Source organism: Pseudomonas sp. Mb7 (assembly GCF_054790525.1).
On the sequence record NZ_CP186501.1, the window covers coordinates 4185405 to 4243075 of the forward strand.

The 57671-nt window shown below is 59.0% G+C and carries 37 protein-coding genes and 2 pseudogenes (2 of these 39 cut by a window edge); 21 read left to right on the forward strand and 18 right to left on the reverse strand.

Going from position 1 to position 57671, the window contains the following annotated elements:
- Window positions 1–403, reverse strand: the 5' portion of a protein-coding gene (locus tag ACOYXH_RS18905) for a YajQ family cyclic di-GMP-binding protein (protein WP_007912755.1). It extends 83 nt beyond the left edge of the window; 403 of the gene's 486 nt are visible here — the first part of the coding sequence; its start codon is at window positions 401–403; its stop codon lies beyond the left edge, outside the window.
- 140 nt (window positions 404–543) lie between these two features.
- Here ACOYXH_RS18905 and ACOYXH_RS18910 point away from each other — a divergent pair, with 140 nt between their 5' ends.
- From ACOYXH_RS18910 to ACOYXH_RS18920, 3 genes are read left to right on the forward strand one after another with little or no spacing between them, the layout of a single operon-like run.
- Window positions 544–1461, forward strand: a complete 918-nt coding sequence (locus tag ACOYXH_RS18910) for a putative 2-dehydropantoate 2-reductase (RefSeq protein WP_460065740.1) — start codon at window positions 544–546, stop codon at window positions 1459–1461.
- A 45-nt stretch (window positions 1462–1506) separates the two neighbouring features.
- The gene (locus tag ACOYXH_RS18915; RefSeq protein WP_320413392.1) at window positions 1507–3543 is read left to right on the forward strand and encodes a sensor histidine kinase; all 2037 of its coding nucleotides are present in this window, start codon (window positions 1507–1509) and stop codon (window positions 3541–3543) included.
- 3 nt (window positions 3544–3546) lie between these two features.
- Entirely contained in the window at window positions 3547–4131 is a 585-nt protein-coding gene (locus tag ACOYXH_RS18920) for a cob(I)yrinic acid a,c-diamide adenosyltransferase (protein WP_095126193.1), read from the forward strand.
- 120 nt (window positions 4132–4251) lie between these two features.
- On the opposite strand, the gene ACOYXH_RS18925 is transcribed toward ACOYXH_RS18920, so the two are convergent.
- From ACOYXH_RS18925 to secA, 4 genes are all read right to left on the reverse strand, one after another.
- On the reverse strand, window positions 4252–5199 hold the full coding sequence (locus tag ACOYXH_RS18925) for a Nudix family hydrolase (RefSeq protein WP_095126194.1): 948 nt from the start codon (window positions 5197–5199) through the stop codon (window positions 4252–4254).
- A complete protein-coding gene (locus ACOYXH_RS18930; protein ID WP_095048221.1) occupies window positions 5196–5828 on the reverse strand; it encodes a glutathione S-transferase family protein in 633 nt (210 codons plus the stop codon). The genes ACOYXH_RS18925 and ACOYXH_RS18930 overlap by 4 nt, the downstream gene beginning before the upstream one ends.
- A gap of 158 nt (window positions 5829–5986) precedes the next feature.
- Window positions 5987–7204: a bifunctional glutamate N-acetyltransferase/amino-acid acetyltransferase ArgJ gene (argJ, locus tag ACOYXH_RS18935; RefSeq protein WP_095048222.1), complete on the reverse strand. Its 1218-nt coding sequence runs from the start codon at window positions 7202–7204 to the stop codon at window positions 5987–5989.
- 122 nt (window positions 7205–7326) lie between these two features.
- Window positions 7327–10062, reverse strand: a complete 2736-nt coding sequence (secA, locus tag ACOYXH_RS18940) for a preprotein translocase subunit SecA (protein WP_460065745.1) — start codon at window positions 10060–10062, stop codon at window positions 7327–7329.
- Between the two features lie 308 nt (window positions 10063–10370).
- Here secA and ACOYXH_RS18945 point away from each other — a divergent pair, with 308 nt between their 5' ends.
- A complete protein-coding gene (locus ACOYXH_RS18945) occupies window positions 10371–10826 on the forward strand; it encodes a DUF721 domain-containing protein (protein ID WP_016983197.1) in 456 nt (151 codons plus the stop codon).
- A gap of 124 nt (window positions 10827–10950) precedes the next feature.
- Here the strand turns inward: ACOYXH_RS18945 and ACOYXH_RS18950 are convergent, their stop codons facing one another.
- A complete protein-coding gene (locus ACOYXH_RS18950; protein ID WP_460409869.1) occupies window positions 10951–12438 on the reverse strand; it encodes a helicase HerA-like domain-containing protein in 1488 nt (495 codons plus the stop codon).
- Between the two features lie 190 nt (window positions 12439–12628).
- Here ACOYXH_RS18950 and ACOYXH_RS18955 point away from each other — a divergent pair.
- The 5 genes and pseudogenes from ACOYXH_RS18955 to ACOYXH_RS18975 form a co-directional block, all read left to right on the forward strand.
- A pseudogene (locus ACOYXH_RS18955) lies at window positions 12629–13660 on the forward strand (HAMP domain-containing protein); the annotation flags it as partial.
- Between the two features lie 93 nt (window positions 13661–13753).
- Window positions 13754–14518 carry a methyl-accepting chemotaxis protein gene (locus ACOYXH_RS18960; protein WP_371043227.1) on the forward strand — a complete coding sequence of 255 codons (765 nt, stop codon included), beginning with the start codon at window positions 13754–13756 and terminating at the stop codon, window positions 14516–14518.
- A 391-nt stretch (window positions 14519–14909) separates the two neighbouring features.
- Window positions 14910–16001, forward strand: coding sequence for a glycosyltransferase family 4 protein (locus tag ACOYXH_RS18965; RefSeq protein ID WP_176471328.1), 1092 nt, complete (start codon window positions 14910–14912; stop codon window positions 15999–16001).
- Window positions 15994–16769, forward strand: a pseudogene (locus tag ACOYXH_RS18970) (DUF2334 domain-containing protein). Before ACOYXH_RS18965 ends, ACOYXH_RS18970 begins: the two are co-directional and overlap by 8 nt.
- The gene (locus ACOYXH_RS18975; RefSeq protein ID WP_095048226.1) at window positions 16766–17761 is read left to right on the forward strand and encodes a lysylphosphatidylglycerol synthase transmembrane domain-containing protein; all 996 of its coding nucleotides are present in this window, start codon (window positions 16766–16768) and stop codon (window positions 17759–17761) included. Before ACOYXH_RS18970 ends, ACOYXH_RS18975 begins: the two are co-directional and overlap by 4 nt.
- Window positions 17762–17809: 48 nt before the next feature.
- Here the strand turns inward: ACOYXH_RS18975 and ACOYXH_RS18980 are convergent, their stop codons facing one another.
- A complete protein-coding gene (locus ACOYXH_RS18980; RefSeq protein WP_449123596.1) occupies window positions 17810–17986 on the reverse strand; it encodes a hypothetical protein in 177 nt (58 codons plus the stop codon).
- A gap of 84 nt (window positions 17987–18070) precedes the next feature.
- Window positions 18071–18919: a formyltetrahydrofolate deformylase gene (purU, locus tag ACOYXH_RS18985; RefSeq protein WP_007912774.1), complete on the reverse strand. Its 849-nt coding sequence runs from the start codon at window positions 18917–18919 to the stop codon at window positions 18071–18073.
- A 336-nt stretch (window positions 18920–19255) separates the two neighbouring features.
- Between purU and mvaT the strand changes: the two genes are divergently transcribed.
- Entirely contained in the window at window positions 19256–19633 is a 378-nt protein-coding gene (gene mvaT / locus ACOYXH_RS18990) for a histone-like nucleoid-structuring protein MvaT (RefSeq protein WP_007912775.1), read from the forward strand.
- 96 nt (window positions 19634–19729) lie between these two features.
- Here mvaT and sbcB read toward each other — a convergent pair whose 3' ends face one another.
- On the reverse strand, window positions 19730–21160 hold the full coding sequence (sbcB, locus tag ACOYXH_RS18995) for an exodeoxyribonuclease I (protein WP_095048227.1): 1431 nt from the start codon (window positions 21158–21160) through the stop codon (window positions 19730–19732).
- A 181-nt stretch (window positions 21161–21341) separates the two neighbouring features.
- Between sbcB and ACOYXH_RS19000 the strand changes: the two genes are divergently transcribed.
- Genes ACOYXH_RS19000 through ACOYXH_RS19025 form a run of 6 tightly spaced genes read left to right on the forward strand, consistent with a single transcriptional unit; the run spans window position 21342 to window position 28061 of the window.
- The gene (locus ACOYXH_RS19000) at window positions 21342–22067 is read left to right on the forward strand and encodes an RDD family protein (protein WP_095048228.1); all 726 of its coding nucleotides are present in this window, start codon (window positions 21342–21344) and stop codon (window positions 22065–22067) included.
- Window positions 22064–23041, forward strand: coding sequence for a stage II sporulation protein M (locus tag ACOYXH_RS19005; protein ID WP_460409870.1), 978 nt, complete (start codon window positions 22064–22066; stop codon window positions 23039–23041). Before ACOYXH_RS19000 ends, ACOYXH_RS19005 begins: the two co-directional genes overlap by 4 nt.
- Window positions 23028–24575: a DUF4129 domain-containing protein gene (locus tag ACOYXH_RS19010; protein WP_258708728.1), complete on the forward strand. Its 1548-nt coding sequence runs from the start codon at window positions 23028–23030 to the stop codon at window positions 24573–24575. The genes ACOYXH_RS19005 and ACOYXH_RS19010 overlap by 14 nt, the downstream gene beginning before the upstream one ends.
- Complete coding sequence (locus ACOYXH_RS19015) at window positions 24572–25735, forward strand: DUF4350 domain-containing protein (RefSeq protein WP_460409871.1); 1164 nt, start codon at window positions 24572–24574, stop codon at window positions 25733–25735. Before ACOYXH_RS19010 ends, ACOYXH_RS19015 begins: the two co-directional genes overlap by 4 nt.
- Window positions 25732–26733: an AAA family ATPase gene (locus ACOYXH_RS19020; RefSeq protein WP_095048231.1), complete on the forward strand. Its 1002-nt coding sequence runs from the start codon at window positions 25732–25734 to the stop codon at window positions 26731–26733. Before ACOYXH_RS19015 ends, ACOYXH_RS19020 begins: the two co-directional genes overlap by 4 nt.
- Window positions 26730–28061: a DUF58 domain-containing protein gene (locus ACOYXH_RS19025; protein WP_460409872.1), complete on the forward strand. Its 1332-nt coding sequence runs from the start codon at window positions 26730–26732 to the stop codon at window positions 28059–28061. The genes ACOYXH_RS19020 and ACOYXH_RS19025 overlap by 4 nt, the downstream gene beginning before the upstream one ends.
- Before the next feature lie 25 nt (window positions 28062–28086).
- Here ACOYXH_RS19025 and ACOYXH_RS19030 read toward each other — a convergent pair whose 3' ends face one another.
- From ACOYXH_RS19030 to ACOYXH_RS19055, 6 genes are all read right to left on the reverse strand, one after another.
- A complete protein-coding gene (locus ACOYXH_RS19030) occupies window positions 28087–32139 on the reverse strand; it encodes an Ig-like domain-containing protein (protein WP_460409873.1) in 4053 nt (1350 codons plus the stop codon).
- Window positions 32132–36250, reverse strand: a complete 4119-nt coding sequence (locus ACOYXH_RS19035) for a Tc toxin subunit A-related protein (protein WP_460409874.1) — start codon at window positions 36248–36250, stop codon at window positions 32132–32134. Before ACOYXH_RS19035 ends, ACOYXH_RS19030 begins: the two co-directional genes overlap by 8 nt.
- On the reverse strand, window positions 36247–39993 hold the full coding sequence (locus ACOYXH_RS19040; RefSeq protein WP_460409875.1) for a Tc toxin subunit A: 3747 nt from the start codon (window positions 39991–39993) through the stop codon (window positions 36247–36249). The genes ACOYXH_RS19035 and ACOYXH_RS19040 overlap by 4 nt, the downstream gene beginning before the upstream one ends.
- A gap of 144 nt (window positions 39994–40137) precedes the next feature.
- A complete protein-coding gene (locus ACOYXH_RS19045; protein ID WP_460409876.1) occupies window positions 40138–43161 on the reverse strand; it encodes a hypothetical protein in 3024 nt (1007 codons plus the stop codon).
- A gap of 393 nt (window positions 43162–43554) precedes the next feature.
- The gene (locus tag ACOYXH_RS19050) at window positions 43555–43911 is read right to left on the reverse strand and encodes a PilZ domain-containing protein (RefSeq protein WP_007916241.1); all 357 of its coding nucleotides are present in this window, start codon (window positions 43909–43911) and stop codon (window positions 43555–43557) included.
- Window positions 43912–44139: 228 nt separating this feature from the next.
- On the reverse strand, window positions 44140–44526 hold the full coding sequence (locus tag ACOYXH_RS19055) for a tetratricopeptide repeat protein (RefSeq protein WP_042560673.1): 387 nt from the start codon (window positions 44524–44526) through the stop codon (window positions 44140–44142).
- A gap of 170 nt (window positions 44527–44696) precedes the next feature.
- On the opposite strand from ACOYXH_RS19055, the gene pyk reads away from it, so the two are divergent.
- Both pyk and ACOYXH_RS19065 read left to right on the forward strand, forming a co-directional pair.
- Window positions 44697–46148, forward strand: a complete 1452-nt coding sequence (pyk, locus tag ACOYXH_RS19060) for a pyruvate kinase (RefSeq protein WP_095048237.1) — start codon at window positions 44697–44699, stop codon at window positions 46146–46148.
- 321 nt (window positions 46149–46469) lie between these two features.
- On the forward strand, window positions 46470–47615 hold the full coding sequence (locus ACOYXH_RS19065; protein WP_460063314.1) for an integrase core domain-containing protein: 1146 nt from the start codon (window positions 46470–46472) through the stop codon (window positions 47613–47615).
- Between the two features lie 82 nt (window positions 47616–47697).
- On the opposite strand, the gene ACOYXH_RS19070 is transcribed toward ACOYXH_RS19065, so the two are convergent.
- Genes ACOYXH_RS19070 through ACOYXH_RS19080 form a run of 3 tightly spaced genes read right to left on the reverse strand, consistent with a single transcriptional unit; the run spans window position 47698 to window position 50511 of the window.
- The gene (locus ACOYXH_RS19070; protein ID WP_460409877.1) at window positions 47698–48447 is read right to left on the reverse strand and encodes an enoyl-CoA hydratase-related protein; all 750 of its coding nucleotides are present in this window, start codon (window positions 48445–48447) and stop codon (window positions 47698–47700) included.
- Between the two features lie 29 nt (window positions 48448–48476).
- Window positions 48477–49412, reverse strand: coding sequence for an iron-sulfur-binding ferredoxin reductase (locus ACOYXH_RS19075; protein ID WP_460409878.1), 936 nt, complete (start codon window positions 49410–49412; stop codon window positions 48477–48479).
- Window positions 49405–50511 (reverse strand): GGDEF domain-containing protein, encoded by a 1107-nt coding sequence (locus ACOYXH_RS19080; protein ID WP_460409879.1) that lies wholly within the window; start codon window positions 50509–50511, stop codon window positions 49405–49407. The genes ACOYXH_RS19075 and ACOYXH_RS19080 overlap by 8 nt, the downstream gene beginning before the upstream one ends.
- Window positions 50512–51182: 671 nt before the next feature.
- Here ACOYXH_RS19080 and ACOYXH_RS19085 point away from each other — a divergent pair.
- From ACOYXH_RS19085 to ACOYXH_RS19095, 3 genes are all read left to right on the forward strand, one after another.
- On the forward strand, window positions 51183–52706 hold the full coding sequence (locus ACOYXH_RS19085) for a fumarate hydratase (protein WP_034153454.1): 1524 nt from the start codon (window positions 51183–51185) through the stop codon (window positions 52704–52706).
- Window positions 52707–52908: 202 nt separating this feature from the next.
- Window positions 52909–57429 (forward strand): SpvB/TcaC N-terminal domain-containing protein, encoded by a 4521-nt coding sequence (locus ACOYXH_RS19090; RefSeq protein WP_460409880.1) that lies wholly within the window; start codon window positions 52909–52911, stop codon window positions 57427–57429.
- Window positions 57426–57671, forward strand: the beginning of a protein-coding gene (locus tag ACOYXH_RS19095; RefSeq protein WP_460409881.1) for an RHS repeat-associated core domain-containing protein. It continues 2493 nt past the right edge of the window; only the first 246 of its 2739 coding nucleotides appear in the window; its start codon is at window positions 57426–57428; the stop codon falls past the right edge of the window. The genes ACOYXH_RS19090 and ACOYXH_RS19095 overlap by 4 nt, the downstream gene beginning before the upstream one ends.

Sequence of the window (57671 nt, forward strand, 5' to 3'; positions counted from 1 at the left end):
GCTTCTTGCCAGTCACACGCACTTGCTCGCCCTGAATGGCCGCCTGCACTTTGAGCTTGGCATCCTTGATGTGGCCGACGATTTTCTTCGCCAGTTCCTTGTCGATACCTTCCTTGAGCACGGCGTCCTGCTTCATCAGCTTGCCCGATGCGTAGGCGTCTTTGACTTCAAGGCACTGCACATCGATCTTGCGTTTGACCAGCGCCAGCTTGAGGATTTCGATCATCGCTTCCAGCTGGAATCCGGCTTCAGCGGTCAGGCTGACGGTGAGGTCCTTTTCCTTGAACTCGAAGCTGCCTTTGCCTTTCAGGTCATAACGACGATCGAGTTCCTTCACGGCGTTCTCGACCGCGTTGGTGAGTTCGTGTTTGTCCAGTTCGGATACCACGTCGAACGACGGCATGTAATCTCTCCAATAAAAAGGCGCGCTCGATGTGGATGGAGCGCGCTTGGCTTGCGGTTAAAATCGGGCTCATTATAACGGGTCTTTTCCCACCGACACGGCGAGCCGCACATGCCTGTACGCAATCGAGCAAAAAACTGATGGCCACCCCCTGGCATATTCTCGGCGCCGGCAGTCTCGGCACACTGTGGGCCACACGTCTGGCTCGCGCCGGCCTGCCGGTCAGACTGATCGTGCGTGATGCCGAACGCTTGCAAAGCTATCAAGCTGCGGGCGGCTTGACGCTGGTGGAGCAAGGTGTGGCGAGCAGCTATGCGGTTCCCGGCGAAACACCCGACAGTCCCGAGCCGATCAGCCGTTTGCTGGTAGCCTGCAAAGCCTACGACGCAGAAAACGCCGTCGCCCGCCTCGCCCCACGACTGACAGCGGACGCCGAACTGATCCTTCTGCAAAACGGCCTCGGCAGTCAGGACGCCGTCGCCAACCTTGTGCCATTGGCACGCTGCATCAGCGCTTCCAGTACAGAAGGCGCGTTTCGCGATGGCGACTGGCGTGTGGTGTTTGCCGGCCACGGCTTCACCTGGCTGGGCGACGTGGGCCATCCGGTCGCGCCAATCTTGCTGGACGATCTCGACGCGGCGAAAATCCCCCACGAATGGAGCACCGATATCCTCACGCGGCTGTGGCGCAAACTGGCGCTCAACTGTGCGATCAATCCGCTGACCGTGCTGCACAACTGCCGTAACGGTGGTTTGCAGGAACACCATTGCGAAGTCGCCACCCTGTGCGCTGAACTGGCCGAGTTGCTGGAGCGTTGCGGCCAACCCGCCGCCGCCGACAATCTGCAAGAGGAAGTCGAACGGGTCATCCATGCCACCGCCGCCAATTACTCATCGATGTATCAGGACGTCGCCAACCAGCGCCGCACCGAAATCAGCTATCTATTGGGCCACGCCTGCAAAGTCGCTGCGCGCCACCAGTTGAACCTGCCGCACCTCAATCAATTGCAGCAACGACTGGTCGCTCATCTGCACAGCCTTGGATTGCCCAGCGACTGAGCAGCGGCTACGCTGGCCACTTGTTCCTTTGTTGCGATAAACCTGATGCCATTGCGCCAGCGTCTCGAAAACCTGCCGGTCGGCCAGAAACTGCTGGCCGCCCTGCTGGTGCTGTTGACCACTGTCCTGCTGGTCGCCAACCTGACCTTTATCAGCGCCGCCTATTACATCTCCCAGGAAAGCATGGCACCGCAGGCCTTGCAGACCATCGGCCGACTGATTGCCAACCCGAGTCTGGTCAGCGAAGCGCTGCAATCACCGCAAAGCGCCGAGCGTCTGCTCAAAGAACTCGACAGTTACTCACCGCTGCGCGCCGCCGCCCTTTATGACGGCAAGGGCGAACGGCTGGCGCAAGTCCAGCGCGGCGAAAAACTCAGCCTGCCGGAACGCTATCGGCACATCGAAGCGTGGCAACTGACCGAGTTTCGCAGCAACCAGTTGATCACCCTGCCCCGCCCCGGCACCGCGCCGGGCCATCTGTTGCTGGTGGCCAGCAGCGAGCTGCCGATGGCGTTCTACACCGGCACGCTGACCGCGAGCCTCGGTATCCTGATTTTCAGCGTGTTGTTGTGGCTGGTGATTGCCCGGCAGATCAAACGCCTGATCACCCGGCCGATTCATCAGCTTGAGGAATTGTCGCGTCAGGTGACCCGCGAAGAGAACTACGCCCTGCGCGCCTCACGCGGCAATCATGACGAAATCGGCAGCCTCGCCGAGGCGTTCAACACCATGCTGTCGCGCATCGAAGCCCGCGAACAGCAGCTCAAGCGCGCCCGCGACGACTCACAAGCGGCTTACGATCAGGCTCAGGGCCTGGCTGAGGAAACCCGCCACACCAATCGCAAACTGGAACTGGAAGTCCAGGTGCGCAGCAAGATCGAAAAGAAACTCACCGGTTTCCAGAACTACCTCAACAGCATCATCGACTCGATGCCCTCGGCACTGATCGCCCTCGACGAGCAGCTCTACGTCACCCAGTGGAATCAGGAGGCCAGCGCCCTTTCCGGTACGCGGCTGGACGAAGCGCTGAATCAACCGATCTTCCTCGCCTTCGAACCGCTCAAACCGTTTCTGCCGCAACTAAAGCAGACCGTCGAGCAGCACACGGTGGCAAAAATTGAGCGAGTTACGTGGTTCAAGGATGAGGAGCCCAAGCATTACGCGCTGACGTTCTACCCGCTGATGGGTGGTGCCGGGCGTGGTGTGGTGATCCGCATCGATGACATCACCCAGCGTCTGTCGCTGGAAGAAATGATGGTGCAGTCGGAAAAAATGCTCTCGGTCGGTGGCCTCGCCGCCGGCATGGCCCACGAGATCAACAACCCTCTGGGCGCGATCCTGCACAACGTGCAAAACATCCGTCGACGCCTGTCCGCCGACCTGCCGAAGAACCTCGAAACCGCCGAGCAACTGAACATCGACCTGGACACGGTGAACCGCTACCTGCAGGGCCGCGAAGTGCCGCAATTGCTCGATGGCATTCAACAGGCCGGCGCTCGCGCTGCGAAAATCGTCACTCACATGCTCAGCTTCAGCCGTCGCAGTACCCGGCAGATGGCGCCATGCGATCTGCCGGCGCTGATCGATCAAGCCGTGGAAATTGCCGGCAACGACTTCGACCTGGCCATCGGTTTCGACTTCAAGGGGCAAGCGATCATCCGTCAGTTCGACCCGGCGCTCGGCCCGGTACCGGGCACCGCCAACGAACTTGAGCAAGTGCTGCTCAACCTGTTGAAAAACGCCGCGCAGGCGATTCACCAGCGCGAAGACGACAGTGAGCCGGGGCGGATCATCCTGCGCACCAAGCTCAATCCGCCATGGGCTGAAATCCAGGTCGAAGACAACGGCATCGGCATGAGCGAGAACGTGCGCAAACGCACCTTCGAGCCGTTCTTCACCACCAAGGAAATCGGTCAGGGCACCGGGCTTGGCTTGTCGGTGTCGTATTTCATCATTACCAACAATCACAAAGGGCAGATGGAGGTGCAGTCAGCACCGGGCCAGGGCACGTGTTTCACCCTGCGCCTGCCGTTGACGCAACCGCTGCCCATCGCTGCCGAAACCAATCAATTATCGAGGTAACCCATGGGCTTTCGCCTGTCGAAAATCTACACCCGCACCGGCGACAAAGGTGAAACCGGCCTGGGTGACGGCCGCCGCGTGCCCAAAGACCATCCACGCGTGGAGGCCATTGGTGAGGTCGATACGCTGAACAGTCAGGTCGGCGTGTTATTGGCCGGGTTAATTGCCGAACGCGAAACGTATCCGGAACTGAATGAACTGATCGAGGTGTTGGCGCCTTGTCAGCATCGCTTGTTTGATCTCGGTGGCGAGCTGGCCATGCCGGCGTATCAGGCGCTGAATACGGCGGAAATCGAACGACTGGAAGCAGCGATCGATGTGTGGAACGAGGAATTGGGGCCGCTGGAGAATTTCATTCTGCCAGGCGGTTCGATGTTGATTGCCCAGGCGCATGTTTGTCGCAGCCTGGCGAGGAGTGCCGAGCGGCGCTGTCAGCATTTGAATGCGATTGAGCCGTTGGCCGGGGTCGGGCTGGCGTATATCAATCGGTTGTCGGATTTGCTGTTTGTCGCGGCGCGGTTGATTGCGCGGCGGCAGGGGGTTGCGGAGATTCTTTGGCAACCGGCCCCAAAACCGACAGAGATGTAGCGCCTGACCGGCCGCCATCGCTGGCAAGCCAGCTCCCACAGGTTTCGAGTTGTACACAACATTTGTGAACGACACAAAACCTTGTGGGAGCTGGCTTGCCAGCGATGAGGTCAGCAGCCTTTACAGAGAGTCAGGCCAGAACGCGCGAATCCCCGCCACGCCTTGTGCACCAACGCCCCAGGCTTTTTCGCGCTCGGCCGGGCCAACCCCGCCCAACAGAAACACCGGCTTACTAAAGCCTTCGATCAACGTCGAAGCCTGCTCCCAGCCCAGCGGCTGAGCATCCGGATGGGTCAGTGTCGGCTGCACCGGCGACAAGGTCACAAAGTCCACACCCATCTGCTCGGCCAGCGCCAGTTCTTCAGCGTTGTGGCACGACGCCGCCAACCAGCGCTCCGCCGGTAACGGGCGCCCCGCCGCCGCGTATTTGCGCAGCTGTGCTGAGGTGATGTGCCAACCGGCAGAGGGGAAATCACCGAGCCATTCGAACGGCCCCTTGATCATCAGTTGCGCCTTGCCCGCACACAGCCCGGCCGCATCGACCGCCAGATCGCGATACTTGGGGTCATAGCCGTTCGGTGCGCGCAGCTGGATCAGTTTGATCCCGCCGGCAATCGCCTTCTGGATACCGCGCAGCAACGCCGGCGTTTCCAGGTCCTCCGGCGTAATCAAGTACTCCGCAGGCAAACGCGCGGCGGCAACGATCGGCTGGTTGGCAGCCGGAAATTCGTAGTTCGCCAGTTCTTTCGCAGTGACCCAGGCCAACGGCTGGCCTTCGGCACCGTGAGGTTCGCCGCTGAAGTCCGACACGTCCCAGACATCCAGCAAAACCTGCTTGTCCGGGTAATCGTGACGCACTTTGATCAGCGGTCGAGCGGCGCCAACGACGATGCCCAACTCCTCATGCAACTCACGAGTCAGCGCGGTTTCAACTGTTTCGTCAGCCTCGACCTTGCCGCCGGGGAATTCCCAAAGACCGCCCTGATGTTGCGTGTCGGCGCGGCGGGCGATGAGGATTTTGCCATTGTTGTCACGAATGACCGCAGCGGCGACGTGTACGCGTTTCACGGATTCAACTCCTCCAGTCCAGCCTTCTGCCATGCCTTGAAGGCGGGCCATTGGTAGACGGTTTCAACATAGGCTTCGTCGGCGGCCGGCAGCGTCACCTGATAGGTGCGCAAACGCACGGCAATCGGCGCGAAGAAGGCATCGGCCAGACTCACCCGACCAAACAGGTACGGCCCGCTCTCGGTGGCAGCAGCACGGCACTCGGCCCACAGCGCGAGCATGCGCTCGATGTCGACCTTCACTTCCGGCGGCACCGGGTTCAGAGGCGCGTCATGGTTGAGGTTGAACGGCATGTGATTGCGCATGGCGAAAAAGCCGCTGTGCATTTGGGCGCAGGCGGATCGCGCCTGAGCACGGGCGAATATGTCGCTCGGCCAGAGTTGCTCGGACGGAAACTGCTCGGCGAGGTATTCGGCGATGGCCAATGAATCGGCAATGGTGCCGCGCGCCGTTTGCAGCAGCGGGACTTTAGCGGTCGGCGAATGCTTGAGCAGCAGCGCGCGGGTGTCGGGCTTGCCGAGTTTGATCAGTTCTTCGCTGTAGGGTGCGCCGGTCAGTTCAACGGCCAGGGCGGCGCGTAGGGACCAGGAGGAAAGCAGTTTGTCGCCGATGATCAGGTGCAGGGACATGATGGGGTGCCTTTCATCAGGATGGACAGGCCGGAATCTTCGGTACCTGACAGGTCGCCATCGCGAGCAGGCTCACTCCTACAGGGGATTTGTGAATGACACAGATCTCTGTGGGAGCCAGCCTGCTGGCGATGCAGGCGACTCGGTCTCAGGTTAGATCAAGTGCGGTATTCAGCGTTGATCTTCACGTATTCATGCGACAGGTCAGTGGTCCAGATGGTTTCGCTGCAATCGCCGCGACCCAGCTCGATACGGATGGTGATTTCTTCCTGCTGCATCACCGCCGAGCCCTGGGCTTCAGTGTAGGTCGCCGCACGGGCGCCACGGCTGGCGATGCACACGTCGCCGAGGAACACGTCGATCTTGCTCACGTCCAGATCCGGCACGCCGGCACGGCCGACCGCGGCGAGGATACGGCCCCAGTTCGGGTCGGAGGCGAACAGCGCGGTCTTGATCAGCGGCGAGTGCGCCACGGTGTAGCCGACGTCGAGGCATTCCTGATGGTTGCCGCCACCGTTGACTTCAACAGTGACGAACTTGGTCGCGCCTTCGCCGTCACGCACGATGGCCTGGGCCACGTCCATGCACACTTCGAACACCGCTTGCTTCAACTTGGCGAAAAACTCGCCTTCAGCACGGGTGATTTCCGGCAGTGCAGCCTTGCCGGTGGCAATCAGCATGCAGCAGTCGTTGGTCGAGGTGTCGCCGTCGATGGTGATGCGGTTGAACGATTTGTTGGCGCCGTCGAGCATCAAGTTGTGCAGGACGTCGCGGGAGACTTTGGCGTCGGTGGCGATGTAGCCGAGCATGGTCGCCATGTTCGGACGGATCATGCCCGCGCCTTTGCTGATGCCGGTGACGGTGATGGTCACGCCGTCATGCTCGAACTGGCGGCTGGCGCCCTTCGGCAGGGTGTCAGTGGTCATGATCCCGGTGGCAGCGGCTTCCCAGTTGTTTTCCGACAGATCATCCAGTGCGGCTTGCAGCGCGCCTTCGATCTTCTCGACCGGCAGCGGCTCGCCGATCACACCGGTGGAGTACGGCAGAATCTGGCTGGCATCAACGCCAGTCAGCTCGGCCAGTTTGGCAGTGGTACGTTCAGCGGCGGCCAGGCCAGGCTCGCCGGTACCGGCGTTGGCATTGCCAGTGTTGGTCAGCAAATAACGCACGGCGTTCTGCACGCGTTTTTTCGCCAGGATCACCGGTGCCGCGCAAAATGCGTTCAAGGTGAACACGCCCGCCACGGTCGAGCCTTCGGCGCAGCGCATCACAACGACATCTTTGCGCCCGGGGCGCTTGATGCCGGCCGAGGCGATACCGAGTTCAAAACCGGCAACCGGGTGCAACGTTGGCAAAGGACCAAGACCAACAGCCATGAATGCGCTCCTTACTCAATGATGTCAGCACCGTCACTCGCAGCGACGGTGGTTTAAATGGCAAAACGCCGCGACGGCAGGAGCCGGTCGCGGCGCGGGTATTTCAGCGATTGAAACGGGGTTTACTGGATCTGCCCGTGGCAATGCTTGAATTTCTTGCCCGAACCGCAGTAGCACAGTTCGTTGCGGCCCAGCTTCTGCTCGTTGCGAACCGGCGCGGTGGCGAGGGCCACATCGACCTCTTCACCGAGAACTTCCGGTTGCTCCAGACCTGGGGCCTCGGCGTGTTCGAACTGCATGCGGGCGGCCAGTGCTTCGGCTTCCTGACGCAGACGTTGCTCTTCGGCTTCCGGATCTTCGCGGCGCACCTGAACGTGCGACAGCACACGGATCGAGTCGCGCTTGATCGAGTCGAGCAGTTCGGAGAACAGCGTGAACGACTCGCGCTTGTATTCCTGCTTCGGGTTCTTCTGAGCGTAACCACGCAGGTGGATACCGTGACGCAGGTGATCCATGGTCGACAGGTGGTCTTTCCACAGGTCGTCCAGCACGCGCAGTACGATTTGCTTCTCGAACGAGCGCAGTGCGTCGGCACCGGCCTGGTCTTCTTTCTCGTTGTACGCCGCCATCAGCTCGGTCATGAGCTTCTCGCGCAGGGTTTCTTCGTACAGGTGATCGTCTTCGTCGAGCCACTGCTGGATCGGCAGTGTCACGCCGAAGTCGCTGGCAATCGAAGCTTCCAGACCGGCCACGTCCCACTGCTCAGGCAGCGACTGCGGCGGAATGTGCGCGCTGACGGTGGCGTTGAGCACGTCCTGACGGAAATCGGCGATGGTTTCACCGATGTTGTCGGCGGCCAGCAACGTGTTACGCATGTGATAGATCACTTTACGCTGTTCGTTGTTGACGTCATCGAACTCGAGCAGTTGCTTACGGATATCGAAGTTGCGGCCTTCAACCTTGCGCTGCGCCTTCTCGATCGCGTTGGTCACCATGCGGTGCTCGATCGCTTCGCCCGGCTGCATGCCCAGGGCTTTCATGAAGTTCTTCACTCGATCAGAAGCGAAGATGCGCATCAGGCTGTCTTCCAGCGACAGGTAAAAGCGGCTGGAACCGGCGTCACCCTGACGGCCGGCACGGCCACGCAGCTGGTTGTCGATACGACGGGATTCGTGACGCTCGGAGGCAATCACCTGCAAACCGCCGGATTCCAGCACTTGCTGGTGGCGCTTCTGCCAGTCGGCCTTGATCTGGGCAATCTGCTCAGGGGTCGGGTTTTCCAGCGACGCGACTTCAACTTCCCAGTTACCGCCCAACAGGATGTCGGTACCACGACCGGCCATGTTGGTGGCGATAGTCAGGGCGCCCGGACGACCGGCCTGCGCGATGATCTCGGCTTCTTTTTCGTGGAACTTGGCGTTCAGAACCTTGTGTTCGATGCCTTCCTTCACGAGCAATGCGGACATGTGCTCGGAGGTTTCGATGGTGGCAGTACCCACCAGCACCGGACGGCCGGCCGCCATGCTTTCCTTGATGTCCGCAACAATGGCCGCGTACTTCTCTTCGGCGGTCAGGAACACCAGGTCGTTGAAGTCTTTACGCGCCAACGGTTTGTTCGGCGGAATAACCATGACTTCCAGACCATAGATCTGGTGGAATTCGAACGCTTCGGTGTCGGCGGTACCGGTCATGCCGGACAGCTTGGTGTACAGACGGAAGTAGTTCTGGAAGGTGGTCGAGGCCAGAGTCTGGCTCTCGGCCTGGATGTTCAGACCCTCTTTGGCTTCGATGGCCTGGTGCAGGCCTTCGGACAAGCGACGGCCCGGCATGGTACGACCGGTGTGTTCGTCGACCAGTACGACCTGGCCGTCCTGCACGATGTATTCGATGTTGCGGTTGAACAGCTTGTGCGCACGCAGACCGGCATACACGTGGGTCAGCAGGCCCAGGTTGTGTGCCGAGTACAGGCTCTCGCCTTCAGCCAGCAGGCCAACGCGGGTGAGCATGTCTTCGATGAACTGGTGACCGGCTTCGTTGAGTTCGACCTGACGGGTCTTCTCGTCAACGGTGTAGTGGCCAGCCTTGGTGACTTCGCCTTCGACTTCTTCAACGTGCAGTTCCAACTGCGGGATCAGTTTATTGATCTCCATGTACAGCTTGGAGCTGTCCTCGGCCTGACCGGAAATGATCAGCGGGGTACGCGCTTCGTCGATGAGGATGGAGTCGACTTCGTCGATCACGGCAAAGTTGAGTTCGCGCTGGAATTTTTCTTCCATGCTGAACGCCATGTTGTCGCGCAGGTAGTCGAAACCGAATTCGTTGTTGGTGCCGTAGGTGATGTCGGCGGCGTAGGCCAGACGCTTCTCTTCCGGCGGCTGGAACGGCGTCACGACGCCGACGGTCAGGCCGAGGAATTCATACAGCGGGCGCATCCAGTTGGCGTCACGACGCGCCAGGTAGTCGTTCACCGTCACAACGTGCACGCCCTTGCCGGACAGTGCGTTGAGGTAAACACCCAGGGTCGCTACGAGGGTTTTACCCTCACCGGTGCGCATTTCGGCGATCTTGCCTTCGTGCAAGGTCATGCCACCGACGAGCTGTACGTCGAAGTGGCGCATACCCATGATGCGCTTGCCGGCTTCGCGGGCGACCGCAAAGGCTTCTGGCAACAGCTTGTCGAGGGTTTCCCCTTTGGCGATGCGGGCCTTGAACTCAACGGTCTTGGCGCGCAATTGATCGTCCGAAAGGGCCACCATTTGCTCTTCGAAGGCATTGACGAGCTGCACCGTCTTGAGCATGCGTTTGACTTCACGCTCGTTCTTGCTTCCAAAAAGTTTCTTTAACAAAGGCGCAAACATATCGGCAGGATCTTCCACACTAAAGGGATGGAGGGCGGCCCCGTGAGCGTCGCCCGTGCAGCCCTCATGGCCGCATGCGAACGAGCATTCTACCCGGAAACGGAAGTGAGGAAAGTGGCGATGTTCCACGATGCTGGCACTGCGCTTTGACGGGGCTCACTTAAAATAGGGGCGTTTTGCTCAACTTCAAGTCATACAAGGCAGAAGTTAGTCGTTGATTTAATGGGTAAAGCGGGGGCAAAAGCAATGGGCGAGTGATTTCGGCCTTTCTGCTACCATGGCGTTTCTGTTACTTCAGGTGTTCGATCATGGCATTTCGCCCTCTTACGGCCAGAGCACCCGCCGTTCTCCTGCGCGAAGCCAAGCCGCTCAAAGCCATCCTCGGTCATGCCCAACGACTGGGGCATTTGCAGCGTCTGCTCGAAAGCCAACTGCAACCCGCCGCCCGTGAACATTGCCATGTAGCGTCGTGGCGTGAGGGCAGTCTGTTGCTGATTGTCACCGATGGCCATTGGGCCACACGTCTGCGTTATCAGCAAAAACGCTTGCAGAGGCAGCTGCAGATGTTTGATGAGTTCGCCAGTTTGACGCGGATTCTGTTCAAGGTGCAGCCGCCTACAGTGCAGCGCGGGGCGGCCGGGCACACGATGGATTTGTCCACGGATGCGGCGGCTACGATTCAGGCCACAGCGGACGGGATCACTGATCCGAATCTGCGTGCGGCGCTGGAACGCCTTGCGGCGCACGCCAAAGCCAAGACCTGAGCGCTATCCGAACGTGAATAATTATTTAATGTGGGAGCGAGCCTGCTCGCGAAGAGGTTGTGTCAGATAACATTGAAGTTGAATGACACACCGCTTTCGCGAGCAGGCTCACTCCTACATTAGATCAGCGGCGTTTGCTGCCACCGAGTAAAGAGCCCATCAAGCCGCGCACCAATTGCTTACCGAGGTTATTGGCTGCCTGGCGCATCGCCGACTTAAGCGCCTGCCCGGCTGCCGTCCCGAGAAACTCCCCTGCCCTGTCGGCCAGGCTCGGCTCTTCATCTGCTGGCTTACCCGCTGGCACCTCGGCCTCCGGCGCCAGCCCTTTACGCCCCATCAGAATTTCATACGCCGACTCACGATCGATCGGCTTGTCATAGCGCCCCTTGAACGGCGAACCCGCAATCAACAGCGTGCGCTCGGTTTCCGTCAGCGGCCCGATTCGCGACTGCGGTGGCGCCACCAGCCCGCGCTGAACCATTTCCGGCGTGCCTTTCTCGGTCAGCGTGCCGACCAACGCTTCGCCAATCCCCAACTCGGTCAGCACCGACAAACTGTCAAACGCCGGATTCGGCCGGAAGCCGTCCGCCACCGCGCGCAGGGATTTCTGCTCTTTGGCGGTAAAGGCGCGCAAGCCATGCTGAATGCGCAGGCCGAGCTGCGCCAGCACGTCATCGGGCAAGTCCGCCGGCGACTGCGTGACGAAATACACGCCAACCCCTTTGGAACGGATCAAGCGCACCACTTGTTCGAGCCGCTCCTGCAGTGCCTTGGGTGTGTCGCCAAAGAGCAAATGCGCCTCATCGAAAAACAGCGCCAGCAGCGGTTTGTCGGCATCGCCGCGCTCCGGCAACTGCTCGAACAACTCGGCCAGCAACCACAACAGGAACGTCGCGTAGACCTTCGGCGCCTCGTGCACCAGACGGCTGGCATCGAACAAATGAATGCGCCCGCGACCATCGGCGGTCGGTTGCAGAATGTCTTCAAGTTGCAGTGCCGGTTCGCCGAACAAGGCTTCGGCGCCCTGCTGCTCAAGGATCGCCAGACGGCGTAGCAGCGCCTGACTGGAACCGGTGGTCATCAGCGCCGCGTCTTCACCCAACAGCTGCGGATTGTCCTTGAGGTGATTGAGCAGCGCTTTCAGATCCTTCAAGTCCAGCAGCAACAGGCCTTCGCGATCGGCGACCTTGAAGGCTGCATATAGCGCCGACTGCTGACTGTCGGTCAGTTCCAGCAAGCTGCCGATCAGCAACGGGCCCATTTCGCTCAACGTGGTGCGCAACGGATGACCGGACTCGCCGTGGATGTCCCACAAGGTCACCGGATAGGCCTGCGGCTTGTGGTTGAGCCACGGCATCCCGGCAATGCGCTCGGCCACCTTGCCCTGCGGATTGCCCGCCGCACCGAGGCCACACAGATCACCCTTGATGTCGGCGGCAAATACCGCGACCCCGGCGTCGCTAAACGCCTCGGCCAAACGCTGCAAAGTGACGGTTTTACCGGTACCGGTGGCGCCCGCGACCAGTCCGTGGCGGTTGGCCAGGCGCATGGCCTGAGCGATCTGTTGGCCTGCGAGATCAGCGCCGATTACGAGTTGCGAGGAGTCAGGCATTTTGTCACCCAATGGTTAATCTTTGATTGCGCATGGCCGATAAAGAGGAGTGAGAGACCCCGACCACAAGTCAGGCCGGACATTTCCCTAAGGAGAGACGGAAATATCAGCTTGTTTTCACCCTTGCCCATTTTGCGCGCTTCTATAAAAGCATGCCCTGGACATTAAGACCTTAGCGGAACCCCAAGCCATGAACAAAAATCTGCGCTTCAGCCATAAAATTTTGCTTGCCGCCGCCCTCATCGTCATCGCCGCCTTCGCCTCGTTTACCTTGTACAACGACTGGTTACAGCGCAATGCGATCCGCGATGACCTGAACAACTATCTCAACGAGATGGGCGAGGTCACTGCCGGCAATATCCAGACCTGGCTCAGCGGCCGCATTCTACTGATCGAGAACGCCGCCCAAAACATCGCCATCAACCCCGAGCCCGCCAACGTCGCCAGTCTGCTGGAACAGAAAAGCCTGACCTCGACGTTCATGGCGACCTATCTGGGCGATGCCACCGGGCACTTCACCATCCGTCCGGACACCAAGATGCCCGACGGTTTCGATCCGCGCGTGCGCCCTTGGTATAAAGGTGCCGAGGGCAGCAGCACCTCGACCCTGACCGAACCGTACATCGACGCTGCTACCGGCCAGTTGATCATTTCCATCGCCACTGCCTCGAAAAAGGCCGGCCAGAGCGTGGGTGTGGTTGGCGGCGACCTGAGCCTGCAATCGCTGGTCGACACCCTCGCCGCCCGGGACTTCGACGGCATGGGCTATGTGTTCCTGGTCAGCGCCGACGGCAAGATCCTCGTGCACCCGGACAAGGCCTTGGTGATGAAATCACTGAAAGAAGCCTATCCACAGGACACCCCGCGCATCAGCAGCGACTTCAGCGAAGTCACCGTCGATGGCAAGACCCGCATCGTCACCTTCGCGCCGATCAAAGGCCTGCCGTCGGTGAACTGGTACATCGGCCTGTCGGTGGACAAGGATCAGGCCTTTGCGATGCTCAGCGAATTCCGCACCTCGGCAGTGATCGCGACCGTGATTGCCGTGGCAATCATCATTGCCCTGCTCGGTATGCTGATCCGCCTGCTGATCCAGCCGCTGCACGTGATGACCCGCGCCATGGAAGACATCGCCGATGGCGAAGGCGACCTGACCAAACGCCTGACCATCGTCAATAAAGATGAATTTGGCGTGCTCGGTACCGCATTCAACCGTTTCGTCGAGCGTATTCACGGCTCGATCCGCGAAGTGTCGTCGGCCACCGGCCAGGTTAACGAAGTCGCCCTGCGCGTGGTCGCGGCATCGAACTCATCGATGTACAACTCTGACCAACAAGCCTCACGCACCAGCAGTGTCGCCGCGGCGATCAACCAACTCGGCGCCGCGGCGCAGGAAATCGCCCGCAACGCCGCCCAGGCTTCGAATCAGGCCAGCGACGCGCGCGGTCTGGCTGAAGACGGCCAGCAAGTGGTGGATCGCAGCATCAAGGCGATGAATCAACTGTCGAGCATGCTCAGCGCGTCGAGCAGCAACATCGAGTCGCTGAATAGCAAAACCGTGAACATCGGCCAGATTCTCGAAGTGATCACCAGCATTTCCCAACAGACCAACCTCTTGGCGCTCAACGCGGCCATTGAAGCGGCACGTGCCGGTGAAGCCGGCCGGGGCTTTGCCGTGGTGGCGGATGAAGTGCGCAATCTGGCGCACCGCACCCAGGAATCGGCGCAACAGGTGCAGACCATGATCGAGGAACTGCAAGTCGGCGCCCGTGAATCGGTGAGCACCATGAGCGACAGCCAGCGTCACAGCCAGGACAGCGTCGAGATTGCCAACCTTGCCGGGGAGCGCTTGAACAGCGTGACCCAGCGCATTGGCGAGATCGACGGGATGAACCAGTCGGTGGCCACCGCGACCGAAGAGCAGACGGCTGTGGTGGAGTCGATCAACGTCGACATCACCGAGATCAACACGCTGAACCAGGAAGGCGTGGAGAACTTGCAGGCGACGTTGCGCGCGTGTTCGGACCTGGAGCAGCAGGCTTCGCGTCTGAAACAACTGGTTGGCAGTTTCCGCATCTGAAGATCAAGAGCCTTACCCCCTCACCCCAGCCCTCTCCCCCAGGGGGGGCGAGGGGGAAAGGGAGCAGATCTTCATGTTCCTCAAAACCTGAGTTCGACTGAAGACTTTCCGGTCGATGCATAAAACCCAAACATCTCGGTCAGTCCCTCTCCCTCAAAATGGTGTGGGGAAAGGGAGCCGATCTTCGTGCTGTTCAAAACCTGAGTTCGACTCAGGTCTCTCAAGTCGGCGTACCTCCAACATCCACCTCGGTCAATCCCCTCTCCCTCTGGGAGAGGGTTAGGGTGAGGGGGCCGCGCAATCCCGACCGAACATCTATTCTTGATAAAGGTCAACCAAGGGAGAACCACGCAACGGAGGGTTGATCACCGTGCATATCGCCGACATCACCATGTTCTACGCCCCGGCCAGCGGCGGCGTGCGTACTTATCTGGATGCCAAACACCGCCGGCTCGGAGTCAAATCCGGTACCCGCCACAGCCTGCTGATTCCCGGTGCGCACTTCGGCGAACACGACGGCGTTTACACGGTTCCCGCCCCCGCCCTGCCTTTCGGCAAAGGCTATCGATTCCCCCTTCGCCTCGCGCCATGGCGAAACGTCCTGCAGGATTTACAGCCCGATCTGATCGAAGTCGGCGACCCTTATCTGACCGCCTGGGCCGCCCTTGATGCGCGACGACAGCTGGATGTGCCGGTAATCGGTTTCTATCACTCGGATCTGCCCTTGCTGATCGGCAATCGCATGGGCCATTGGGTCACACCGAATATCGAGGCGTATGTCACCAGGCTTTACGGCAACTTCGATCGGGTTTTGGCGCCCAGTCAGATCATGGCCGACAAGCTCAGCGGCCTCGGTGTACGCAATGTGTTCGTGCAACCGCTGGGCGTCGACCTGCAAACCTTTCACCCCAAAGCCCGCGACCCGCAACTGCGTGCAGAACTGGGCATCGCCGAAGACACCCGGCTGCTGATTTTTGCCGGACGCGGCTCGAAAGAGAAAAACCTGCCGGTATTGCTCAAATGCATGCAACGCCTCGGCCCGCGCTATCACCTGCTACTGGTCGGTTCGTCGATGCCCACCGCTGTGCCGGAAAACGTCAGTGTGATCGACGAATTCTGCCCCGCGCCACGCGTCGCGCAGTTGATGGCCAGTGCGGATGCCTTGCTGCATGCCGGCGACCAGGAAACCTTCGGCCTGGTGATCCTCGAAGCCATGGCCTGCGGCATTCCCGTGGTGGCCGTGGCCGCCGGAGCTTTCGAAGAGATCGTCACTGATTCCTGCGGCCTCCTGTGCGCACCGAACAACCCGCAAGCGATGGCCAATGCCGTGCGGGAACTGTTCAGTCGCGGCTGTAGCAAACTTGGCACACAGGCGCGCCAGCATGTCGAAACCCGCTATGCGTGGGATACGGTGGTCGACAGTTTGTTGGGCCACTATCACGCCGTACTCGGACATACGCTGCCCAAGGTGGCCAATGCTTGAATCGATGAACAACCGCGCCGTGTTGCTGGTGCTGCACGACGTCGCTCCGTCGACGTGGGCGGATTACCAGCCGTTTGTCGAGGCCGTCGACGCCTTGGGCAACGTGCCGATGACGTGGCTGGTCGTTCCGAATTTCCACCGGCACAATGTCCTCGACGATCACCCGGCATTTTGCCGACGGCTCGATGAGCGCGTCGCCCGTGGCGATGAGTTGGCGTTGCATGGTTATTTCCACGATGACCAGGGCCCGGCCCGACGACGCCGCACGACTGGTTCATGCGCCGCGTTTACACCCATGAGGGGGAGTTTTACCGTTTGTCTCGTGAAACCGCCCTCGCTCGCCTGCGCACCGGCATCGAAGTCTTCCAGCGCCACGACTGGCCACTGCACGGTTTCGTTGCCCCGGCGTGGTTGATGAGCGACGGCACCCGCCAGGCCCTGCGCGAGCTGCCCCTGCGCTACACCAGCGATCCGCAGCATCTGTATCGGTTGCCGGATTTCACCGCGATCGATGCGCCGGGTCTGGTCTGGAGCGCTCGCAGCGCCTGGCGAAGGGGTCTGTCGAAGATTGTCAGCGAGCAGCGTCAACAGCGTTGGCGTCGGGCGTCGGTGATTCGTCTAGGCTTGCATCCCGTGGACATGCGCCACGGCTTTTCCCGTGATTACTGGCTGCACACCCTCGAACGACTACTGAGCGAAGGACGCGTACCGATGACCAAAATCCACTGGCTCGCCCAACAGCGCGGTCAACTGGGAAGCGCCGCATGAGTCGCGGCATTCTCTTGCTGATCGGCCTGCTCGCGGCGGTGCTGATTCCGGTTGTGCTGGGTGGCGGCGACACCTGGGCGCGGCTGCAGAGTTTCCCGTTGCACTGGCTGTTGATCATGTTCGGCATGATCCTGCTTTGCTGGGGCATCAATACCTTGCGTCTGCGCCTGCTACTCGGCGATCAACGCGAGCGCGTCACGCCGCTGCAAAGCCTTGGTGTAGTGATGGCCGCCGAATTCGCCTACTGCGCGACTCCCGGTGGCAGCGGCGGGCCGTTGACGATCATGGCCCTGTTGGCCCGATCGGGCGTGCGGCCGGCGCGGGGCAGCGCGGTGTTTGCCATGGATCAGCTCAGCGATTTGCTGTTCTTTCTCTGCGCCCTCAGCGGCATTTTGATTTATGCGCTGTTCCAGCACCTCAGCGATCGTCTCGAGTGGTTGCTGATCGTCAGTGCGATTTCGCTGTTCGGCGGTTTATTCAGTTGTGTGCTGGTCGCGCGCTATCACCGCACCTTGATCCGCCTGAGCGGTCGCCTGTTGGCGAGGATGAACGTCAAGGCCAGTACCCGCCGCCGCTGGGCGCGCAAGTTGCTGCATTTTCTCGCGGCGTTTACCGATACGTTGAAGCTGCCCTGGCAAACTTTGATCAAAGTATTCGCCCTGACCTGTGTGCATTGGTTGCTGCGCTACAGCGTGCTGTATCTGGCGCTACGCGGGCTGGGCGCGGACTTGCAGTGGGCGTGGAGTTTTCTGGTGCAGATGCTTTCACTGGGCGCCGGGCAATTCAGCCTGCTGCCGGGCGGCGCGGGGGCGGCGGAGTTGACGTCGGCAGCGTTGCTGGCGCCGATGGTGGGGAAATCCACCGCTGCGGCAGCGATTCTGATTTGGCGGGTGGTGACGTATTACTTTTATCTGCTGGTCGGGGGGCCGGTGTTTTTGTTGATGCTGGGCCGGCCGCTGTTGAGGAAATTGATGAAGGTGGGGCAGGCTTGATTGTCCGGTCGCGGCCCGCGCCTTCGGCTGCGCCTGCATGATCGCGCTTCAGGCATCGTCCTTGTTGTCGTCGGACTTCTCTTGCAATTGTTCCCACAACTCCGCAGCGCCGGGAAACTCGGTGCCATCCTCCGGGCTCATGTCCTCGGGATCATATCGACTCAAACACCCTTCGCCCAACGTCGCCGGCGCTTTGGAAGTGGCTTTGTCCAGTGGATCGGCCATGGCTTATCCTCACTGCTGAAATGAAAAAGGGTCTGGACGATTGAACGCCCAGACCCTTGGTTTTTCAAGCCCGTGGGGTTGAGATCAGAACACCACAGTCTTGTTGCCGTGCACCAGTACGCGGTCTTCGAGGTGATAACGCAGGCCACGAGCCAGCACCATTTTCTCGACATCACGACCGAAACGCACCATGTCTTCGATACTGTCACTGTGGCTGACACGCACCACGTCCTGCTCGATGATCGGGCCGGCGTCCAGCTCTTCGGTCACGTAGTGGCAGGTCGCACCGATCAGCTTCACGCCACGCAGCGACGCTTGGTGATACGGCTTGGCACCCACGAACGACGGCAGGAAGCTGTGGTGAATGTTGATGACCTTGTGCGCGTATTCGCGGCACATGTCTGGCGGCAGGATCTGCATGTAACGCGCCAGGACCACCACTTCGGCATCGTGCTGTTTGACCAGACGCGACACTTCGTCGAATGCCGGTTGCTTGTCCTGCGGATTGACCGGGACGTGGTAATAAGGAATGCCGTGCCACTCGACCATGCTGCGCAGGTCGTCGTGGTTGGAAATCACGCAGGAGATTTCGCAGTCCAGTTCATCGCTGTGCCAGCGGTGCAGCAAGTCCGCGAGGCAGTGCGATTCGCGGCTGGCCATCAGCACAACGCGTTTTTTCTGCTCGGTGTCGGTGATGCGCCAGTCCATCGAGAACTCTTCGGCGATCGGCGCAAACTTCTCGCGCAGCACTTCAATACCGAAAGGCAGCGAATCGGCACGAATTTCGTGACGCATGAAGAACCAGCCCACCTGGTTGTCCGAGTGGTGGCTCGCTTCGGTGATCCAGCCGTTGTGGGCTGCCAGAAAATTACTGACTTTGGCAACAATGCCAACGCGGTCCGGGCAAGATATCACCAGCCGAAAAGTGCGCATGAGGGGGAAACTCCAGAACTTCGCAAAGGCCGCCATTCTAGCGGCTGCGCAGGAAAACTGCAGTATTGATCAGCAACGGGAGGCGCCAGGCTCAGTGCTACGGATTCTTGATGAGTAGCCGACAGACTGGTGCTGATCCTGCGGGATCGCTTGATCAGACAACTGTGAATATCTGTGATGACTCGATCACACTATTTAACTGAATATTCAATAGAGAGCAGTTTCTCGTAACTAATTTAAATAAAAACCCTGGTTAAATGTTTACTTGATGAAACAGCCTGACTATTATTGCGGCACTGTCCCCCTGCCATCCCGCACTCTACTAAGGTAGTAATCATGTCCTTGATCAACGAATATCGCGCCACCGAAGAAGCCATCAAAGAGCTGCAAGCCCGTTTGAAGAACCTGTCCCAAGACGACAAACTGCAAGCCGAGCTGGAATTCGAAGGCAAACTGCGCACCCTGATGGGCGAATACTCCAAATCCCTGCGTGACATCATCGCGCTGCTGGATCCGGAAGCTAAAACCAAAGCAGTACGCGGCGGCGCAGTAAAAACTACCGGCACCAAGCGTGCTCGCAAAGTTAAACAATACAAAAACCCGCACAACGGCGAAGTCATCGAAACCAAAGGTGGCAACCACAAAACTCTGAAAGAGTGGAAAGCCAAGTGGGGCGGTGACGTGGTTGAAGGCTGGGCTACCCTGCTGGGCTAAGCCGCAACGTCTTCGCAGAGCGATCCGCGAAAAACAAACGCCAGCGAATGCTGGCGTTTTTTTATGCCCGGGATTTAAGCCCGGTCATGTTCGAATTCAAAGATTCAAACGTTTGCGCAATGCCTGGACATAATTCTGCCATTCATTGAGCACCTCACTCTGCATCGGCGTGGCATTAATCGACCATTGCTCGGCCGCCTCGCTAAAAGATTTCAAGGTATTCGGTGCGCCGCACTCAGGCGTGGACAAACGCTGCTGACAAAATATTCTCCAGCGTTCTTGCTCTTCGAAATTCAACGTCTCGGGAAAGTTGCGTGCGCGATATCGAAAAAGTAATTCAGGCAAACGTTCGTCATCGAAAGGCCATTGCTCTTGCGCTAGTTGTGCCGGGTCAGCGCTCCTCACTTGCTCACATAGACGTCGGTCACGGTCACCGATAAATCCGTCGTACAACTGTTGTTCCGGATCCTCGCTCGGAATGAAATCTTCGCTGACATAAATCTCTGCAACTTTATCTTTCCAAACTTGCTGTGCGTCAGTTAGCCGCAGTGCTCGCTGTTGATAAAGCGCCATGTCCAGCCCCAGACGTTGCTGATCCTGCGCGCGCAAAACCGCAAGCGGCGCCACCACCGGACAACGGTTGATGTGAATCAGCTTGAGCGGCACCGGCAATTCGCCTTCCAGCAAATCATCACGACGCGTGTACAAACGCTGGCGCAGGGTCTGCGCGTCCAGATCGAGCAACCCCTGCGGGTCGAGGTGCAGATCGCAGACGATCAAGGCGTTACGGTTTTTTGGATGCCAGGCTAATGGCAGCACCACACCGACATAACTGCGCGCGGCCGAGAAACGCCCGGAAATATGCACCAGTGGCTGCAGCAGACGAATCTGATCCATGACCTTTTGCTTGCTACGCAACTGGAACAGCCAGTCATAGAGTTTTGGCTGTTTCTCGCGGATCAACCGTGCCAGTGCAATGGTCGCGCGCACATCCGACAACGCTTCGTGGGCATGCCCGTGATCGATATTGTTCGCGGCGGTCAGGCGTTCGAGCTTGAGCGTCACCCGACCTTCGTCATCGGTCGGCCAGACCAGGCCGTCAGGACGCAGCGCATAAGCAGCGCGCACCACATCGATCAGATCCCAGCGACTGTTACCGCCCTGCCACTCCCGGGCGTACGGGTCGAAAAAGTTGCGATACAGGCTGTAACGGGTCATCTCGTCGTCGAAACGCAGGGTGTTGTAACCCGCGCCACAGGTGCCGGGGGCCGCCAGTTGGGCATGCACCCGCGTCATGAAATCAGCCTCGCTCAAGCCTTTTTCGGCCAACTGGCTCGGGGTGATGCCGGTAATCGCGCAGGCCGCCGGATGCGGCAGGATGTCTTCGCTGGGCTGACAATAGAGGTTGACCGGCTCGTCGATCTCGTTGAGCGCATGGTCGGTGCGAATTCCGGCCACTTGCAGTGGGCGGTCGTTTCGCGGATTGATGCCAGTGGTTTCGTAGTCGTACCAGAAGATTGAAGTCACGGGCGGTTCCTGAACAGAAGATCGGCAAAGTCTAGGCGCTCGACCGCGCTCGCGGCCAGCCTCGTGTCATTCAAACACTTCGTACTTCACGATGTGCAATACATAGTTATGTCGTTTTCCCCCGAGAGGCTGCTAGCATCGACCTCACTTGCACCCCGAACAGGCGAACACCAGGTAGCCCATGCTCGAGACCACAGCACCGCCAAGGAAAGCACCGCTGGCCCCGCCGCTGGATACGCGGCATCAGGTCGAAACGCCGGAAGGCATCGACCTGCCGTTGCGTCCCGCCGGGTTAATGGTGCGTGCCGTAGCCTTTGCGATCGATCTGGCCCTGCGCGGCGTGATCATGGGGGTGCTGTTCATCGCCCTGGCGTTTCTCGGCAAGCTCGGCATGGGCCTCGGCTCGCTACTGCTGTTTGCGATCAGCTGGTGGTACATGGTGCTGTTCGAAGTGCTGCGTCAGGGCCGCTCGCCGGGTAAACAATGGATGGGCCTGCGCGTGGTGCACGATGACGGCACCCCGGTTGGCTGGTCGGCCTCACTGCTGCGCAACCTGCTGCGTTTTGTCGATCTGCTGCCCTTCGGCTACTTCCTCGGCACCCTCAGTTGCCTGCAACACCCGACCTTCAAACGCCTTGGCGACATCGCCGCCGGCACATTGGTGGTCTACAGCGAACGCCCGCTCAGTCGTCCGCAACTGCCTGATGCCGAACCTCGACGCTCACCAGTGCCCCTGACACTCGCCGAACAACGCGCCGTGCTGGGCTTTGCCGAACGCCAAGAAGAACTGTCGCCAGCACGGGTCAATGAACTGGCGGCCCTGCTCGCCCAGCCATTGCACATTTCTGCGCCCAAGGCTGTGGCTGAACTCAATGGCATCGCTCGCGGTTTGTTGGGCCCGACATGAAGCAAAGCCTTTTCGAAAGTCGCCACAAGGCCGAATGGGAGCGTTTTGCGCTGGCCCTCGAACGCCTTGAGCGCGGCAAGGACACCTCGCAAGTCAGCGGTTTCCCCAAGGCCTATCGCAGGCTTTGCCAGCATCTGGCATTGGCCCAGGAACGCGGCTACAGCAGTTTCCTCATTGATTCGCTGCAACAACAAGTGCTGCGCGGGCATCAACAGTTGTACCGTCATCGCAGCCGGCTCGGCGCCAGTCTGCTGAGTTTCATCCTCGCCGACTTCCCCCGCCTGGTTCGTGCCGAATGGCCCTTTGTGCTGGTCGCCAGCCTGCTGTTCTTCGGCAGTCTGATCGGCGTCGGCGTGTTGGTGTATTTCTTTCCCGAACTGGTCTACAACCTGCTCCCCGCCGATCAGGTGCGCGAGATGCAAGGCATGTACGACCCGGTCGCCGGACACCTCGGGCGCCCCGCCGAACGTGCGGCCAGCGAGGACTGGGTGATGTTCGGTTACTACGTGATGCACAACATCGGCATTGCCTTTCAGACTTTCGCCAGTGGCTTGTTGCTAGGCGTCGGCAGTGCGTTCTTTCTCTTTTACAACGGCATGGTCATCGGTGCGGTGGCCGGGCACCTCAGCGAGATCGGTTTCGGCCAGACCTTCTGGTCATTCGTCATCGCCCATGGCGCCTTCGAACTCAGTGCCATCGCCCTCGCCGGGGCCGCCGGCCTGGAACTCGGCTGGGCGTTGATCGCGCCCGGGCGGCTGACCCGCAGCGAAGCGCTGAAACGCGCCGCACGCAAAAGCGTGTTGCTGGTCTGCGGCGTGATGTTGTTCCTGTTGATTGCCGCGTTTATCGAAGCTTATTGGTCGTCGAAAACCAGCGTCACACCACTGACCAAGTATCTGGTCGGCGCCGCGCTTTGGGCTCTGGTCGCGGTCTATCTGTTGTTCGCCGGAAGGACCCGCCATGCGCCTGAGTGACGCCACCGTGGTGATCCGCCCGCGCACGACCTGGGAAGCCATGGACCTGGGCGTGCTGATGAGCCAGCAACATCGGCGTCTGCTGATGACCAGTTGGGCGATTGTCACCCTGCCGCTGTTCGCCTTGCTGAGTCTGTTGCTGTGGGATTCGCCGTCACTGGCGGTGTTTATCTTCTGGTGGCTGAAACCGGCTTATGAACGCCTGCCGCTGTACATCCTGTCGAAAGCGCTGTTTGGCGAAACGCCGACACTCAAGCAAGCCCTGCGCGAATGGCCGCGCCTGCTCAAACCGCAATTGCTGGCCAGCCTGACCTGGCGCCGTCTGAGTTTCAGCCGCAGCTTTCTGCTGCCGGTGGTGCAACTCGAAGGCCTCGACGGCAGCGCCCGACAACAACGCCTGCACGTGCTCCTGCAACGCAACGCCGGTGCCGCGCAGTGGTTGACCATCATCGGCGTGCACCTGGAAACCGCGTTGTGGATCGGCCTGATGGTGCTGTTCTACATGCTGCTGCCGCAGCAAATCGAAACGGACTGGAGCTGGCAGTCGCTGATACTCGCGGCGGATCAAGACTGGCGCTGGCTCGAACACCTGACCAATGCCTTCTACGCACTGGTGCTGGTGGTGTGGGAGCCGATCTATGTCGCCTGCGGCTTCAGTCTTTATCTGAACCGGCGCACACAACTGGAAGCCTGGGATATCGAACTGGTGTTTCGCCGCTTGCGACAGCGCCTGAACAACGGTGTATTGGGAGTGCTGCTGGCGGTCTTTCTGGTGCTGCCGAATGTGCCTTCGGCGTGGGCGGCAGAGCCGGATGACAGTCCACAGGCACCGCGACTGTTGAATCAGCCTCTGACCAGTCAGGCCTCACGGGACAGCATCAAGGCACTGCTTGAGCAACCGCCGTTCAAGAACAAGGAATCCGTCACCCGCTATCGCTTTAGCGACGACCCGGCGAAACCTGCCACAGCGCAAAAACCCGGTGAAGCACCGCAGTGGCTGAAAACCCTGCTGGATTGGCTCGACGGGCAACACTTCAATGTGCTGGCGAAGATCATTGAAGTGTTGCTTTGGGGCACGGTGATTGCTGCGTTCGGCTGGCTGATCTGGCGTTATCGCGACTATCTCCAAGCGTTCGTCAGCCGCCGCCCGAGACTGCCTGCCAAACCGAAACGCGCGGTGCCGCAACAAGCCTTCGGTCTGGACTTGAACCGCGACACCTTGCCTGGCGACATTGCAGGCAGCGCCGAACACCTCTGGCAAAGCCAACCCCGTGCAGCGCTGGGCCTGCTGTATCGAGGGCTGCTCAGCCATCTGCTCCACGACTTCGATATGACCCTGAAACCCGCTGACACCGAACTTCAGGTGCTCGCGCACGTTGAACAATTGCAACGCCCGGAACTGCTCGCCTTCAGCCGCAGCCTGACCACCCATTGGCAGAACATGGCCTATGGGCATCGCGTCCCGGCAGCCTCCCTGAAGCAGGAGCTGTGCGATGGCTGGCGCGCCTTGTTTGGTCCCGGAGCCGCCCGTTGAATCGCCGGACACTGTGGTGGGTGGCTGCGTTGATAGCCCTGTTAATCGGCACGCTGAGCGTGTTCCTCTACCTCAACGCCACGCCTTATCAGGAAGAAGTCGATCACGGCCCCTCGCCCGCCGCGCAAGCCAATCCGTATCTGGCCGCCGAGCTGTTTTTACGTGAACGCGGGCTCAACGTCAGCCATGCCGAAAGCCTCGCGGCACTCCCCGATATCGACCCGCGCCGCCACACGTTGCTGTTGTTCAACGACCGCTCACGCATGACCCCGCGTCAGGTTGACCAAGTGTTGAACTGGACCCGGGCCGGTGGGCGACTGGTGTTCGTCGCCGAGTCGCTGTGGGATGAGCAGAGCAAACAAAGCAACGATCTGTTGCTCGATCGCGTGCAACTGCATCAATCCCTGAGCAAGGATCTGAAAGACTTACCCGCAGACGCTGAACCAGAGCGCTTCCCGCAACTGACCAGACTCTATCTGGAAGACGAAGACGCACCGGCCTACGCTGGCTTCGACACCGACTTCCACCTCGACGACCCGAAGAATCTGGCGCAAGCGTGGGCCAACAGCGCCAAGGCCACGCACATGATGCAGCTGCCCTACAGCCTGGGCACGATCACCGTGGTCACCGACGCCGAGTTGTGGAAGAACAAGACCATCAGCCAATACGACAACGCCTGGCTGCTCTGGTATTTGAGCGCCGACACCGACGTCACATTGATCTACAACACCGAGCACGATGGCCTGCTGACCTTGCTCTGGCGCTACTTCCCGCAAGCCATTGTCGCTTTGCTCGCGTTGATCGGCCTTTGGCTCTGGCACGTCGGCGTGCGTCACGGCCCACTGCAACTACCCGCCCCGAGTGGACGCCGACAATTGCAGGAACACCTGCGCGCCAGCGCCGATTTCCTGTTGCGCCACAACGGCCAGCAGGCGTTGCTGCAAGCACTGCAACAGGACGTTCTGCGCCGTGCCCGTCGCCGTCACCCCGGCTTTGACCAATTAAACGTTGCCGAACAATGGCTGGCTTTGTCGCGTCTGACCCGACAACCCACCCGCGCCATCAGCCAGGCCCTGAGCCCGGTGCCGGATCGGCGCCTGTCCAGCGCCGATTTCTGCCGCCAGGTCGCCCACCTGCAAACTTTGAGGAACACGCTATGACTGAACAGATCGAGCCCGGCAGCGCCAGCCACGCCGCCCAGCAACGCCAGCGTGCCAGCCAGTTGGCGCAAGCAGTACGTGGCGAATTGCAAAAAGCGTTGATCGGCCAGAACCAGGTGATCGATGACGTGCTGACGGCGCTTATCGCCGGCGGTCATGTGCTGCTCGAAGGTGTGCCGGGATTGGGCAAAACCCTGCTGGTGCGGGCGTTGGCCCGTTGTTTCGGCGGCGAGTTTGCGCGGATTCAATTCACCCCGGATCTGATGCCCAGCGACGTCACCGGCCATGCCGTGTACGACCTGCAAACCGAGCAGTTCAAGCTGCGCAAAGGCCCGTTGTTCACCAATCTGCTGCTGGCCGACGAGATCAACCGCGCCCCGGCAAAAACCCAGGCTGCCTTGCTCGAGGCGATGCAAGAGCGTCAGGTCACACTCGAAGGTCGTGCCCTGCCCATCGCGCAACCGTTCATGGTTCTCGCAACGCAAAACCCGATCGAACAGGAAGGCACTTATCCCCTGCCGGAAGCCGAACTCGACCGGTTCATGCTCAAGGTGCGCATGGACTACCCCGACGCCGATCAGGAGCTGAACATGGTGCGCCAGGTCTGCCGCTCGACCCGCGCCGACATGCTCGATGTGCAACCGCTGCGCACCGTGTTGCAGGCCAAGGATGTGCAAGCCCTGCAACGGATTGCCAGTGATTTGCCACTGGACGATCAGGTTCTCGATTACGCCGTGCGCCTGGCGCGCGCCACGCGCACCTGGCCGGGGCTGACCCTGGGCGCCGGGCCGCGCGCCTCGATTGCTCTGGTGCGTTGCGCCCGTGCCCGCGCCTTGTTGCGTGGCGGCGAGTTCGTGATTCCCGACGACATCAAGGGCTGCGCGCTGGCCGTGCTGCGCCATCGCGTACGCATCGCGCCGGAGCTGGACATCGAAGGCCTGCAGGTCGATCAGGTGCTCGCACAATTACTCGACCAAGTTCCGGCGCCGCGCCTGTGAAACCCTCGCGCCTGCTGTTGATCTGGCTGGCCTTCCTGCTGCTCATCGGCATTGTGCTGGGCACGTTGCGCGCACTGGAGATCGATATCCCGGCGAGCCTGATATCGATCAACTGGGGATTGCTGCTCGCGCTGCTGGCTCTGGCGGCGCTGGATGCGTTGCGTCTGCACCGTTTGCCAACACCGCGCATCACTCGGCAGATGCCCGGCAGCCTGGCACTCGGCCGTTGGAGTGAGGTGCGCCTGGAAATCGAACACGACTTCAGCGAGCCGATGCACATTCAACTCTTCGACCATCCGCCAGAAGGCCTGAGCTTCGAAAACCTGCCGTTGTCGATTGAATTGCAACCCGGCCAGCGCAGCCTGCTCGGCTACCGTCTGCGCCCGCTCAAACGCGGTCATTTCAACTTCACCCAGTGCGAAATCAACCTGCCCAGCCCCTTGGGATTATGGTCAGGCAAACGCTTGCTCAGGGTCAGCGACCAGACCCGCGTCTACCCCGACTTCGCCCGGCTCTACGGCGGTGAGTTGCTGGCGGTGGACAATTGGCTCAGCCAGCTCGGCGTGCGCCAACGGCAACGGCGCGGTCAGGGCCTGGAATTCCATCAACTGCGCGAATTCCGTGAAGGCGACAGCCTGCGCCAGATCGACTGGAAAGCCACCGCACGCCAACGCTCACCGATTGCCCGTGAATATCAGGACGAGCGCGATCAGCAGATTATCCTCATGCTCGACTGTGGCCGACGCATGCGCAGCCAGGACGATGAACTGTCGCACTTCGACCACGCGCTCAATGCCTGCCTGTTGCTCAGTTATGTAGCCTTGCGTCAGGGCGATGCGGTGGGTTTGAGTACCTTCGCTAGCGAACACCCACGCCATCTCGCGCCGGTCAAAGGCAGCGCACAACTGAATGTACTGCTGAACACGGTTTATGACCTCGACAGCACGCAGCGCCCTGCCGATTATCAGGCCGCCGCCAATCAACTGCTGACGCGACAGAAGCGCCGGGCCTTGGTGGTGCTGGTAACCAACCTGCGCGATGAGGACGATGAGGAACTGCTGAGCGCGGTCAAACGCCTGAGCGCACAACATCGGGTACTGGTCGCCAGCCTGCGCGAAGAGACGCTGGATACGTTACGCCAGACCACGGTGCAAACGCTGCCCGAAGCGCTGGCTTACTGCGGCACGGTGAGTTACCTGAATGAGCGGGCAGAACTCCATGAGCGGTTGAGTGCTCATGGCGTTCCGGTGGTGGATGTCCGGCCCGCCGAGTTGGGGGCCGAACTGGTGACGCAGTATCTGAGTTGGAAAAGGAGCGGAACCGCATGATCCCCTACTGATATCTGTACGAGGTTCAAGGCAACTCCGAGTCAAAGAATTGAAGCCGGAATACTTCTTCATCAAGTACCGCCCCCTGCTCATCGACAACAGAAGCACGAATGGTCTTGTAGCCAACCATTCCTTGCGACGAATAACTTTTTCTCACCCATCCATCTTCCGTTGAAAATGATGAGCCATCGGGAACACTGTTCAGTACCCAGAGAACTTTTTGGCCGACAATAGGCTTGCCGTCGGGGATCGATACAATCCTGAACGAGACAGGCACAGATTGATCAACCGGGTAACTGCCACTGCCGCTGATCTCAGTCATCATTCGCTCGTGCGCTTTAAGCGTAAAAGGAATCAAACTGACCTCCCATCCAGCCAAGCCCCCCCGAACGCCTGCATAGAGAAGACCGGGTTGAAGAGCCGAAAGTCGGAACACGACATTGGCGATACCTTCGCTATCGGTTGTCGTCGGCGCGATGTCGACTCCAAGAAAATCCCAATTGACCTCAACGTTTGCCAAGGGATTACCGGTAATGGCCGAGACGACGTAAACCCGGGCTGAAACTTCCTGCCCCGGATAACCGCTCGGGTCATCACTGACCAGTTCCTTGATCTGTCGAGGCTCATGCAGGAAATACGACAACGAAATCGATTCCGAATACTGCGCGTCCCCCACCGTCGCGGTCAGTTGCGCCGCTCCGGGCGTCTTGGGCACAAAGCGGATCCGCGCCTCGCCATAGAAGTTGGTGGTCGTCGTCACCTCGCCAAGATCCGCACTGCGCCAGACAACGTTCATCCCCGCCATCGGCCTGCCACTGATGGCCGAAACAACGGTGATCTGCTCGGACACAGCCTCGCCCCAGTACAGCGTCTGGCTAACCCGCGAACGCTCGGCGATTTTCACCACTTGGGCGCCTTCGCCCACCGACATTGCATTGACTGGTGACCATCGAGCCAGGCTTTCGCAGGCCAGAAACAAGCCAAAACTGCCGTTACGCTTGTCATCGACCATGAAGGAATCGGTGAATCCCGCCTCGCGGCTAAAGACCCTTGGCAAACCGAGTACTGGCTGAGTAAAACGAATGCCGAGTGCCTCAGGTCCGGTGCCGACCATGCCCAGCGTCAAATTTCGACCGGACAAGAAGGTGTCTTGCGGGGCAGTTACATCGATTCTATGGGTCAGTTTGCGACGCGCAAAACCGGTGTCCTGGCCGAAAGGCTGTGCAGGCCCGTTGTCCATACTGAACTGCAATCGAGCCCACGGATCGTCGGCCAGCGAACAGACCTCCATCGAACGTGTATCAGTAGCATTGTCATACGGACTGCTGACAGACACCTCAACCGTTGCCGATCCGCCTGTGGTTGCCCCATACGCAAAGCCTGCCCAGCCATCGTCAGCAGTCACATGTTCTTCAGAATGACCATCCACCTTCCACTGCGTTGGCACTTGAACCATGGCAGCTTCCGAGAAATCCGAACGTACTTTCGCCCACATCCATGCTGGGTCCTGACCCACGATCGGGAAAACGGCAGACTCACGTACGGTTTCAATGCTGAGTTTGTTGTGGCCCAAGTGCATTCTGGTGACATCAATCGTGCCAGCCCCAGTCAAGAATTGTAGACCGAACTCCCCGGCCCCACGGCTAGCGGAACAATCCAGTGTCCAGGTCATGCCACTTTCATCAATATAATTGATGCTTCCCTGTGGAGGATTACGCACGATTCCCAGCTCTTCCGCCGTGCTGCCGTACCAGTTCAGTTCCATGTTAATACCCACCAATGGGCTCAACGCATTCGTTCTGAAAATATATCGGTGCACAGCGCCAATGCAGGGATACAGCGACTGACCTTTGTCGGTGCGCATTTGATCCAGAACGAGCGTGAACTCATCGTAAATATCCGGTGATATCAAGCGACCGAGCAACTCCCGATCCTCAAGTGAATCGGTCAACAACCGAAGTCCGAACATACTGCTGCGGCTCGTTATGAACTCAGAGCTCAGGGTCCAGATCAGCGGTTCATCCGCGAGCAATACCTTGGGCTCGCCAAGTTCACTCACCACCAACCCGATGCCTGGGTCGTCAATGCCCCATGCCAACGTGATTTCCTGGCCGATAAGAGGACTGTCGGCAAGCGCCGTGACCTGCAGGGAATGGGATTGGCCTCGTCGGCAGAAAAGCCCCCAAACATTGTCGATGTAGCCGCGATCAAACGTGATGTTGACTTTGTCTTTCCATGAACTCCTGGCAATCGCGGTCACGCTAAATTCGCACTCATGCGACTCGGCCGATTCATGCGCTCGGACCGCCGCGGTGATCGCATGAATCCCGTGTTCTCTGGTGTAAAACTTCAGGCTCCCCCAACCACCGCTTCCCGTTTGGCTTTGCACGACGCTGTAGGCGGTTTGCCACTCGACCAGCGCACCGATCACCGGTTCGCCGTCGCCCTGATCAGTAACATGCACCACTTGCAAGCGCAGGTACGCATATTCGTGTTCCTCCACCACCGGACTATTCTCGGCCTGACGTACCTCTTTGATCCTGATCCTGTTGCGCGCCAGCGACATACGTTTTCTGGGCGACGGCAACAACAGCTTCGAGCAGACCAGTGACAACTCGAATATCCCGTCGCGCCGGTCTTCGCAGTTCAGCGTCCAGGATGCAGTGCCCCCTCCATCGATCGGCATGGGCACCGATGTTTCCAGTGGCGGACTGACCACGACACCCAGTTGCCCAGGCTTGTCACCGTGCCAATGCAGATAGAAGTCGCTGCCTCGCAGACGACTGTTGGCCGCCAGCATTACATCAATGGAATGGGTAGAACCCCGGTTCGGATAACTGTTATCAATCCAGTCCCTGATTTCGTTGTTTTCACGGACAGTCAACCGTGCCCACGGATCCTCGCCCAGTACCAGTACGTCAAACGTCTGAGTCCACACACCCTGCTCGTAATAAAGGCTGACCACAGAGGCTTCAATAACGAAGTCCCCTGCTGCCTTCGCCTCATAATCGAAGTAAGCCCAACCTTGTTCATCAGTAACGGTAGCCGCCAACACCCCGTGTTCGGCGGTCGCCCAGTTCACCGTAAGCCCGGCAAATGGCTGGCCGGTGTAATACGACGCTACTTGCACACCCAAACGGACACTTTGCTCAATCAACGGGTAGTAAGCGGCCTCGACCACCTCACGAAAAATCAGTCGATGATGCCCCAGCGATACGGGGATCTCGTAGGCCTGCGCGGTGTAACGGTTGCGCAAGCTCAGGGTGAATTCGTAGTCCTGATCATCGATTAACGGGCAATCGAGCATCCATGGCACGTCCAGCGATTGCTGGGTGTCCCAAGCAGGCGTCGCGACAATCGCGCCCTGCGGGTTATTGTCGATGCTCAATGCAACCGGGGTGCCGTCCCAAGGGTTATCCGGCACAGGTACAAAACCGAGTACGTGGGGTGTGATCAATGCGTCGCTGCCAAAAGCTCCGCCCCTGCTGGCGCCCTGACACAGGTACATTTTGCGCAAGGGCGGGAACGACATGCCGTCCAGCTCAACTTCCTGCAACTCAAGTGGCGCGAGTTTCAACTCGACTTTGACGCGTGTAACCCAGAGTTCGCCAAATGGACTTGAAGACTCTGTCGAGCTGTATATTTCGATGCGCAGCGGCTTTGAGCTTGAGATGTCCGATGTCAGTTCCACTTCATGCAGGGTCGGACTGAATCGCCTCTCTGGCCCTGATCCGAAACCCTCGCGCTGTTGTGCCTGATCAGGTTTACCAACGGGTTTGAGTTCGATGCGGTAATGCTCGATTTCTCCCTGAGAAATCCTCACCCAGCCTGATTGGCTGAAACTGCTTTCCCACAGAAAACTCAGCCAATAAGCACCATTGCCATCAGGATCTCTGGGAAGTCTGACGTCCTGCGTGACACCCGTGCCCTTCGGCGCTTTGATGTGTTTGACAGGCGTGTTGTCGTAATACGCCAGGCCTATGGCAACCGCCCCCGTCCTTGCCCAACAATCGAACCTTTCTTCGAAATCACCGTTGCACACCAGGTTTTCATTCACCTGAACGATAGGATTATTCATGACTGCGCACTCCCTTGCCCTTGCCCTTGCCGGCCGGGCCCTCTTGTGCTGCATTGACCAACTCCTTCACCGAATCGGTAAACGACTGATCTCCGCTCTTGCACGTATAGCGAATGCGCAAAATGACATCGTTCATCGAGCCCAGCATGGCCTCCTGCGGCGGTTCTTTATGCCATGGCCATTTCAGCTCCCAGGCGGACACCACACCGGTATTTTCAAATGGATAGAGCAAACCTTCATCTGGCTTCGCCGCCGCCATGCCGTTGTCGGCAATACCCACCGACAAGGCAATCTGCTGGCCCGGACGCAAGTTGAAAAGCATATCGGAAGGGGCCAATTCCTCAGGATCCGGATTGTGCAAGTACTGCACTGACTGCACCGAAGCCCGGCTGGCAGTCATACTGCCGACCTGCAGCAAGGTCGCGCGCACGTCCTCGAAAGGTCCCGCCAGCACTGGCAAGTCGATTTCCACCGAACTGATCTGCCGGCAGTAATGTCCCGGATAATCCCGATCGAACAGCAGTTGGGTGAGTTTGAATTCCAGCGAGCCGGTCGTCTGCAATTGCGCCAATGCAGCCTCCCAGCTACCGATACCGAGCTGAGGGTCTATTGCATCGTTGAACAGGCGACGCAAGGAGATGGTTTTTACCAGTTCAAGCCGTCGCTCGGTGCGCTGCAGGTACTCATATTCCATGCGCAGCAGAAACGCGCGCAGATGCTCGCCAGCGGTCAAACCGTGGCGTTGATCCTGCCAGACCTGCGGCAAGGGAATATTGGAATCGTAATCGCCGGTTTCGGCATTCATCGCCGCTTGCGCGCTGAGGCACAGACTGACTACTGCGTCGTAAGCCTGATAGTGCAAGGCCTTGAGCTGGCCCAGCATCCAGCCGAACAATTCGGCATTGGTCGCGCGCTTCTTCAGATAGTTGTACATCGTCAACGCCTGAGCGTTAGCTCGTAGCGTTTGCGCGAGGTTGGTTCTGGCCGCATCAATCGCATGGTTCTGCGCGACGATTTGCGCATCGATGGCCGCGATTTCTGCCAGCGCCTGATCGCGTTGCAACCCCCATTCATTGCGGCGACGGCGATAGCCTTCGGTGGTAGCTTGCTTGTCGGCATCGATTTGCAGCATCGACGAAGCTATCTCCAGGCCAAAGCAGATGGCATCCGTAACTTTGTCGATACGAAACCCGCCCATCGCCATACCGAAGATATTGGGCGCGGCCGCCAAGGCCGCGCCTACCGGTTTGAGGATTTTGGCAGTCAGCGCCAGCTCTTTGGACTGGTCCAGGTTTGCCATGACCTGATATTCGACAGCCGACACGTTTTCGTCATAGCGGGCTGCGTAAGCAGCAGCCCGTTCCCGAGCCACTGTCCGGCTCTGCTCAAGCGCCGTCATGCTCGCTTCCAACTGAGCGATGGATTGCTCCTGCACGGTTTTGGCGTAGTTACCCAACTCCACCAGATGGTTTTGCTGCAGCTCTTCCTGCTCGGCACGATCACGCCGCTCAAGCAGATTGAGTACCTGGCTGCCGTAATCCTGCAAGGCCTGCACCGCACGCAAGGCAACCTCGAAGATCGTGCGCCAGCGAAACGCAATCACCACCAGCCGTCCGCCCATCGGTCTGGCGCCACCGACACCACCTGCGGCCAGATCGCGCAGCAATTGATTCGGGTCAGTCGGTGGGTTGAACAACGGCAGGAGCATGGGCTTGCCATCAATGGTCAAGTTGTTGCGCAAGTTGTTCATGCGGTACTGCGGCTGGTTGAACCAACTGAATAACTCATCATTGATGGGTGCCCTGAACGGCGGACACCCCAACATGCCCAGCATGGGAGCCGTATCGGAGCCGCCCGGAACATCTGCCAGGCTGTAATTCAATGTCTGCTCGAAATCTTCCAGTGCCGTACGCGTGCAACTTTGGGCCAGAAGGTTCTCCAGCGTCGCGGTCTGCCACAAGTTCACCGTTTGAGTCAGAGGCGGTTTGCCCATCAATGATCCCGCTTGTACATAGCACAGCTTTGCCGCCACCAGGCTTTCGCGGGTCAGTTGGCGGTAATGCCAGTCCCCCCAGGCCATGAGGTTCTTCACATATTCGATGAACATCAGCAGCCTCAAATGCACAGGCGCTGAATATCCAATCGCATCCGGGTCGGCGGGCGCCAAGGATTCACAGCCGGCATTGCCCAAATCGTTGATCAACGGTCGACAGCGCCAGTAGCTCGGTTTCTCGGGTACCGAGCTGCTGTCGGCAGTAGCCCGGGGATCGAAGACGAAATGCAACCACGTCTGTGCTTCGGCAAACCGCTCTTCATCACGCAAGCGTGTCGCGATCAAATGCGGCAAATGGAAAAACAGCTCCCAGAAAAACAACCCGTTGGCACCGTCGAAAGCGCCATTGCGTTCCTCGAAATCAACACTGGTAGGCGGTGGCTCGGACAGATGCTGGGAGTCCCAATTAATCAGAGTCGCTGGAGAGACAGTGGAGCGTGTGACCAACTCGGGGCCGAACAGCGAATTGAGCCGAACGTAGCGCAGTGCCCAGTCATCGCCAAGTTGAAAGTCGAGGAATTGAGCGGCATCCGAGGTGTTTTTCAGCAGCGTTGGCGCGAGAAAATCCGAGAGTTCGACAATCGTCAAGTCAAACTGTTTACCGCCAAAGCCTTCAATATCATTCTTTAGAGTGAACCTGACGTTGTCCCACGTTCCCTTTGGTCGACTGAAGGTATCCAAGAACTGCATTGTCCAATCGCCGGCGATTGCAACATCACTTTTCACAGGTTTAGGGTCGTCAATATTTGCAAGTTCCAACTGCAAGGTAAACGCAGTCTTCTCGATGCCTGGTAACCCTGTTGACCTGCAAAAGCCCTCAACCGTCAGCACATCATCATTACCCGATCGCATGGCGAAGACGTTCAGCCCCAGAAAAGCTGCCATGGAGCCTGACGGTGACTCACTTGGGACCACAGTAACCTCAAGACCCAAGGGGTGCTGAACCGTCAAGGCAGAAACAAATCGCTCATTCTTGGCCAGCTCCAGCCAGGTACCACCGTCTTCAACATCAGGGCGCATCAACACATCGATGATCGCGGTCTCGTTCAAGGCAGCTGTGTCGGTTTTATCATTGTCCAGCAATACCCCGAGCTTGCCTTTGGGATTCTGAGGGTCGACCCACACAGTTGCAATCAGCCGGGCACCTGCAGAGAGATCGTCATCAAACTCGCCATGGAGTAAATTCAAAGGCGCCGACCACTGGCCGTTCTGCCTCATGAAGGCCACATTGATATCCAGTTGATGGGGCACAAATCGGGATCTGTCGTCCTTATCGGGATCCGGAGGATCGGCTTTGATGATCTCGCCGACCTTGTCCCGCCACTCCGCCCAGACCAGACACAGTCGGCCATTCCAGACCACCGGACGCATGTCCAGCACCCGCCCGGCAGGTTGAATATCCACCGCTTTCCATTCACTCCACGCCGCCGGGTTGACGGCCACACACGTGGGCGTGATCTCGATTTGCGCCTTGCGCCAGAAGTACTGGAACGGCGGCACCCGCTGACGCCCGACAAAGTAATAATCGGCGCGCTCCGGGGTCGTGCCGTCCATGTAGCCACTGACAACATCCAGATCGCAGATCTGTTCGAAGGCTTGCAAGTAATCCTGTAGCGCGGCTTGAACCGAATCGCTGCTCAAACGGGCCTGGTTGAGGTTGTTTTCAAGGGCCTTGAACAGATCCGTCTTACGCTGACGGACGAACGGATTGATGTAGTTTTCCGGGTAGAGCGCGATCATCTGCACTGCAGCCCAGTCCGAGTAGTTGTTGTACAGCGCCCAGTTTTCCAGCTGCTCGGGGGGAAACTCGTGGTTTTCGAAACCGGGCTCCATTTTGTTGTACACCGCACTGATATATTGCTGCGCACAACTGATCGCTTCGGCCACCCCCGACGTCTGCACACGAGCACTGTCCAACGGGTCGATGCGCAGCAATTCGAACACGTCCTCTGGGGTCAGCAAAGGCGGGTAACGCTCCGCCTTTACTTGCCCGATGCAATACTCAAGCAACGCGGTACGACGTTTTTCCTGCAACAGGCCAATGTTGTTCGATGTCATGATCCTTGCTCCGTGGAAGAGGTTCCCGCGTCACTGGCGGAAGGCGGTGCCGCTTGTTCAGGTGAGTGGGTGCGGCCTTGTGTCCCCCCAAATCGGATGGGTTCGAAGACAGTCCCCTTCCCGCTTGCCAGGCTGCGTATACCGACTTCGAATTCACCGCTGAAATCGCTGGTGATATAAACCGTGGTTTGACCTTGCTGATTGGTGAAACCCTGTTTCGGACGGATCGTTGGCCTTTCTTCGGGATCTGTTTCTACCTCCCAGGCCCAGCCCACCAGCATGTTGGCCCCAAGGTTTCCGTACTGGTCCACCATCGTGGCGTAGAGTGTGATTTCCTGACCAAGCGGCACGACCTCCGTTGGCACCGGAGACATCAGCCCGGTCGGGAAATTCATGCTCTCGGCGTGGGCGATGACGTCGATGCTCACTGCCCACTCAGGCTCGAGCAGGCTCAGGGAAAAATAAAGTCTGTCCGTGCCCAAGACTGTGCCCGGAAAATACTCAGCCGTGAGGACTCCTTCGGGATCGGTGATGCCCGATCTGATGGTCCCTAGCTCGGAGTGCCAATCAACAGCGATGCCTTTCAACGCTGCGCCTCGGGCGTCGGTGAGCGTCATCGTAATGATCGCTTTTTCATCTTTTTTACTAGCGAAGACTTCCGTCGGTTCTACTGCGCAAGTCATCCTGACCAACTGCTTCAGTTCGCCCGGTGCTTGCACGACAGGCACACGCGTCTGGGTCTGACTGAGCAAAGCCAGTTCAGCTGCCTGGGCATAGGCCTCGCTGGCATCGGTTGTCTCCGGCAAGGTTCCAATCCGCAAAATGGTCCGGGCATCCATACCGGTCTGCATCGACAACTGGTAAACGCGCATCAGCAGATCCAGTTGTTCCAGGGTTTTCAACACTTGGGTTTCAGGATCGATATGGCGAACACATTCGCTGACTTCCTGCGCGCTCCAGGCAAAGAATTCAGCCAGTTTGATGGCTGCTGCCTGCTGCACCACCCGCAATGCATCCTCGCTGGGTCGGGCAGGAAGCGAATGGACCTGACGCAGATAGTCGAGCAATTTCTGCTCCGGCTGTTCACTCATGCTGAACGCGCGGGTCAGCGTGGTCATCGCGTAAAGTATGCGCACCGAGAACACATATTTTTGAGAGGGATCGATGATGATGATGCTTTGGTCGACCCACGCCTCATATCCATAATCCAGATAATCCCGGACCAGGGCCGCACTCAAACCCAGCATTGAAACGACTTCGGCGCGCTGGCGCACAACAGCCAGCAATTCGAGTAACGGATCTGAAGGTTCGTCGCGCCTGCGCTGCGTCGCTGGCGGTTCGAGGTCAGTGCGGTCATACACCTGGCGCAACAGTTGGTACACCGAAGCATCGACCCAGTTCAGCACCAGAATGGCCAATTCGCCCTCGATGCCGGCGTAGACTGCCAGCGACTCCCTGACCAGCGAAACCTGAGCGTCTCTGGCCTGCAGAAGAACGGTGAGCATGATCTCGGCCAAGACGCTGACCTGGGCTTCCTCAATGTCCAGGCCGTTCCTGACGGCCCATTCGAGCTTCTCGCGGGCAAAGGCCGAATAATCTTCCGGCGTCATGGCAGTGGCCAGTATCAGGCCATTGGCATCGACAACCGGCGCCAGCCCCTCACTGTCAATCGACAATAAATCCAGCCAGTCGCTTCCTCCGGCCGGCGGGATACCGGCCACGAGAAATGAATTGTTGGATAAACGCGCGCTGGGCAGGAGGGTGCCGATCTTGTCGAAGAACTGCTGATCCTGCTGGGAGAAGTCGCTCAGACGCAGTGGTGCACTCACGTGCTGCAACATCCACAACACCGATATGTTGCTTTGCTCACACCATTGCACACAGGCCTGCATGGCTTCGATCAGGCTCAGCACGCCCGGACCGCCAGCCGTGGCGTCAGTGCGGCTGTCATCGTCCGCCACATCAACAATACGCGGCTTGCCCGCCAGCCCTTTGAGCCAGGTTTCTCCCCCCAGCACACTGAGCATCAACACGCCTTCGACCGGCGTGATATTCAACAGCCGGGGCAGTTTTACCAAACGGTAAAAACTGGAAATGACCGCCGGACTGCGCACCAGATTATCGGTAAGGTCATGAGCCTGGGCTATCGCCAATGCCAGGTAGTGGTAAGTCTGAAGATCAATGCCCAAACCACTGCATAGCTGGCTGACCGTCAGATTGTCTTGATCCGATGTCGGTATCAGCGCAAACGGTGTGCCGTCGAGTCTCAGCGGCTTGCGATAATTGTCTTGATTGTTGAAGACCTGATCGAACTGCGACAGTGCATCACCGCGACCGTACAGTGACAGTTCATCGAGAAACACGGCGAAATCCGCTGCCGTGCAGTTGTAGCGTTCACGCAGTCGCTGAAACACGCCCAATGCGTGGATCACGTTTACCGAAATCGCCCATACTTCAGGCTTTTCAGCGCCGCGTGCCTGGGCCCTGATCGCCGCCACCAACAAGGCGTCAGTCTGCTCAGGGGGCAGACTCAGCCATTTGTCCAGGCGTAACTTGCGGTTGAGTCGATCAAAGAAATTCAAACCCTCGCTGGTTGTGGGTTCGATCATGATTTTATTGAAGCTGGATCCCGACTGAGCGGTGATACCAATAGCCGGATGAGCGTTGTTATTGATGTAAACCGAGCCGGATCGTCCACTTTCCGGGAGAAGAGTCTGATCGGGATAGTTCACGTTGGCAGAACGCCACGGTGTGTGATCCCCAACCGATAAAAGACTGATAACTTCCTCTGCCACTAGATTTGCATGTTCAGTCAAACTAAAAATGTAGGCGAGACCCTGTATAGCTATGTGAGCTCCGACGTCAAAATTGTCCAGATAGAAGGCAACGTAATTGTCGACGGTTTTGTAAGGTTCAGTAAGCAGCTGCTGCTGGTAAGGGCCAAGCCGAGAGGCATGGGCCCGGGCCGCAGCGGCAAGCCTGGTCAGGGAGCCGGAGTGCAAGAAGTTGGGAAATTTCTCGTCAATGATGTTGGCAAAATCCCCCACTGATCGTCCGTTGAAACCCGCAACCCCATCAACCGTGATCCAATGCTGGTAATACGGCAGACCGTTGGGATAGCGTGCCTTGATCAATGCCTGTTCAAGTGGAACCTCCGTGTTCGCAGCGATGAACGCCTGTAGCACGCGTACGATCACGTCGACTGATGACTCCGGCGCGTTCACCGCTTTACTGTCGACCGTCAACTTCATCAAATCCGTGCGACGCTCATGCAACGGCAGCTTGGTGTCGTCACCAACGGATTCGATCAAGTCTCGAATCAATCGATACAAGAAGACCAGATACGCCGAAGGCCCGAACATGGACTCCAGAGAATCCGAGGGGCACTTGGCTCCCAATTGCAGATCGAATATTCGCTCCAGTTGCGGCCCCTTAACGAGCGACATCAAACCACTGGACGGTCCTGTCGGCCCGACTTTGTCCGCCTGCTCGTGATGTTCAATAAACCGACGCCGCACATAGCTCGTCAGGCTGTTGGCCCGGCGCAAAAAGCGTCGCGCCTCTTCCTGCTCAAGTCCGTACTCGCCGACCAGCACCGGAAGCCCCTTTTCGACCAGAGGGAAAAATGATCCCCCCTGCTCAACGTAGCTCCAGAGCTTCGAAAGCCGGTTTGGCGCAGTGGACGTTTGCTCACCAAACAGCTGAATGAACAACTGCGCAGCGGGACGGAGTGAATCAGCCATGGTCACATTCCTTGAGTCGATAACGGGCCCGGTCCGCCTGACTGTCGTGTCAGGCGGACCTAGCGTTCCATAAGGATTTAGCGCTTGAACGCAGCAGCCGCCAACTGTCAGAAATGACAGGTTTAATGCCCGTTCATCGGAAATTTACAAGCGTGATTTATCCGTCGGTGCTGATTCGATTTCAAACCGCTCACTGGCGACCCAGTCGGAACCCAGCGGATCGCTATCGCTTGGTTGCAGCTTGAAACGGCACCAGTTGCCACCCAACGGTAGCGCTTGGTCAGACAGGCCTTGCCAGTCAGGGTCGACCTGAATCGACGCTGCCCATGTCTTGTCCGGGTTGAACGGGTCGACCAGAACACCGACACCTTGACGGCCCGTGCCGGCAAACAGCACCGGGTTGCTGACCCAGCGTCCCGGCGCGGGTATCTCAATGGTGGGCAGATAAGTTGCCAGCTGAACCGTGCGTTTCGCGCTATCGGATTCAAACCCTTCGTAAGCCGCCACAACTTCCAGTTCATGATTGCCTTCGTTTTGCCCAGGCTTCAGCGTTACCGACCACGTCCGGTTTTCCCGCACCTTGGCGCTGGCCTGGTCGCCACCCAGCGTCACAGTCACGGTGTCGCCGGGCGTCGCGAAACCCGACACCACGACCCGGCGGCCAACATGGTCATCGGCAGACGGGGTCTCGATAAACGGCGCCGCCGGCACGACCTTGTAACGCAAACGCTCATTGGGTTGAGAGCGCTGCGGAATGCCATTGTGGACGAAGGTTTGAAAGGCCCAGATGGTTGTGTTGCCCACCGGCAAACTCACTTCGGCTTCCCAGCAGCCTTTCGCGTTCACCTCAATATCCGTCAGCAATGGCTCAGTAGCGCCTTCCAGCCAGACCTCCACCCGCGCGCCAGGTCGGCCAGTGCCAACAATCTTCGAGGTGCGCGGCGCTTTCCCGCCAGGGATCGGCGTCCTGAATCGAGGCGGCGGCACCACCACCTTGAGTTCGTGCACAGCGCTGTTGGGCGACTCTTGCCCGTTAAGTATCTGTTGCGCGTGGAGGAAGTAAGGCCTCAGCTCCAGATCGCGTAGTTCGATCGACCATTTGCCCTCCTCAAGCAATTCGAGCGGAGCACCCAGCGTTCTTCCCATCTGGCTGTCATGCAATTGCATCATCGCGCCCTGCATGCCGTTATCACCTTCAATGGTGACGTCGTATCCCACTTCTGAGCCGGATACCGGCGCGACGATGAGCGGTTGCAACATGACTCTGTGGACAGTGAAGGTTTTCGATGCCGGCACTGAAGGGAGATCGAAAACGATCTGGGTAACGGTGACGCGGTGGAGGACTCCGGGTTCAAATGCTTTGGTTCGCTGAAATGCCCAGCGCTCACCCTCCACATCCGCTTCGTACTCCAAGCCGTCGTCGCTGAACCGGAGCTTCACCAGCGCTTCAGACCAACAAGTGCCGCTGAATATCGGCTCCAGCCCCTCCTCGGAAGGATCATCCAGGCCTGGCGCCAGCGGTGGAATCGTGACGTGCAAGCTGAAAGGACGTTGCGAGGAATGGTCTCCCAGATGCTGTGTAATGCGGACTTCCCGCTTGTTGGTTGGCCCCCACTTCACCAATGCCGGGGTGGACCATTTGCCGTTCTCGACCACTACACTTCGTGCAGCCTCGGTTGAATCGGGAAACCTGAGCGAGACGGTGGCGCCTGTGTAACCTTCGCCGCTGAAGACGGGTAGATACTCCTCGGTGTAGCTCGCCTCGGTGATATCCGGCATGTTGTTGTGGACTTCGAATTCAAGCGGCAGCGATTCGATCCAGCCATTGGCGTTGTCGGCGATCTTTTGAATCACCGTCACATCGTAGCTGCCCAGAGGCCAGACAACGGGGGCAGTTTCCCACTCGCCTTGGGCATCGACGCGGACGTTGGGAGGCAAAGGCAGCGAGCTGTCGCTGGTAGAGAACTGGATTTCGGTCCGCAGGTTCTTGTCGTAATGACCGGTACCGGAGAATTTCAAGCTTGTATCAGGAAGAAAGGTGACATCAGGCTCTGCCAGTTTGGGAGGCCGGATCCGGAAATCTCGAGGCGCGCTGCGAGGTGAAGGGACATTGTCCAGAGTTTGTATCGCTACGAGTGAAGCGGGTCCAGGCTGGACATTTACCGGCACTCTCCAGGTCCCAGCCGAAACCGCGGCCTCCCCCACGTGCTCTGATCCCAAATCCATGTAAACAGCCAGGATGGCACCCTGGATGGCCAAATCACCTGAAAGGTCAAACGATTGAGACTGTAGCGTACCCGCCGCCGGATCTAAAATAACGGGCGAAAGGTTAACCGTGAGATCGACAGGGTTAGAAAGCAATGTCGATTTTTCGAACGTTTGTTCTGCGACCAGTATGAAACTTCCCCATGAGAGCGCTTTGGTCAGCTCTATTTTCCAGTGACCGTCAAACTCTACAATTCCTGAACCATATCTATCCAGGGGGTTTCCTCGCCGGTGGAGGTTGATACTTGCATAGACTTCACCAGTGCCGGAAACAATCGGTTTTGCCTCACCGATCACTGCACCGCTTACCGGAGATATTATTCGCGGCTCCTCGATTACCGTTAAATTCCATTCCGTGGATTTGGAAGTTTTACCACCGAAAGTCTGTGTTGCATGCACGCTGTGTCTGCCGAGGGGAAGTTTTTCCAATGCGGCAGACCAGGTCCCGTCAAGGTTTGGCGTGCCTTTGAAAGACTTGTCGCCTGTCGTCACCTCAATTACGGGATTATCCCAGGCTCCGGTGCCAGAGATAATTATTGATGAAGAAACAAAACTATTTTGAGGCGGCCAGATAATTCCCAAAGGCTTGATGATGCGGAACTGCCCTGAGAAGCCCCAGTCCGATCCCACCATTCCCCCCACGTAACGCGTATGTATTTCCAGACGGTCACTATGTTTTATTTCAGGAATAATGACGTCGTACCATTGCTCGTTCGAGTTTGAGCCTGGATCCATTTCGTACCAATGGTTGCCATTAAGCTTGAAGTGGACCTCACGCTTTGTCAGGTTGTTCGGTATTGTGTTGACCCGAATAGTCAGGGGGAACTGTTGAAGAGTTCCGCTAACATTGGGAGAAAAAGTAGGCGCTGCCCAGCCAAGGGGAATTTCTGAATCATCCGTCACTGTTCTTTCTCCCGCATTCGTGAATTAAAAACCGATTCCAGAATCAGCGCTCCTGCAAATACATGTCACCTGTCAAACCTGACAGTCCCGACCAACGGTACTCTTGTCGACAAGGCGTTTCGATACGCCGGGTTCGGTGATGGCTGTGAGGCGCGAGATGGCCGAAAAAAAGCAAAACGCAGCATCTGGAGATGGCGCTTGATCAGGGAGTGGAGTGGGAATGTGGCTAGCCGAAAAGGCTGAATAACGAACAGGTGTATGACCCAGCTTGACCGAGCGACTCGTGTTCCAGTGGAGACGCTTTCGCGGGCAAGCCCGCTCCCACAAGATCTGTTACACACCACAAATCGAAGGTAGGCGCGACCTGCTCGCGAAGCTTTTAGCGGGTTTGAATCAGGCCGAAGCCGGCAACGGCTGAAAACTGAAATAACGCTGCAACGCCTGCACCAGTTGCCCAAATTCCGGCGGTGCGCGTTGCAGGACGAAGCCGGCGTCGTAGTGCAGCGGCGTGGCGTCCTCATGGCACCACACGCAACACGCCGTGAGGTCGATTACCTGCTGACAGCCATCGCTGGCGGGGATTTTCAGGCGTAACTGAAAGTCCACGCCGACCATCATGGGCAATTGGCTGATGAGCATTAGCCCGTCTTCGGAGAGGTTGCCGAGAAAACCGATGGGCTTGTCGGTGACGCTGTTGAACACTCTGAGGAAATACGGCAACTGATGCCGTTCGATCCGTTCGGTAAACATGCGCAGTTCGCCATGCAAGGCTCCGTCACAGAGCCGCACCTTGCTTCGGAACGTGCCTGTGTCGCAGGCTCGCTCTCCCCGCTTCCGGTGTGACGGTCGCTACGTCGCCGTCACCTTACAACTGCCAGTCGCAGGTGTTGCTCCGGATTCAGAACGCGGTGCCGAATCCGGGTTATTCGACTATAGCTCAGCTTGTACACACGGCCAGATTTTGTATGACAACTGTCATCAGAAACGGGTCGGGCGCACCACGGCAGCGGCGCTGCGCGTCGGGTAATGGCCCAGGCTCTGCAAGGTTTCCAGACGGGCACGGGCGCGATAGGCGTATTCGCTGTTCGGGTACGAGGCGATGATGAACTGATAGGTCTGCGCCGCGTCGACAAACATTTTCTGCCGTTCCAGGCACTGGCCGCGCATCATCGACACTTCCGGCCACACGTACGGGCGGGCACGGCTGGCGCGTTCGACCTTGGACAACTCAAGCATGACCTGCTCGCAGTTGCCGCGATCATAGGCGCTGTAGGCGTTGTTCAAATGATGGTTCATCGACCAACGGGTGCAGCCCGTCACGGCGAGGACGCTGAGGGCAAGGGCGGCAATGGGCAACAATCGCATGGGGGTTCTCCTGTCTTGTGCTCTGTATCGACCCCTGCCGGGAATTCTTCAGAAGTGTTTGCGCCAATCGTCGTGTTCAATAAAGAAAGTAATAAGTAGTGCAAACGAACAATGACTACACCCCAAGAGCATAGTAGCCTTCGCTAGCGCTTGAACTCAGGAGTCTTTGCATGTCCGTCCGTCGTACCAAAATCGTCGCTACCCTTGGCCCGGCCAGTAACTCGCCGGAAGTTCTCGAACAGCTGATTCTGGCTGGTCTGGACGTTGCCCGTCTGAACTTCTCCCACGGCACCCCCGACGAGCACAAGGCTCGCGCGAAGCTGGTGCGTGACCTCGCCGCCAAGCACGGCCGTTTCGTCGCCCTGCTGGGTGACCTGCAAGGCCCGAAAATCCGTATCGCCAAATTCGCCAACAAGAAGATCGAGCTGAAGATCGGTGACAAGTTCACCTTCTCCACCAGCCATCCGTTGACCGAAGGCAACCAGCAAGTGGTCGGCATCGACTACCCGGATCTGGTCAAGGACTGCGGCGTGGGTGACGAGCTGCTGCTCGACGACGGCCGTGTGGTGATGCGCGTTGATACCGCCACCGCAACAGAATTGCATTGCACCGTGACCATCGGCGGCCCGCTGTCCGACCACAAAGGCATCAACCGTCGCGGTGGCGGCCTGACCGCGCCGGCCCTGACTGAAAAAGACAAGGCCGACATCAAGCTCGCTGCAGAAATGGAAGTCGACTACCTCGCGGTGTCCTTCCCGCGTGACGCTGCCGACATGGAATACGCCCGTCAACTGCGCGACGAAGCCGGCGGTACTGCCTGGCTGGTGGCGAAGATCGAACGTGCCGAAGCCGTAGCGGACGACGAAACCCTCGACGGCCTGATCAAGGCATCCGACGCGGTGATGGTTGCCCGTGGTGACTTGGGCGTGGAAATCGGCGACGCCGAACTGGTCGGCATTCAGAAGAAAATCATTCTGCATGCACGCCGCCACAACAAGGCGGTGATCGTCGCGACCCAGATGATGGAGTCGATGATCCAGAATCCGATGCCGACCCGCGCTGAAGTGTCCGACGTAGCCAACGCCGTGCTCGACTACACCGACGCCGTGATGCTGTCCGCCGAATCCGCCGCTGGCCTGTACCCGCTGGAAGCCGTGCAGGCAATGGCGCGCATCTGCGTCGGCGCCGAGAAGCACCCGACCGGCAAGACCTCCAGCCACCGTATCGGCAAGGAATTCACCCGCTGCGACGAAAGCATCGCGCTGGCGACCATGTACACCGCCAACCACTTCCCGGGCGTCAAAGCGATCATCGCTCTGACCGAAAGTGGCTTCACTCCGCTGATCATGTCGCGTATCCGCTCCTCGGTGCCGATCTACGCCTTCACCCCGCACCGCGAAGCCCAGGCCCGCGCGGCAATGTTCCGTGGCGTGTACACCATTCCGTTCGATCCGGCTTCGCTGGAACCGCACGAAGTCAGCCAGAAGGCCATCGACGAGCTGACCAAACGCGGCGTTGTGGAAAAAGGCGACTGGGTCATCCTGACCAAGGGCGACAGCTACCACACCACCGGCGGCACCAACGGCATGAAGATCCTGCACGTGGGCGACCCGCAGGTCTGAGTGACGCGCTGAAAAACCAAAGCCCCGGCATGTGAGTGCCGGGGCTTTTTGTTGTCTGCGTTGAATCGAAAGCCCCTCACCCTAGCCCTCTCCCAGAGGGAGAGGGAACCGATTGAGGGATATTGCAGAATTGCACCGACCTGATAGCTCTGCGCTGAATCCGACCGTTTCTTTCAAGTCGATGTGTAGCGCATTACACCTCGGTCGTCTCCCTCTCCCTCTGGGAGAGGGCTGGGCGGGGGTAAAGACCGGGTACATCCTTTACGTTTGAGACCGGGGACATGGTTTACAGGTATTAATCATGGTCAGGAGGTGCTGACCATGCCCTGGAATCAAGAGTCCCCAATGGATCAACGAGTGAAGTTAGTCAGCGACTGGCTTGGCGGCAGTTACACCAAGAGCCAATTAAGCCGGCGCTATGGTGTCAGCCGTCCAACCATCGACAAGTGGCTGGAACGATACGCAGCGTTAGGCGTAGATGGCTTGAAAGAGCAATCGCGCAAGCCGTTGAACTGTCCTCATCAAACGCCCGACGAAATCATTGCCACGCTGCTGGCCAAGAAAAACGAACATCCCGATCGGGGACCCAAGCAGATCATTGATCGCCTGCGCGATTCCGATCCGCATATCCAATGGCCGGCGGCGAGTACCGCCGGGGAGTGGTTGAAGAAAGCTGGTTTGGTGGTGGCGCGACGGCCCTATCCCCCGCGTCCCCGTGCTCCAACGCATTTGCGTCCGGTCGACGCGCCCAACCAGACTTGGTGTGCTGATTACAAAGGGCAGTTCAAAATGCAGGACGGCAATTGGTGCTATCCGCTGACCATTACCGATCAGATGAGCCGCTTTTTATTCGTCTGTCGCGCTTTGCCCAGTACGCACGGAGCGCCGACGCGGGAAGGCTTCGAGTGGGCTTTTCGAGAATATGGGCTGCCGGATGTGATCCGCACTGACAATGGCGCTCCTTTCGCATCGACAGGTCTGGCGCGACTTTCGAAGTTATCGGTTTGGTTCATCAGGCTTGGAATCCATGTCGAAACGATTACGCCTGGCCGTCCCGACCAAAATGGTCGACATGAACGGATGCATCGAACGCTAAAGGCAGCAGTGCCACCGGCGGAAAACCTGGTGCGCCAGCAGTTGGCTTTTCAGGAATTCATCCAAGACTTCAACCACCACCGACCGCACACCGCGCTGGGTATGAAACCGCCGGCATCTGTCTATAGCCCATCGACACGCGCTTATCCTGGTTACTTGCCTGCGCTTGAATACAGTTCCGACGTTGAAGTACGCAAGGTTCGGTCAAATGGGGAAATCAAATGGAAAGGACAGCTGATTTTTCTAGGAGAGGCTCTAATTGGAGAGGACATCGCGTTGAAGGAAGTGGCTGATGACGCTTGGGAACTGTACCTTTGCAGCCACTGTTTAGGCAGGCTTGAAAGAGGCGCCAAACGCGTTTCAAGCCTGTAAAGGTGTAAACGATGTCCCCGGTCTAATTTGTAAAGGATGTACCGGTCTCTACACGGGCGGCGTTCCGATGAGGGTTGGCTTTTTAATGCCGTTTGATAAACCCGGTCAACGCCACCATTGCTTCTGGCGAACAAAGGCGCTGGGTGAACAATGCGCCCTCCTCCTCAATCACCTTACGAATCAACTCGCGATCCGGCGCTCGCATCAATTGCTTGCTGATACGCACCGCTTCGGCCGGCAGTTCATCGAAACGCAGCGCCATTTCCCGCGCCTTGCTTAGCGCCGCAGCGCCGCTACCCAATGCTTCGGTCGCAATCCCCCACTGCGCCGCCTGTTCACCGCTGAAGCCTTCGCCCAGTAACAACAACTCTGCCGCTTTGGCCTGCCCAAGCAGACGTGGAAGGATCAGGCTGGAGCCGAACTCCGGGCACAAACCCAGGTTGACGAATGGCATGCGCAACCGCGCATCGCGGGCCACATAGACCAGATCGCAGTGCAGCAACAATGTAGTACCAATGCCCACCGCCGCGCCGGCCACCGCGGCGATCACCGGTTTGCGGCATTCAAGCAGGTTGAGCATGAAGTGAAACACCGGGCTGTCGAGGTCACTCGGCGGTTGCTGGATGAAGTCGGCAATGTCGTTGCCGGCGGTGAAGCATTCGGCGCTGCCGGTAATCAGCACGGCGTTGATCGCCGGGTCGCCATCGGCCTGTTTCAGCGCCTCGGCGAGGCGACTGTACATGGCACGGGTCAGGGCGTTTTTCTTGTCCGGACGGTTGAGGCGCAGGGTCAGCAAACCGCGCTCGCGTTCCAGCAGGATGGCTTCGGTCATGATGTGTCTCGCGTCTGAAATATCAGCGCTCAACCACGGGACAGGAACACGTCAGCCAGTAGTTGATTGCGCGGCAATCCGGCCAGGTACAGACGCCGCGCGAAGGCGTCGACGCTGGCCGTCGAGCCGCAGACTAAGGCCAGGGTTTGCCGGGAGACAAGGCGCAGTTGCGCCAAAGCGGCGGCTGACTCGGCCGCCGTCCACAGCTCGACACTGAGGTTTTCCCGCTGCGCAGCCAGTGCCGCCAGGGGTTTGGCCAGATAGTGCTCGCGATCGTCATGAGCCACGTGAATGACGCGGATCAGGCCTTGGTGATCCTGGCGCAAGGCTTCGCGCAGCACGCCGAACAAAGGGCCCAGACCGGTGCCAGCGGCCAGCAGCCACAAGGGGCGACTGTGCCAGTCGGGATCGTAATGCAAAGCACCGCCGCGCAGTTCGCCGAGACGGATCGGATCGCCGATCTGCAATTTTCGTGCGCCATCGCTGAATTCACCAGGCTGGCGGCAATCGAGATGGAATTCGAGAAAGCGGTCTTCCTCCGGCAGGCTCGCCAGCGAATACGGCCGCGCAATGTGCCCGATCCACAACACCAGATGTTGCCCGGCGCTGTAGCGCAACGGCCGTTGCGGGGTCAGACGCAAGCGCAGGACGCTGTCGCTGAGCCAGTCCAGCGCTTCGACCACTGCCGGGCGACCATCGGTGATCGGGTCGAAGGTGTGCACCTGCAAATCTTCGACGACCTGACACTGACACGCCAGGCGCCAGCCTTGCTGACGCTGTTCGGCGCTCAAGGCGTCCGGCCGATTGTCGGCGGGCAGGCCTTGCACGCATTGCACCAGACAGGCATGGCAACTGCCGGCGCGGCAGCTGTAAGGCACAGCGACGCCATTCTGATTGAGGGCATCGAGCAGATTGCAGCCCGCTGCCACTGACCATTGTCGTTCACCGACGCGAAGTTCAGGCATCGACGTTCTCCCACGCGGCCGCACAACGATTGCGCCCGTCACGCTTGGCCCGATACAAGGCCTGATCGGCGCGCTGCAAGGCGTCGTCCAGATCATCGCCCAACACCAACAGCGTCATGCCGGCCGACAGGCTGAGGTTGCGCACATTCAGGCCGACCAGTTCAACGTCAGTAAAGGCAATACGCAGACGTTCACAGCAAGCAGTCAGCCGTTCGGCGTCGCAATCGGGCAACAACACAACGAATTCCTCACCACCATAACGCGCCAGCACATCACCGTCGCGCAGACACGCCTGGGCAACGCCGGCGAAGGCCTGTAACACCTGATCGCCGGCGGCATGGCCGTGCAGGTCGTTGATGCGTTTGAAATGGTCGAGGTCGATCAGCGCCAGACCGTGCACCACATCGTCGTCCATTTCATCCAGCTCTCGCGTGGCCAGACGCAGAAAATGCCGACGATTGAACAGCCCGGTCAGTTCATCGGTGGCGACCAGATCTTCCAGCTGCCGCATCATCCCGCGCAGGGTGTCCTGATGCGCCTGCAAGGCAAACCGGCGCTGGCGCTGGCGTTGCCGCGAAACCTGGACGAAGCGCGCGTACAGCACCAGCCACGCCAGCACCATTGCCAGAATGCACACCTGCAAGGCGGCAAGCGCCGGCTCGCGCAAGCGGAAGTAGTAGCCGTCCCACAGCGTGATGGCACAGAAACTGAAGAACACCAGCAGGGCACAGCGTATGAACGCCCGTCGACTGAGATGGAACAGGCCGAACAGCAGGATCAGCACGTAGAACACCAGGAAGGCGCCGCGGGCTTCATCCAGATGGGCGATCAGCCAGGTCTGCCAGCCGAGACCGATCAACACCTGCGCTTCGGTCAGGCTGGGATCGGCAAAGCGCAGGTTGCGCCCACTCCAGAACAGTGCGAACAGCACCGACTGGCTGATCACCACCAGCGCACTGCCGATGGCCACAGAAGTCAGGGACTGCTCGTAGTGCCCCGTGAAAAACGCCAGCCACAGCAGCAGCAAAGCCAATCCATAGGTGGCCGCAGCGAGGGCAAAGCGTTTGAGCAAAAGACGTTGAATGGCGTTATGGGTCAATCGTTGACTCACCGTGCGATAAGAGGCTGACCGAGTGTCCTACTCTACAGACCGGCTGCCACTTTAGAGGCGTAGTCGATAAATGACCACCGATTTTCGGGCCCGAAATTTGACGTCAAAAGTGTGGCCTGCGTAGACCGCCAAAAGCCCCTCACCCTAGCCCTCTCCCAGAGGGAGAGGGGACTGACCGAGTCGATTGTTGGCGATACGCCGACCTGAAATACCGAGCCGGACTCAGACTTGAACAGCCTGAACATCGCCCCCCTTTCCTGAGTCGAACTCAGGTTTTGAACAGCATGAAGATCAGCTCCCTTTCTTGAGTCGAGCACAGGTTTGAACAGCATGAAGATCAGCTCCCTTTCTTGAGTCGAGCACAGGTTTGAACAGCATGAAGATCGGCTCCCTTTCCCCCTCGCCCCCCTTGGGGGAGAGGGCTGGGGTGAGGGGGTAGCTCTTGAAGTGCAAACCCGCTGTCCGATATTCGCCCACCCATGCGACCAACGAATGATTGCCGGCGCGTGTACGCCCCACCGAGGCGCGTTATACTGCCGCGCCTTTTTAGCGTCGCGCCAGCAGCCCCGGCGTGCCTTGAAAGGTGCTTGCGACCGACCGATGCACCCAAGCCGCAGGCACCTTATTGAATGTTCCCGTCTTTTAGAGGAGCGCGACTCATGACCGTGATCAAGCAAGACGACCTGATTCAGAGCGTTGCCGACGCCCTGCAGTTCATTTCCTATTACCACCCCGTGGATTTCATCCAGGCGATGCACGAAGCCTACCTGCGCGAAGAATCGCCAGCGGCCCGTGACTCGATGGCGCAGATCCTGATCAACTCGCGCATGTGCGCCACCGGCCATCGCCCGATCTGCCAGGACACCGGTATCGTTACCGTGTTCGTGCGCGTCGGCATGGACGTGCGTTGGGATGGCGCCACCATGGGCCTGGACGACATGATCAACGAAGGCGTGCGTCGCGCCTACAACCTGCCGGAAAACGTCCTGCGTGCCTCGATCCTCGCCGACCCGGCGGGTGCTCGGAAAAACACCAAGGACAACACCCCTGCCGTGATTCACTACTCCATCGTCCCGGGCAACACCGTGGAAGTGGACGTGGCGGCCAAGGGCGGCGGTTCCGAGAACAAGTCGAAAATGGCCATGCTCAACCCGTCCGACTCGATCGTTGACTGGGTATTGAAGACCGTTCCGACCATGGGCGCCGGCTGGTGCCCACCGGGCATGCTCGGCATCGGCATCGGCGGCACCGCCGAGAAAGCCGCCGTCATGGCCAAGGAAGTGTTGATGGAATCCATCGACATCCACGAACTGAAGGCCCGTGGCCCGCAGAACCGCATCGAAGAAATGCGCCTGGAGCTGTTCGAGAAGGTCAACCAGTTGGGCATCGGCGCCCAGGGCCTCGGTGGCCTGACCACCGTGCTCGACGTGAAGATCATGGACTACCCGACCCACGCAGCCTCGCTGCCGGTGTGCATGATCCCGAACTGCGCCGCCACCCGTCACGCACACTTCGTGCTCGACGGCTCCGGCCCGGCCTCGCTGGAAGCGCCGCCGCTGGACGCCTACCCGGAAATCGTCTGGGAAGCCGGCCCGTCGGCTCGCCGTGTCAACCTCGACACCCTGACCCCGGAAGACGTGCAGAGCTGGAAGCCGGGCGAAACCGTCCTGCTCAACGGCAAAATGCTCACCGGTCGCGACGCCGCGCACAAGCGCATGGTCGAGATGCTCAACAAGGGTGAAACCCTGCCGGTCGATCTGAAAGGTCGCTTCATCTACTACGTCGGCCCGGTTGATCCGGTCGGTGACGAAGTGGTTGGCCCGGCGGGCCCGACCACCGCGACGCGGATGGACAAGTTCACCCGGCAGATCCTCGAGCAGACCGGCCTGTTGGGCATGATCGGTAAATCCGAGCGCGGCCCGACCGCCATCGAAGCGATCAAGGACAACAAAGCCGTGTACCTGATGGCCGTTGGCGGCGCTGCTTACCTGGTCGCTCAGGCGATCAAGAAGTCGCAAGTGCTGGCGTTTGCCGAACTGGGCATGGAAGCGATCTACGAGTTCGAGGTCAAGGACATGCCGGTCACCGTTGCGGTGGACAGCAAAGGTGAGTCGGTGCACATCACCGGCCCTGCGATCTGGCAACAGAAGATCAGCGAAAGCCTGGCGGTAGAAGTGCAATAAGCCCTTCGCTGCCATAAAAACGGCCGGTTCATCTGCAACGATGACCCGGCCGTTTTCACAGGGGCCAACCGTTCGCGATAAAAAAAGCGCCGAAGCATACAAAATGATCTTGCGCACCTGTCAGATCTGACAGGTTCATTTACCCGCCATTCTTGTTAGCGTCAGTCCATTCACGCCCACCCCGTGCGCAATGGATTCGACCATGCCTGATCAACAAGAGCTGAGCATCACCACCCCTTCCATCGCCAAAAGCGCATCGATCGCCACCATCGGCAAAAGTTGGGGCGCTGTGGGCCCGACCGGAGCCGCCTCGTTCGAGTTGCCGATTCCAACGTCTGCCGGGCGGGGCTGGGATCCTCAGTTCTCGCTGAGTTACAGCAGTCAGAGTGGCAACGGTCCATTCGGCCTTTCCTGGCACCTGGCCGGCGTGGGTCAGATCAATCGCAGAACCAACAAAGGCGTGCCACGTTATACCGATCACGACGAGATCGTCGGTGCCGATGGCGAAGTGTGGATGCCGGAGCTCGATGAGCATGGTGAACTCAAGTTCCGAGAGGAAAGCGTCTACAACGGCGTCGACATTGGCCCGCACAGAGTCGTGCGCTATTGGCCTCGAGTGGAAAGCGATTTTGCCTTGCGCGAGCGCTGGCAGCGGCAGACCCGAGAAGCCGATCCACCGGTATTCTGGCTGATACACGGCGCTGACGGCTCGCTGCACCTTTACGGCAAAACCGAAGCCACACGAATTGCCGATCCCCAGGCTCCTGGACGAATCGCCACATGGCTGCTGTGCGAAAGCATGAACGCGCGCGGCGAACACATCTGCTTTGAATACAAGGCCGATGATCAGGATCCCGCCCCCGTGCGTGACTATCGCGCCCAGCGTTATCTGCGCCGCGTGTGTTACGGCAACTTCACGGCCAGCAGCGATCTGTACAGCTGGACGACGGACAATCCCGCCGAACTGGGCTGGCACTTTCATCTGCTGTTCGATTACGGCGAGCGCAGCACGTCACTGACCGACATCCCAGCATATGACGGTGCCCCCCTCAAACCCTGGACCGTTCGCCCAGACAGCTTTTCAACCCACGGTCAGGGTTTTGAACTGGGCACTCGCAGACTCTGCCAGCAGGCATTGCTGTTTCATCATTTTCCCGAGCAATCGACTGACCAACCGAAACTGGTACGCCGCCTGCTGTTGGAATATCACCAACCGCAAAATATCGCGCAGTGGGCCTACAGCCAGATCAGCGCGGCGCACTATCAGTCATTCGATGCGAGCGGCATTGTCGAAAACACGCCGCCGGTCGAGTTCGACTATGCCCCCTTCGACATCAATAAAACCCCGGCGCGCTTCTTCGAACCCGATGTTCAACCGGGTATCGAGGACGGTGGTTTTTACCAGTGTGTGGATCTTTATGGCGAAGGTGTGCCGGGTTTCCTCTGCCGTTATGACCAGGCCTGGTACTACCGCGAACCACTACGCGCGACCAAGGGCACCGATGAAATCGGCTATGGGCCATGGACCGCACTGGAAAAGATTCCGCTCGCCGATCGCAACCGTCCGGTCCAGCAACTGCTGACCGACCTGACGGGGGACGGAAGGCTCGATTGGGTCACCGCGCAACCGGGTATCAGTGGTTTTCGCACCCTGACAGAACAACGCGAGTTTGCCGACTTCGTCCCCTTCGGCAAATTCCCACCAGAGTTTTTCAACACTCTCTCGACACTTGGCGACTTGAGCGGTGACGGCTTGAGTAGCCTGGCGTTGATCGGGCCCAGCTCCGTGCGGTTGTATGCCAACGAGCGCGAACAAGGCTTCGCCGCGCCTGAAGAGGTGCTGCACGAACCCGACGACGACCGCTTGCCACTGTTCAGCAATTCGCGCACAGAACTGGTGCTGTTGGGCAACCTGCTGGGCAGCGATATGCCCGAGTTGTGTCGGATACGCCATGACGAAATCCGCTGCTGGCCGAACCTGGGCCACGGCCGGTTTGGCAAGGGTCGCAAGATCAGCGAGTTGCCCTTCAACTACGAGCAATTCGATTCGTCCCGGGTGCGCCTTGCCGACCTCGACGGCTCCGGTGCCGCGTCGCTGATTTATCTGAAGTCGGATACCTTCGAGATCTACCTGAATCGTGGCGGCAACGGCCTGGAGCAAATACCGATCAGCGTGCCGTGGCCCGACGGCGTGCGCTACGATCGCCTCTGTCAGGTGAGTTTCGCCGATCTGCAAGGCCTGGGCTGCGCCAGTCTGATCCTGACGGTGACGCACATGCAGCCGCAGCATTGGCGCTACGATTTCGTTTCGGCCAAGCCGTATCTGTTGACCAGCAGTAACAACAACATGGGTTGCAGTGCCAGCGTCGCTTATCGCAGTTCGGCGCAGGAATGGCTGGATGAAAAACACCGTTTGCTCACCCTTAAGCGTTTGCCGGCTTGCCACCTGCCGTTCCCGGTGGCGGTGGTCAAGAAACAACGGCAGCTGGATGAAATCACTGGCAATTGCCTGACTCAGACCTTCACTTGGCGTGAAGGCGTCTACGACAGCCGCGAGCGTGAGTTCCGCGGTTTCGGTCTGTTGCAACAAACCGACAGTGAGAGCGCCAGAGCAGATGAGAGCGAAGGTTTCAGCGAGCCGGTGCGTGTCTGCACCTGGTTTCATACCGGGCAATCGATGGACCGGCCGCGCGACGACTACTTCAATCAGGATGCACAAGCGGTAGCCCTGGGTAACACCCTGTTCAGTCGCCATCACCCGGAAGACGATGCCGATGAACTGATTCCGGTGCAGGATGAAGACAGCCGATACCAGCTCTCCCGAGCGTTGGTCGGCTCGATGGTCCGCAGCGAAACCTACGCTGATGCAGACATGGACGCCCCCGGGATTGCCACGCCTTATGCCGTAGAAGAAGTGCGATATCAGGTGCGCGAGGTTCGCGAGCAAGGTCCTTATGCCACCGCCGTCTTGCTGCCACTGGTGGTGGAAAGGATCAGCTACCAGTACGACGGTTTCGTCGATGACCCCATGTGTCGCAACGATGTGGTCCTGCGCTACAACACTTACGGCCAGCCGACGCACGCCATCACGGTGAGTTACGCCCGGCGACTGACCGAAAAAGATGCACCACCGTTCGACGACCCGGATGTACAGCAGTGGTGGTTCGACGCCCATGACCCGGCGCAACAATCGTTCTACCTGAATGAAAGCCGTTCAGCGTTCATCGATCTGGACAAGGACCGGCAGCATTGGCGTCTCGGTTTGCCCTATCAGCAGCGTGGCAATGCACTGGTCTTGCCCAAAGGCACCCTGCCCACCGGGCTTGAAGCCGCGCAAGTGTCCTATGAGTGCCTGAAGGCACATGAGGATTCGGCGCACTGGAACGCTGAACGGGTGCTGACCACGCAGTCTGTACAGCGCTACTTGAGTACCGATGGCCAACGGCTGGACGACGGCGTTGCCGGATTCGAGGCCCTGGTCGGTCCACTGGAAGTGGCACAACTGGACAAGACGGCGCTGGACGCTTACAGCGTGCTGCCTGCGCCCTTCAACGTGCGCGACGAACTGAAGAAGATCGGCTATCTGCCCATGCCGTTTCTGTTCTGGATAAATCCCTTGGGCAGCACGGAGCATGACCTGTGGTCGGCGAATTTCGGCTACGCCGAATACGCCAGCCTCGACGGTTTCTACAAGGTCCGGCGCTATCGCGAAACCCTCAGCCATGGCTTCACTCACGCCGTATACGACGCGTATGCGCTGGCTGTCACCCTCGTGGAACTGCCAGATGGCTGTACCACCTGCATCGAGTACGACTACCACGCGCTGCAACCGCTGAAAATCATCGATGCCAACCTGAATACTCATCAGGCGTTGTATGAACCCTCCAATCAGCCCCTGGCCACCAGTTTTTATGGCTCAGAGAACAACAGGGAAGCGGGTTTCAGGCCACTGAGCGAATACAAACTTCCGGAGGACCGGAGCCCGGCTACGGCAATTGCCAACCCGACCGATGCCGTGCAAAAAGCCGCGAGTACCCTGCGCAAGGATCTGTTCAGCTGGATGGGGCAGATGGCCAACGACACCCGCGCCGCCCTGGCATGGATCGCTCAGGGTTATCTGCTGCCCAGCGGCCACATCAGGGCCAGTACACGCCGCCAACTGACCCGGCGCAGCGGCGCCTTGACGCCTCATGAACAGGCGCTGCAAGACGCCATCGCAACAGTGCATCGCGAACCGGTGCACAGTGTGATCCTCAGTGCCGACCGCTACCCTGATGACGAGGTGGATGCGCAGATCCAGATCACCAAAGCCTGCGTCGACGGTTTTGGCCGGGCTCTGCAAACCCAGCAATTGGTCGATCCGGGCAAGGCCTATGCCGTGGACGCCGACGGCTCGCTGATCGTCGAGGATGGCCAGATCAAAGTGGTCGATGCCAACCCGCGCTGGCGCATCAGCGAGCGGGTCGAATACAACAACAAAGGCTTGCCCGTTCGTCAGTACCGCGCGTTTTTCGCCAACACCTATACCTACGTCAACGATCAGTCCCTGCGCACACTGAGCCATCACGATCAGCTTCGCTATGACGTCAAGAGCCGGCAGGTCGGAATGGTCAATGCCAAGGGCGACTTTTCCCGAGAGACGTACCACCCTTGGTATCACACCAGCGAAGACTTCAACGACACCGCCGAGCCGTCATCGCCAACCAAGGCATCGCAGCCATGATTGCCAACGTGCATCGCCGTACACCTGCGCTGGCGGTAAGCGATGCGCGTGGTTTGCCAATGCGGCAGGTCGGGTACTTGCGCAGTGTGACGGCCGACAACCCCGTAGCGCTGGTAACCCGTCAGCAGAATGACTACGCCGGCCGTCTGATCGAGCAATGGGATTCGCGCTTGTCGGCACCCTGCCTGACCACGGTTTACAGCCTGGACGGCACGGTATTGAAATCCGACAGCGTCGACGCC

What these genes read in the sequence shown, in the direction of transcription:
- ACOYXH_RS18910 (WP_460065740.1), top strand. Translation starts at nt 544, where the DNA reads ATGGCCACCCCCTGGCATATTCTCGGCGCCGGCAGTCTCGGCACACTG.
- ACOYXH_RS18915 (WP_320413392.1), top strand. Translation starts at nt 1,507, where the DNA reads ATGCCATTGCGCCAGCGTCTCGAAAACCTGCCGGTCGGCCAGAAACTG.
- ACOYXH_RS18920 (WP_095126193.1), top strand. Translation starts at nt 3,547, where the DNA reads ATGGGCTTTCGCCTGTCGAAAATCTACACCCGCACCGGCGACAAAGGT.
- ACOYXH_RS18930 (WP_095048221.1), bottom strand. Translation starts at nt 5,828, where the DNA reads ATGTCCCTGCACCTGATCATCGGCGACAAACTGCTTTCCTCCTGGTCC.
- argJ (WP_095048222.1), bottom strand. Translation starts at nt 7,204, where the DNA reads ATGGCTGTTGGTCTTGGTCCTTTGCCAACGTTGCACCCGGTTGCCGGT.
- secA (WP_460065745.1), bottom strand. Translation starts at nt 10,062, where the DNA reads ATGTTTGCGCCTTTGTTAAAGAAACTTTTTGGAAGCAAGAACGAGCGT.
- ACOYXH_RS18945 (WP_016983197.1), top strand. Translation starts at nt 10,371, where the DNA reads ATGGCATTTCGCCCTCTTACGGCCAGAGCACCCGCCGTTCTCCTGCGC.
- ACOYXH_RS18950 (WP_460409869.1), bottom strand. Translation starts at nt 12,438, where the DNA reads ATGCCTGACTCCTCGCAACTCGTAATCGGCGCTGATCTCGCAGGCCAA.
- ACOYXH_RS18960 (WP_371043227.1), top strand. Translation starts at nt 13,754, where the DNA reads ATGTACAACTCTGACCAACAAGCCTCACGCACCAGCAGTGTCGCCGCG.
- ACOYXH_RS18965 (WP_176471328.1), top strand. Translation starts at nt 14,910, where the DNA reads ATGTTCTACGCCCCGGCCAGCGGCGGCGTGCGTACTTATCTGGATGCC.
- ACOYXH_RS18975 (WP_095048226.1), top strand. Translation starts at nt 16,766, where the DNA reads ATGAGTCGCGGCATTCTCTTGCTGATCGGCCTGCTCGCGGCGGTGCTG.
- ACOYXH_RS18980 (WP_449123596.1), bottom strand. Translation starts at nt 17,986, where the DNA reads ATGGCCGATCCACTGGACAAAGCCACTTCCAAAGCGCCGGCGACGTTG.
- purU (WP_007912774.1), bottom strand. Translation starts at nt 18,919, where the DNA reads ATGCGCACTTTTCGGCTGGTGATATCTTGCCCGGACCGCGTTGGCATT.
- mvaT (WP_007912775.1), top strand. Translation starts at nt 19,256, where the DNA reads ATGTCCTTGATCAACGAATATCGCGCCACCGAAGAAGCCATCAAAGAG.
- ACOYXH_RS19000 (WP_095048228.1), top strand. Translation starts at nt 21,342, where the DNA reads ATGCTCGAGACCACAGCACCGCCAAGGAAAGCACCGCTGGCCCCGCCG.
- ACOYXH_RS19005 (WP_460409870.1), top strand. Translation starts at nt 22,064, where the DNA reads ATGAAGCAAAGCCTTTTCGAAAGTCGCCACAAGGCCGAATGGGAGCGT.
- ACOYXH_RS19010 (WP_258708728.1), top strand. Translation starts at nt 23,028, where the DNA reads ATGCGCCTGAGTGACGCCACCGTGGTGATCCGCCCGCGCACGACCTGG.
- ACOYXH_RS19020 (WP_095048231.1), top strand. Translation starts at nt 25,732, where the DNA reads ATGACTGAACAGATCGAGCCCGGCAGCGCCAGCCACGCCGCCCAGCAA.
- ACOYXH_RS19030 (WP_460409873.1), bottom strand. Translation starts at nt 32,139, where the DNA reads ATGAATAATCCTATCGTTCAGGTGAATGAAAACCTGGTGTGCAACGGT.
- ACOYXH_RS19035 (WP_460409874.1), bottom strand. Translation starts at nt 36,250, where the DNA reads ATGACATCGAACAACATTGGCCTGTTGCAGGAAAAACGTCGTACCGCG.
- ACOYXH_RS19040 (WP_460409875.1), bottom strand. Translation starts at nt 39,993, where the DNA reads ATGGCTGATTCACTCCGTCCCGCTGCGCAGTTGTTCATTCAGCTGTTT.
- ACOYXH_RS19050 (WP_007916241.1), bottom strand. Translation starts at nt 43,911, where the DNA reads ATGTTTACCGAACGGATCGAACGGCATCAGTTGCCGTATTTCCTCAGA.
- ACOYXH_RS19055 (WP_042560673.1), bottom strand. Translation starts at nt 44,526, where the DNA reads ATGCGATTGTTGCCCATTGCCGCCCTTGCCCTCAGCGTCCTCGCCGTG.
- pyk (WP_095048237.1), top strand. Translation starts at nt 44,697, where the DNA reads ATGTCCGTCCGTCGTACCAAAATCGTCGCTACCCTTGGCCCGGCCAGT.
- ACOYXH_RS19065 (WP_460063314.1), top strand. Translation starts at nt 46,470, where the DNA reads ATGCCCTGGAATCAAGAGTCCCCAATGGATCAACGAGTGAAGTTAGTC.
- ACOYXH_RS19070 (WP_460409877.1), bottom strand. Translation starts at nt 48,447, where the DNA reads ATGACCGAAGCCATCCTGCTGGAACGCGAGCGCGGTTTGCTGACCCTG.
- ACOYXH_RS19075 (WP_460409878.1), bottom strand. Translation starts at nt 49,412, where the DNA reads ATGCCTGAACTTCGCGTCGGTGAACGACAATGGTCAGTGGCAGCGGGC.
- ACOYXH_RS19085 (WP_034153454.1), top strand. Translation starts at nt 51,183, where the DNA reads ATGACCGTGATCAAGCAAGACGACCTGATTCAGAGCGTTGCCGACGCC.
- ACOYXH_RS19090 (WP_460409880.1), top strand. Translation starts at nt 52,909, where the DNA reads ATGCCTGATCAACAAGAGCTGAGCATCACCACCCCTTCCATCGCCAAA.